The sequence below is a fragment of the Desulfococcus sp. genome, from assembly GCF_050178255.1.
In the GTDB taxonomy this organism is placed as follows: domain Bacteria; phylum Desulfobacterota; class Desulfobacteria; order Desulfobacterales; family Desulfococcaceae; genus Desulfococcus; species Desulfococcus multivorans.
This window is the reverse complement of record NZ_JBFXGG010000001.1, coordinates 1-57,671: the sequence shown is the minus strand read 5'-3', so window position 1 is coordinate 57,671 and position 57,671 is coordinate 1. Positions and strand designations below refer to the sequence as shown.

Annotated in this window: 48 protein-coding genes, 2 tRNA genes and 1 other RNA gene (1 of these 51 running past the window's edge); 19 read left to right on the top strand and 32 right to left on the bottom strand. The window is 54.4% G+C overall.

The features are described from left to right. From AB7S84_RS00255 to AB7S84_RS00220, 8 genes are all read left to right on the top strand, one after another. Positions 1-1,597, top strand: partial view of a serine protein kinase PrkA gene (locus tag AB7S84_RS00255; RefSeq protein WP_020875196.1) — the 3' portion only. 464 nt of this gene lie to the left of the window's left edge; only the last 1,597 of its 2,061 coding nucleotides appear in the window; its start codon lies beyond the left edge, outside the window; it ends in the stop codon at positions 1,595-1,597. A gap of 65 nt (positions 1,598-1,662) precedes the next feature. After that, positions 1,663-3,051: a DUF444 family protein gene (locus AB7S84_RS00250; RefSeq protein WP_428152646.1), complete on the top strand. Its 1,389-nt coding sequence runs from the start codon at positions 1,663-1,665 to the stop codon at positions 3,049-3,051. A gap of 45 nt (positions 3,052-3,096) precedes the next feature. Next, positions 3,097-4,764: a SpoVR family protein gene (locus AB7S84_RS00245; RefSeq protein ID WP_020875198.1), complete on the top strand. Its 1,668-nt coding sequence runs from the start codon at positions 3,097-3,099 to the stop codon at positions 4,762-4,764. 41 nt (positions 4,765-4,805) lie between these two features. Continuing rightward, a complete protein-coding gene (locus tag AB7S84_RS00240; protein ID WP_428152641.1) occupies positions 4,806-7,142 on the top strand; it encodes a serine protein kinase PrkA in 2,337 nt (778 codons plus the stop codon). 191 nt (positions 7,143-7,333) lie between these two features. Beyond that, positions 7,334-8,539, top strand: coding sequence for a LysM peptidoglycan-binding domain-containing protein (locus AB7S84_RS00235; RefSeq protein WP_428152639.1), 1,206 nt, complete (start codon positions 7,334-7,336; stop codon positions 8,537-8,539). Positions 8,540-8,563: 24 nt separating this feature from the next. Then, complete coding sequence (locus AB7S84_RS00230; RefSeq protein WP_428152637.1) at positions 8,564-8,797, top strand: hypothetical protein; 234 nt, start codon at positions 8,564-8,566, stop codon at positions 8,795-8,797. 129 nt (positions 8,798-8,926) lie between these two features. After that, a complete protein-coding gene (locus tag AB7S84_RS00225) occupies positions 8,927-10,600 on the top strand; it encodes an adenylate/guanylate cyclase domain-containing protein (RefSeq protein ID WP_428152635.1) in 1,674 nt (557 codons plus the stop codon). Next, on the top strand, positions 10,597-11,106 hold the full coding sequence (locus tag AB7S84_RS00220) for a TIGR00725 family protein (RefSeq protein WP_428152633.1): 510 nt from the start codon (positions 10,597-10,599) through the stop codon (positions 11,104-11,106). The genes AB7S84_RS00225 and AB7S84_RS00220 overlap by 4 nt, the downstream gene beginning before the upstream one ends. Here AB7S84_RS00220 and ispD read toward each other — a convergent pair. The 12 genes from ispD to hisB all read right to left on the bottom strand — a co-directional run bounded on the left by ispD (position 11,101) and on the right by hisB (position 21,757). Beyond that, positions 11,101-11,817: a 2-C-methyl-D-erythritol 4-phosphate cytidylyltransferase gene (gene ispD, locus AB7S84_RS00215; RefSeq protein WP_078081382.1), complete on the bottom strand. Its 717-nt coding sequence runs from the start codon at positions 11,815-11,817 to the stop codon at positions 11,101-11,103. The two genes, AB7S84_RS00220 and ispD, sit on opposite strands and share 6 nt — an antisense overlap. A 6-nt stretch (positions 11,818-11,823) precedes the next feature. Next, complete coding sequence (locus AB7S84_RS00210) at positions 11,824-13,146, bottom strand: HPr family phosphocarrier protein (RefSeq protein WP_020875205.1); 1,323 nt, start codon at positions 13,144-13,146, stop codon at positions 11,824-11,826. Then, the gene (locus AB7S84_RS00205) at positions 13,147-13,437 is read right to left on the bottom strand and encodes a SufD family Fe-S cluster assembly protein (protein WP_070962309.1); all 291 of its coding nucleotides are present in this window, start codon (positions 13,435-13,437) and stop codon (positions 13,147-13,149) included. It lies immediately after the preceding gene. A 55-nt stretch (positions 13,438-13,492) separates the two neighbouring features. Beyond that, positions 13,493-13,914: RNase P RNA component class A (rnpB, locus tag AB7S84_RS00200), an RNA gene on the bottom strand. Between the two features lie 17 nt (positions 13,915-13,931). Beyond that, on the bottom strand, positions 13,932-14,651 hold the full coding sequence (locus tag AB7S84_RS00195) for a zinc ribbon domain-containing protein (protein WP_428152629.1): 720 nt from the start codon (positions 14,649-14,651) through the stop codon (positions 13,932-13,934). Positions 14,652-14,743: 92 nt separating this feature from the next. After that, positions 14,744-15,547 carry a Nif3-like dinuclear metal center hexameric protein gene (locus AB7S84_RS00190; protein ID WP_428152627.1) on the bottom strand — a complete coding sequence of 268 codons (804 nt, stop codon included), beginning with the start codon at positions 15,545-15,547 and terminating at the stop codon, positions 14,744-14,746. A gap of 217 nt (positions 15,548-15,764) precedes the next feature. Further along, a tRNA-Ile gene (locus AB7S84_RS00185) sits at positions 15,765-15,837 on the bottom strand. Positions 15,838-15,902: 65 nt separating this feature from the next. After that, positions 15,903-17,669 carry an RNA polymerase sigma factor RpoD gene (rpoD, locus tag AB7S84_RS00180; protein ID WP_428152625.1) on the bottom strand — a complete coding sequence of 589 codons (1,767 nt, stop codon included), beginning with the start codon at positions 17,667-17,669 and terminating at the stop codon, positions 15,903-15,905. A 22-nt stretch (positions 17,670-17,691) separates the two neighbouring features. Further along, positions 17,692-19,491, bottom strand: a complete 1,800-nt coding sequence (gene dnaG, locus AB7S84_RS00175) for a DNA primase (RefSeq protein WP_020875210.1) — start codon at positions 19,489-19,491, stop codon at positions 17,692-17,694. A 216-nt stretch (positions 19,492-19,707) separates the two neighbouring features. Further along, the gene (gene hisA / locus AB7S84_RS00170; RefSeq protein WP_428152622.1) at positions 19,708-20,430 is read right to left on the bottom strand and encodes a 1-(5-phosphoribosyl)-5-[(5-phosphoribosylamino)methylideneamino]imidazole-4-carboxamide isomerase; all 723 of its coding nucleotides are present in this window, start codon (positions 20,428-20,430) and stop codon (positions 19,708-19,710) included. Next, complete coding sequence (locus AB7S84_RS00165) at positions 20,427-21,110, bottom strand: hypothetical protein (RefSeq protein ID WP_428152620.1); 684 nt, start codon at positions 21,108-21,110, stop codon at positions 20,427-20,429. Before AB7S84_RS00165 ends, hisA begins: the two co-directional genes overlap by 4 nt. Before the next feature lie 59 nt (positions 21,111-21,169). Continuing rightward, positions 21,170-21,757, bottom strand: coding sequence for an imidazoleglycerol-phosphate dehydratase HisB (gene hisB, locus AB7S84_RS00160; protein WP_040413909.1), 588 nt, complete (start codon positions 21,755-21,757; stop codon positions 21,170-21,172). 570 nt (positions 21,758-22,327) lie between these two features. On the opposite strand from hisB, the gene AB7S84_RS00155 reads away from it, so the two are divergent. From AB7S84_RS00155 to AB7S84_RS00140, 4 genes are all read left to right on the top strand, one after another. Beyond that, a complete protein-coding gene (locus AB7S84_RS00155; RefSeq protein WP_020875214.1) occupies positions 22,328-22,615 on the top strand; it encodes a hypothetical protein in 288 nt (95 codons plus the stop codon). 77 nt (positions 22,616-22,692) lie between these two features. Next, positions 22,693-24,414 (top strand): potassium channel family protein, encoded by a 1,722-nt coding sequence (locus AB7S84_RS00150; protein WP_428152618.1) that lies wholly within the window; start codon positions 22,693-22,695, stop codon positions 24,412-24,414. Positions 24,415-25,009: 595 nt separating this feature from the next. After that, positions 25,010-26,686: a protein kinase domain-containing protein gene (locus AB7S84_RS00145; RefSeq protein WP_428152616.1), complete on the top strand. Its 1,677-nt coding sequence runs from the start codon at positions 25,010-25,012 to the stop codon at positions 26,684-26,686. Next, positions 26,668-27,165: a hypothetical protein gene (locus AB7S84_RS00140; protein ID WP_428152614.1), complete on the top strand. Its 498-nt coding sequence runs from the start codon at positions 26,668-26,670 to the stop codon at positions 27,163-27,165. The genes AB7S84_RS00145 and AB7S84_RS00140 overlap by 19 nt, the downstream gene beginning before the upstream one ends. A 478-nt stretch (positions 27,166-27,643) precedes the next feature. Here AB7S84_RS00140 and AB7S84_RS00135 read toward each other — a convergent pair. Beyond that, positions 27,644-27,716, bottom strand: a tRNA-Ala gene (locus AB7S84_RS00135). Positions 27,717-27,842: 126 nt separating this feature from the next. On the opposite strand from AB7S84_RS00135, the gene AB7S84_RS00130 reads away from it, so the two are divergent. Then, positions 27,843-29,588: a YcaO-like family protein gene (locus tag AB7S84_RS00130; RefSeq protein WP_428152610.1), complete on the top strand. Its 1,746-nt coding sequence runs from the start codon at positions 27,843-27,845 to the stop codon at positions 29,586-29,588. 26 nt (positions 29,589-29,614) lie between these two features. Then, on the top strand, positions 29,615-30,832 hold the full coding sequence (locus AB7S84_RS00125; protein WP_428152608.1) for a lipoprotein-releasing ABC transporter permease subunit: 1,218 nt from the start codon (positions 29,615-29,617) through the stop codon (positions 30,830-30,832). Here the strand turns inward: AB7S84_RS00125 and AB7S84_RS00120 are convergent. The 11 genes from AB7S84_RS00120 to argC all read right to left on the bottom strand — a co-directional run bounded on the left by AB7S84_RS00120 (position 30,823) and on the right by argC (position 43,709). Continuing rightward, positions 30,823-31,476, bottom strand: coding sequence for a CPBP family intramembrane glutamic endopeptidase (locus tag AB7S84_RS00120; RefSeq protein ID WP_020875220.1), 654 nt, complete (start codon positions 31,474-31,476; stop codon positions 30,823-30,825). The two genes, AB7S84_RS00125 and AB7S84_RS00120, sit on opposite strands and share 10 nt — an antisense overlap. Then, positions 31,452-32,918, bottom strand: a complete 1,467-nt coding sequence (locus AB7S84_RS00115; RefSeq protein ID WP_428152605.1) for a HEAT repeat domain-containing protein — start codon at positions 32,916-32,918, stop codon at positions 31,452-31,454. Before AB7S84_RS00115 ends, AB7S84_RS00120 begins: the two co-directional genes overlap by 25 nt. A 30-nt stretch (positions 32,919-32,948) precedes the next feature. Next, positions 32,949-33,764 (bottom strand): hypothetical protein, encoded by an 816-nt coding sequence (locus tag AB7S84_RS00110; protein WP_428152603.1) that lies wholly within the window; start codon positions 33,762-33,764, stop codon positions 32,949-32,951. A gap of 9 nt (positions 33,765-33,773) precedes the next feature. Further along, positions 33,774-34,106: an HIT domain-containing protein gene (locus AB7S84_RS00105; RefSeq protein WP_428152601.1), complete on the bottom strand. Its 333-nt coding sequence runs from the start codon at positions 34,104-34,106 to the stop codon at positions 33,774-33,776. Continuing rightward, a complete protein-coding gene (gene aat, locus AB7S84_RS00100) occupies positions 34,103-34,840 on the bottom strand; it encodes a leucyl/phenylalanyl-tRNA--protein transferase (protein ID WP_020875224.1) in 738 nt (245 codons plus the stop codon). Before aat ends, AB7S84_RS00105 begins: the two co-directional genes overlap by 4 nt. A 14-nt stretch (positions 34,841-34,854) precedes the next feature. Beyond that, positions 34,855-37,137 (bottom strand): ATP-dependent Clp protease ATP-binding subunit ClpA, encoded by a 2,283-nt coding sequence (gene clpA, locus AB7S84_RS00095; protein WP_020875225.1) that lies wholly within the window; start codon positions 37,135-37,137, stop codon positions 34,855-34,857. A gap of 2 nt (positions 37,138-37,139) precedes the next feature. Continuing rightward, the gene (gene clpS, locus AB7S84_RS00090) at positions 37,140-37,454 is read right to left on the bottom strand and encodes an ATP-dependent Clp protease adapter ClpS (RefSeq protein WP_020875226.1); all 315 of its coding nucleotides are present in this window, start codon (positions 37,452-37,454) and stop codon (positions 37,140-37,142) included. Positions 37,455-37,475: 21 nt separating this feature from the next. Beyond that, positions 37,476-40,001: a preprotein translocase subunit SecA gene (gene secA / locus AB7S84_RS00085; protein WP_020875227.1), complete on the bottom strand. Its 2,526-nt coding sequence runs from the start codon at positions 39,999-40,001 to the stop codon at positions 37,476-37,478. Positions 40,002-40,390: 389 nt separating this feature from the next. Further along, on the bottom strand, positions 40,391-41,266 hold the full coding sequence (locus AB7S84_RS00080; protein ID WP_052018480.1) for a M23 family metallopeptidase: 876 nt from the start codon (positions 41,264-41,266) through the stop codon (positions 40,391-40,393). Between the two features lie 255 nt (positions 41,267-41,521). Next, positions 41,522-42,433 carry a bifunctional methylenetetrahydrofolate dehydrogenase/methenyltetrahydrofolate cyclohydrolase FolD gene (gene folD / locus AB7S84_RS00075; protein WP_020875229.1) on the bottom strand — a complete coding sequence of 304 codons (912 nt, stop codon included), beginning with the start codon at positions 42,431-42,433 and terminating at the stop codon, positions 41,522-41,524. 238 nt (positions 42,434-42,671) lie between these two features. Next, on the bottom strand, positions 42,672-43,709 hold the full coding sequence (gene argC / locus AB7S84_RS00070) for an N-acetyl-gamma-glutamyl-phosphate reductase (RefSeq protein WP_020875230.1): 1,038 nt from the start codon (positions 43,707-43,709) through the stop codon (positions 42,672-42,674). Positions 43,710-44,125: 416 nt separating this feature from the next. Here argC and AB7S84_RS00065 point away from each other — a divergent pair, with 416 nt between their 5' ends. Beyond that, on the top strand, positions 44,126-45,892 hold the full coding sequence (locus AB7S84_RS00065) for an ATP-binding cassette domain-containing protein (protein WP_020875231.1): 1,767 nt from the start codon (positions 44,126-44,128) through the stop codon (positions 45,890-45,892). On the opposite strand, the gene AB7S84_RS00060 is transcribed toward AB7S84_RS00065, so the two are convergent. After that, positions 45,850-46,848 carry an alpha/beta fold hydrolase gene (locus AB7S84_RS00060; protein ID WP_020875232.1) on the bottom strand — a complete coding sequence of 333 codons (999 nt, stop codon included), beginning with the start codon at positions 46,846-46,848 and terminating at the stop codon, positions 45,850-45,852. The genes AB7S84_RS00065 and AB7S84_RS00060 overlap by 43 nt on opposite strands. 263 nt (positions 46,849-47,111) lie before the next feature. On the opposite strand from AB7S84_RS00060, the gene AB7S84_RS00055 reads away from it, so the two are divergent. Further along, positions 47,112-48,119, top strand: coding sequence for a GDP-mannose 4,6-dehydratase (locus AB7S84_RS00055; RefSeq protein WP_020875233.1), 1,008 nt, complete (start codon positions 47,112-47,114; stop codon positions 48,117-48,119). Positions 48,120-48,173: 54 nt separating this feature from the next. On the opposite strand, the gene AB7S84_RS00050 is transcribed toward AB7S84_RS00055, so the two are convergent. Genes AB7S84_RS00050 through AB7S84_RS00040 form a run of 3 tightly spaced genes read right to left on the bottom strand, consistent with a single transcriptional unit; the run spans position 48,174 to position 50,368 of the window. After that, positions 48,174-48,674, bottom strand: coding sequence for a bifunctional nuclease family protein (locus AB7S84_RS00050; protein ID WP_020875234.1), 501 nt, complete (start codon positions 48,672-48,674; stop codon positions 48,174-48,176). Continuing rightward, positions 48,664-50,130 (bottom strand): tRNA (N6-isopentenyl adenosine(37)-C2)-methylthiotransferase MiaB, encoded by a 1,467-nt coding sequence (miaB, locus tag AB7S84_RS00045; RefSeq protein ID WP_020875235.1) that lies wholly within the window; start codon positions 50,128-50,130, stop codon positions 48,664-48,666. The genes AB7S84_RS00050 and miaB overlap by 11 nt, the downstream gene beginning before the upstream one ends. Continuing rightward, on the bottom strand, positions 50,120-50,368 hold the full coding sequence (locus AB7S84_RS00040) for a DUF4911 domain-containing protein (RefSeq protein WP_020875236.1): 249 nt from the start codon (positions 50,366-50,368) through the stop codon (positions 50,120-50,122). Before AB7S84_RS00040 ends, miaB begins: the two co-directional genes overlap by 11 nt. Positions 50,369-50,530: 162 nt before the next feature. Between AB7S84_RS00040 and recJ the strand changes: the two genes are divergently transcribed. The 3 genes from recJ to AB7S84_RS00025 all read left to right on the top strand — a co-directional run bounded on the left by recJ (position 50,531) and on the right by AB7S84_RS00025 (position 53,931). Next, positions 50,531-52,240, top strand: a complete 1,710-nt coding sequence (recJ, locus tag AB7S84_RS00035; RefSeq protein WP_428152591.1) for a single-stranded-DNA-specific exonuclease RecJ — start codon at positions 50,531-50,533, stop codon at positions 52,238-52,240. 297 nt (positions 52,241-52,537) lie between these two features. Continuing rightward, positions 52,538-52,876 carry a hypothetical protein gene (locus AB7S84_RS00030; RefSeq protein ID WP_327078312.1) on the top strand — a complete coding sequence of 113 codons (339 nt, stop codon included), beginning with the start codon at positions 52,538-52,540 and terminating at the stop codon, positions 52,874-52,876. A gap of 26 nt (positions 52,877-52,902) precedes the next feature. Then, positions 52,903-53,931: a ribonuclease Z gene (locus tag AB7S84_RS00025; protein WP_020875239.1), complete on the top strand. Its 1,029-nt coding sequence runs from the start codon at positions 52,903-52,905 to the stop codon at positions 53,929-53,931. A gap of 74 nt (positions 53,932-54,005) precedes the next feature. On the opposite strand, the gene AB7S84_RS00020 is transcribed toward AB7S84_RS00025, so the two are convergent. From AB7S84_RS00020 to AB7S84_RS00005, 4 genes are all read right to left on the bottom strand, one after another. Next, positions 54,006-55,793, bottom strand: coding sequence for an acyl-CoA dehydrogenase (locus AB7S84_RS00020; protein WP_020875240.1), 1,788 nt, complete (start codon positions 55,791-55,793; stop codon positions 54,006-54,008). Positions 55,794-55,851: 58 nt separating this feature from the next. Further along, a complete protein-coding gene (locus AB7S84_RS00015; protein WP_040413831.1) occupies positions 55,852-56,721 on the bottom strand; it encodes a 3-hydroxyacyl-CoA dehydrogenase family protein in 870 nt (289 codons plus the stop codon). After that, positions 56,718-57,149: a VOC family protein gene (locus tag AB7S84_RS00010; protein ID WP_040413835.1), complete on the bottom strand. Its 432-nt coding sequence runs from the start codon at positions 57,147-57,149 to the stop codon at positions 56,718-56,720. Before AB7S84_RS00010 ends, AB7S84_RS00015 begins: the two co-directional genes overlap by 4 nt. A gap of 184 nt (positions 57,150-57,333) precedes the next feature. Beyond that, the coding region (locus AB7S84_RS00005; protein ID WP_428152585.1) for an electron transfer flavoprotein subunit alpha/FixB family protein at positions 57,334-57,671 on the bottom strand (338 nt) is incomplete at its 5' end.

The window sequence follows — 57,671 nt, the reverse complement described above, 5'->3', positions numbered from 1 at the left end:
GAACCTCTTTGACGATCCGGATGAAAACCGGGCCTTTCTATCGCGCGAAATCGGTTTCTCGGATGACGAGATCGAAACGCTGTATGACAATTACCGCCCCATGGGGGCCTGCAGCGGATACATCTGGAACGACATCCGCAATTATTGCGACGGCGACCTGGACCGAATGCTCGATTTCGTTCAGATCATCCCCGTCCCCCTGGTGGAGAGTCTCGGCACCATCACCGGCAAATATCCCGCCAAGGATAAAATCACCTCTTCAGCGGTGGATCTTTTAGGGGAGGAGTCGATCCAGCGCCTCCTGCACATCACCGACACCAACAATCCCTACCGATTCGATCTGCGGAGGGGAGCACTGGCTCGGGTTGCGGGGGGCGGAATTCATTTCAGCGATGAGATCTACAAGAACAAGAAGGACCTGGTCCAGGTCTATCTGGGGGTCATCCAAAACCGCAACATCGAGATCGACGGCTACAAATGGCCCATCGATACGCTTATCATCGCCACCAGCAACAACTCCGAGTTCAATCGGTTTCTGGCGGAAAAGGAGGAAGCTCCCATCGTCGATCGGTGCCGCATCTGCTATGTCTCCCACAACACCAACTACAAACTCCAGAGCGAACTGACCGCCTATTCCATCGGCAGCGAAGCCAAAACCACCTTGAGCCGCGAAAGTCTTCATCAGGACCCCAACCTCAACTATGCCACATCGGTGGGCGTTGTTCTCACCCGGCTGCCCCGGTCCGAAAAGCTGACGCCCATCGAGACGATGAAGCTGGCGGCGGGAGAGGTGGCCGGCGAAAAAAGCATCAAGGCACTTGCCGAGGTCATCGACACCCTCAATCAGGATCCGGACATCATCAAGCGGTTCGGTCAGAAAGGCCTCGGTCAGCGAAACCTCGGCCGGGCGCTTCAACTCCTCATCGAGAGTTCGGAGACCAACGAAGGCCAATGCATGTTCGCTTATGATATCTTCAAGTGCCTCGAGCGTATCGTCCTCGATTACGTATCGGACGCCAACGACCGGAGCAAGTTTCTGGAGGACCTCAAGATTGCCAAAGGGCTTTACCGCGAGCGGATCATGACGGAGATGTTCAATGCCTATATGGACGAACCCATGGCCATCCGAAAGGACGTCATGAACTACGTCAACATGATCATCGGCATCGATGCGGAAAATCTGGGCCCCGACAAGATGTGGAAATACAAGGATCCCCAATCCAGGGAACTCAAAGCGCTCAAGATCGACGAACGCTACATCCAGAGCGTGGAAGATCGCCTGGGACTGAAAACCGAGGAGCACCGCGAGAGTTTCAGGACGTCCATCCGCAAGATCTACGGCCAGAAGATTACCGTCGACCCCAACTATGACTTCATGGATAACCTGGAACTCGTGAAGGCAGTGACCGACGTCCGACTCAAATCCGACATTGCCGGTGCGGGCAGTCTCATCGGGGCCCTCGCGAACCGCACCAATGAAGAGAACCAGAAGCTATACGACCGTATGGTCGACACCATGCTGAACAAGCTCGGTTACTGCATGACCTGCGCCCAGAAAACCATTGAATACTTCTGCACCCAGGAAGATGAAAAGTAGTTCGCTGTTAACCAAATCTTTATCCGCGACAGGCGGCGGCAGGGAACAACGACAGGACAACCATCATGGAACAACGACTGAAGGCATACTACGAGCGGCTCAAAGCCAAGGGGCTCTCCCCCCATCGCGAGGATGGGATTCTCCGGGAACTGAACGGCGATCTTTCCCACGAAACGCCCTCCGATCCCCCGGCCCGAACGAACAGGGGATTTCCCCCCGGTCGGGACACCCTTTATGAATATGCCGATCTCTTCGAACTCCAGGACATGACGCCCCCCCATGTAAGCGCCACGACCTGTCTGAGATCCCTTGACGAGCTCCTGGAACGGGACAAGCTTCGAGAAAAAGACGGATTTCCGAGGAAGATCCGGATCGGACGGTTGGTGAAACCCGGCAAGGGCGGCAAGGACAAGATTGTCGTCGTCCCCACCACCGTCGAGGAAAAATTCATCCACGACAGTATTCGCGTCCCCAACGAGGAGGAGCAGTCTGGCGGGTCCGGAGAGGGGGAAGAAGGTGAGGTCATCGGTGAACAGCCCGTTCGCTCGCCCGAAGGCGCCGGCGCCGGACCCGGCGAAGGCGCCGGCGGCCCCCACGAAATGGAATCGAGCGCCTACGACCTCGGCAGGATCCTGACGGAGAAATTCGAGCTGCCCAACCTCAAGGATAAAGGTAAAAAGCGGTCCCTCACCCGATACACCTACGACATGACCGATCGAAACAGGGGGTTTGGACAGCATCTGGACAAAAAGGCCACGCTTCGGCAAATTCTGGAAACCAATATCCATCTCGGGAATCTGCCGGACGTGTCCGATATCGACCCCACCCGGTTTCTGATCTCGCCCACCGACCGGATCTATCGAATTCTCTCCCGGGAAAAGGACTACGAATCCCAGGCCATGGTCTTTTTCCTGAGAGACTACTCGGGATCCATGACCGGAAAACCCACTGAGCTGATCGTCTCCCAGCACGTTCTGATCTACAGCTGGCTCCTCTACCAGTATGAAAAACAGGTGGAATCGCGATTTATCCTTCACGACACCGATGCCGTCGAGGTGTCCGATTTCTATACCTACTACAACACCCGGGTCGCCGGCGGCACAAAAGTCGCCGCCGCCTATCGCCTCGTCAATGAGATCGTCGATAAGGAGAATCTGGTGAAGGACTATAATATCTATGTCTTCCATGGAACGGACGGAGACGATTGGGATACGGACGGCAGGGAAACCCTTCCGGAAATCGAACGCATGCTGCGTTACGCCAACCGTGTAGGCGTCACTGTCGCCCGGCACGGCATGAGCAGCGACGAAAGCGAAGTGGAAAAATATCTCAACCGATCGGGATTGCTGAAGGACAAACCCGGTCTGATCCGAATGGATGTCATGAAGCAGGATGCCGACGAAGCCCGGATCATTGAAGGCATCAAGACATTGATCTCCATGGCGGCGGTATGATCGCCTCCTGCTGACAACGACCTCTACCCGGGAGAAGGATGATCCATGGAACTCATCGGCCAGCATGCAAAAAAAATTATGGAAGGGTGCAAACAGCGGGCGAGGGACGCCGGGCTGCGCTTTCAGGACGACACCCTCGAGTATATCGTAACCAACCGGGATCTCCTGGAACTGTCACCCAAGATCATGATCCCCACCCTGTACGATTATTGGGTTCACGATGTCGAAGTCCTCAAGGGAAAGGGAAAATACGAACTTTATCCTGGAAACCCTTATGAGACCGTGATCAACACGCGGCCGCCCATCTCCTTTTACAATGACAACAACCCCGACTGGCTCAATGTGATGATCTTCTATCACGTCATCGGGCATATCGACTTTTTTCAGAACAACCTGCTTTTTCAGCATACCCACGATTATGACTTCACCGGAGAGGCCCTGTCGGACAAACGACTGATCGCCCGGTTGCGGTCGGAAAAAGGCCGATGGGTCGATTATGTCATCGAATTCGCCAGAGGCATCGACAACCTGGTCTCCTTTCACGGTGAACTGTCGCGGGTTCAACCGCCGTCAGCGGCCTCCGGCTCAGGCCCGATCAATTTTTATTTCGATGTCTTTCTTCAGTCCCTCAAGAAGGTCAACATCACCGACTACATCAAGGAAATCGAGCGGTACAACCAATGCATACGGGATTATGGACAGCACGGTGAGGAAACTTTTCTGGCGGATACCGAGTTGAAGCACCCCGAATTCAAGGCGGTCTACCAGAAAAGCCTTCAAAAAAAGCCCGAAACCCGTATGGACCTGCTGCGTTTTCTGATGGTTCACTCGGAATTCCTGAACAAGGAAGAGAACGATTGGATGAAATCGGTCCTGCAGGTCATCCGGAAGACGTCCCTTTTTTTTCAGCCCCAGATCCGGACCAAAATCATGAACGAAGGCTGGGCCAGCTACTGGCACGAGGTCTTGTTCATGGCGGACGACCGCATCCAGGGTCACGAGGTTGATTTTGCCCGCATCAACGCCGGCGTAACGGCGCTTCCCCGGGTGGGGTTGAACCCTTACGCCCTGGGGATGCGTCTCTTTTATTATATCAAGGAGATGGCGGACAAGGGGCGGCACACCATGACATTTCATCAAATGAAAGACGCGCATCTGCGGGAGGTCTACGACGCAAAAACAGGAGCCGGCCGTCGGTTTATTTTTGATGTTCGGGAAAACATGGACGACTTTCTTTTCGTCAAGACCTTTGTCGATCAGGATTTTATCGATGCTCACAAACTTTTCGTCGTCGGAAAGCGGATGAATCCGGCCAAAACCGCCTGGGAATATTACGTCAAGTCCCGAAAGGCCGAGGATTACCGGCAAATGCTGATCGAGGGACTCTACCATCCGCCCCACATCGAGATCGATCCGAAAAAGACCGAAAACAAGACCCTCTACCTGGTGCACCGCTTCGAGGGAAAGCCCCTGGTGAAAGATTACATCGCCAATACCATGCTGGGGATCGAATATCTCTGGGGCGGACCCGTCAAACTGGAGACAAGCGAAGTGGCCAAAACGTCTTCCTCCCCCTATGCCGTTTTCAACGTGGGCGGCACATCGGCCCAGGAGACGTCCGACACCTTCGACATTAAATGGCAGCGGGTTCTTTACACCATGGAGAAGCGACGGCTGACCCGAAGAATTCTGTACAATATGGAAGACGTTTGAGCATCCATCCAGAAAACGGCATGAGGGGATGAATTAAACCTATGAACAAAATCCGAAAAGCCTTGGACAATCTCAATCGCACCATGAGCGACACGCATCCGAACGAGTTGATTCCTTTCGAGGACTTTCTGAAAATCATGAACGAGAAGCCTCACCAGGTAATCCGCAATATCTTCCAGGTGTTCTACGACATGATCCGTTATTATATCGAAGAAGGGGTTGACGAATATCCCGGCGACCCGGAATCGATCCATTATGTCTACTATGACTGCAACCGCCTCTTTGTCGAGGACGCGGATCACCCGTTTTTCGCAGATCGACTGTTTGCAAATCGCTTTATCAATCATATCGAAGCATTAAGAAGAGGGGCCCAACAGAACAAAATTTACATCTTCGACGGCCCTCCCGGATGCGGCAAGAGCACCTTTCTGAACAATCTTCTCAAAAAATATGAGACCTATGCCAACACTCCGGAAGGGATGCGCTATGAAACCGTTTGGCGCCTGAGCCGCAAGGCACTCGGCAGCTATCACAACCACAACAACAATCCCATGCTGGACAACCTCTATCGCATCCTTTCGGTGACGTCCCCGGCTAAGGAAACGCTTGACGTCAACAACGAGGAAAGACCGAATGAGCAGGAAGAGGCTTACGAGGAAGATCTTTACGCCCATGATCTCCAGGAGGACTACATCGATGTCCCTTGTCCCAGCCACGAACATCCGCTCCTTATCATCCCCAAGAGATATCGGCGCCAACTTTTTGACGATCTGTTCGAAAACGATGAATTCAAATGGAGGCTTTTCACGGACAAGGCCTATGAATGGGTCTTCAGGGATAAGCCCTGCACCATTTGCAGCTCTCTTTATCAGGCCCTTCTCGGCAAGCTCCAAAGCCCGGAGGAGGTCTTCAAAATGGTGTATGTCCGACCCTATCATTTCAACCGGCGGCTCGGACAAGGCATCAGCGTGTTCAACCCGGGGGACAAGCCCATGCGACAGACCACCATGACCAACCCCATGCTTCAGCGGCGCATCAACGAAATTCTCAGAGACAGCAACCAGGTGAACTACATTTTTTCACGATATGCCAAAACCAACAACGGCATCTATGCCCTGATGGACATCAAGTCTCACAACGTCGAACGACTGATGGAACTCCACAACATTATCAGCGAGGGAATCCACAAGGTCGAGGATATCGAGGAGAACGTCAACTCTCTCTTCTTCGCCCTCATGAATCCCGAGGACAAAAAGAACATCCACGGGCTGCAGTCGTTTTCCGACCGTATCGAGTATATCCAGATCCTGTACGTTCTGGACCTGAACACCGAGGTTGAAATATATAAAAATATCTTCGGAAAGCAAATCGTCGACAGCTTTCTACCCAGAGTGCTCCATAATTTTGCACGGGTAATCATCTCGTCGCGCCTCAATCAAAAATCAGAGGCTCTCCTGGAATGGATCGGCGATCCGAGCAAATACCGTCTCTACTGCGACCCGAACCTCCACCTTCTCAAGATGGAAATCTATACCGGGTACATCCCCAAATGGCTGTCGGATGAGGACCGCAAGAGCTTCACCGCCAAGGTCCGCCGCAAAATACTTGCCGAATCGGAAACCGAAGGTAAAAAAGGCTTCTCAGGTCGCGATTCCATAAAAATATTCAATGAATTCTATTCCTCCAGTGCCCGTACAGACAAACTGATCAATATGTCGACCCTGTGCAATTATTTTACAAAGATCCGCGCTGATCTGAGCGAATCCATCCCCCCGGGGTTTCTCGAATCCCTTCTCAGGATGTATGACTATACCGTCCTTCATGAGGTCAAAGAGTCCCTCTACAACTATAATGAAGCCCAGATCTCCAGGGATATTCAGAATTATCTGTTCGCCGTCAATTTTGAACTCGGCGTCAAAGAAACCTGCCCTTACACGGGCGAGCATCTCGAAATCACGGACGAGTTTCTCTGGGGAATTGAAAACCGTCTGCTCGGCGGAAACGTCTCCGACGCCAGGCGGAAGGAATTCCGCTCCGAGACTCAAAAGATCTATGCGGCAAAAACCCTGACACAGGAAATTCTTCTGGAAGGCACCCCCATCGTTGATACTCAACTTTACCAGGACCTTTACGAGCGATATGTCTATACCCTGAAAGAGAAGGTCCTCGACCCGTTCCTCAAAAATGAAAACTTCCGCCAGGCCATCAAAGATTACGGCAAGGATGCGTTCAAAACCTACGACAAGCGTATCCGAGAGGACGTGACGTTTCTGATGAACAATCTCTCTAAAAAATCCAGATATACCGAGCAAGGCGCCAAGGAGGTCTGTATGTATGTGATCGACAACAATCTGGCCTCGAAATTCAGCAATCCCTAAAACAACCCGTCGCACGCATATTGATGACAATGCTTCGGTTCTTTGATATGAATAAAAGCCGGTTCTGCCGGAACCGGGTCGATGACGGAGGTCAAAAGCAATCCAGTGGACGGCATCACGCCTTGGTTTGGCCTGAATGATCAACAACGTGTCCGACACGTTTAGTCAATATTGAGGAACCACAAGGTATAATGAGAAATATAATTATATTTGTATCCGTGCTGATTTTTGCAGGAGTGACGGGATGTGCGATCGAACATCAATCCTTCCCGGCAAAAGCTGCGCGACCACATCCCGAAAGCCCCCACCCGACGGGGAGTGACAGTAGCGGAACAATCGCCGGCGGGAGCGGTCCCGGCAGCCTCGCCCTGCCTGAAACCGAATCCGATACAGAGCCGGCGAGCGAGGCAAAGCCTCAACGCATTCCCTCGCTCGATGCGCATCATGTAAAAACAGACACCAACAAAAGCAACATTATTCATACGGTCGAGCCAGGGGAGACGCTATCACAGATTGCGGTACACTATTACGGTAGCTGCAAGGACGAACTGATCCATCTTTTAAAAAGTATCAATGAAATCCATGAAACGGATTCCCTGCAAGCCGGCCGGCAGCTCATCCTTCCGCTGCCGGCTGTCGACGGAGGTATCCCCCCGGTCCTGACGACAACTTCCGCCACATGCGCCAACGGTTCACCCAAATCAGGGCAATCCACAGACAGTCCGGGAAAAGACGCTACTGCCGTAGACAAACGGAGCGGAATGGCCCGTGAAAACGGGGAAGAGGCTCCTGATCCATTCAACGATCAGATGGCGAAAGGTCTCGTTGCTCTAAAAAAAAGGGACTATCGCACAGCCCACAGGGCCTTCTCGGCCGCTGCCGAAGGCCATCGGAAAGACAGCCGATGCTCGAAATATCTCAAAGAAATCGAGGCAATTGCAAATCATCACTTTGAAAATGGGCTGAGTTTTTACAGAAAAAGAAATTATGTCGGCGCTATTGCGGAAATCGAGAAAGCATGTATTCCGCCGTTGGAGGTTCAGACAACCGAATACCTCTTTAAATCCCATTTCGAGATTGCAATGAAAAAATTCCTGCGTTACAGGCGCACAGGAAACAAAAGGGATTTCGACCAGGCGCAGAACAGCCTGAATCGGGCGCGAGCCTATCAGGCGTCCTGCACCGGATGCAATGATTATGAAGAAATTTTCAAGAAAACGCATTACAACAACGGGATAAAATATTTCACTGGAGATAATGGAGAAGGTATGGACAAGGCGGTCGAGGAATGGGAAAAGGTTCGATTTATCGATCCCGGGTACAAGGACGTCACCGAAAACATCGACCAAGCCCAATTTCTGCTGAAAAAATTGAGGAATTTGAAAAAAGTATCCTGAAACAAGGCCGAGATCCTTCCCCATATGAGCCACACTGATGTTGTTGGCCGTCTGGAAGGTTTTCTGAACCTGTGCAGCAACAGCACCGACAGCGAATCCACCGTGGACTGTGAGAACGCTTTGAGACGGATATCGACAACATATCAGCCGGCCAACGCTCCCGCCTGCAGCGCCGCCCATGCAGTCCGCCACCAGGCAGAATCCACCACCAACCCCGATCAGCATTTCAATGGGCGTTCACATCACGGACCGGTATGATGACAGAACCGTATTTTATACAAAACCAACGAAGAAATGCCTGGATATCAAATAATATTTTAACATACCGGAATGCCTCGATGACAATTCGGACATGACCTCATGACAACGCCGTACAGAAGGCAAGGCATGGAAAAAAACCAGGAACAGCAGCTGCTTTTCGGCCAACTGCTCATGGAAAAAAACATCATCACCGAGACGCAGCTCCAAGAAGCCCTTGATATTCAGAAAAACGACGGCGCAACGTTGAACGATTCGACATATCTCGGACAAATCCTTGTTCGTCTGGGCTATGCCACAGAAAAGGATGTCGTAAGCGTCGTCAACGAACAACAGAACCATTCCATCAAATCCTTTTCCGAAAACGCCCAGAGTCAGATCGAACACCACCCCCGAACGTCCGGAAAGCGTTTCCGGAGTCTCAAAATTCCCATATGGCTTCAGCTCTCCATCATCACGACGGTACTCATATCCGTCGCCATATTCACCCTTTACCTCTTTACTGTAGACCTTCAGAACCGACAACTTTTTCGGCAAGCCCTTCTCATCGGCAGAGTGAGCCTCAACTATTTTGTCAACAACGCGAGAATACTTCTCCTCGAGGATAACAACGATCTTCGACTGAACACGCTGATCACCGAAGCGTCCGCAGTGGAAGGCATTGTCTACGCCATTATCCTCGACCGGGACAAGATCATCAAGGCCCACACCGATCATACCCGGATCGGCGAAACCTTAAAGATGGCGCCATTTCTCAGCAGCGGCATCCAGGAAGGGGATGTGACCTATTTCGACTATTATTCGGAAGCAGAGGAGCACATCCTCAACCTGAGCCGCACCGTCATTATGAAAGACGAGGCACTGGGAGAGGTCCACGTCGGCATATCACTGGATTTCATCGACCTGACCATCCGTGAAAAAACCCGTGACATCCTCCTTATCAGTTTGGTGATCATCGGGCTCGGCATCATTACGGCGGTCTACTACAGCATCCGTTTTTCACGCCCCCTGGTAAAGCTGGTCCAAGCCTTCAATGAAATCAGCGTCGGCAATTACCAGCACAAGATCAAGACCATCCGAAACGATGAATTCGGAAATATCGCAATGTCGTTCAATGCCATGAGCCGGGAGCTGTGGCTGAAATCGATCATGCAACGATCCTTCGGTAAATATGTCGGGAACGAGGTTCTGGAGCTGATCCTGGACAATCCGGAAAGTGACTGGCTAAAGGGCAGACGGCGGAAAGCGACGGTGCTTTTCACGGATGTCCGGGGATTTACGTCCTACTCGAAGGTTCGTGAGCCCGAGGAAATCGTTGATCACCTCAACACGTACTTCGAAATCGCCACAAAAATCATCAACCAGCACGGCGGGTATGTCGACAAGTTCATCGGTGACGCCGTCATGGGGATCTTCGGCGTTCCGGTTTCCCAAAAGGATCACATCGTCCGTGCGGTGCAGGCGGCCCTTGACATGCAACGGATATTTCTTGAAAAAAACCGATCCCATGAAGACACCCTTCTGAATAAGATCGGCATCAGTATCGATACCGGCGTGGTGCTGTCGGGAAACATCGGCTCCCATGTCAAAATGGAGTACACGGTAATCGGCGACACCGTCAACATGGCATCCCGATTGAATGGGCTCTCGGGCCCGGGGGAGATCGTCATCAGCAAGGCCGTATACGCACATATGAAGGACACTTTGGACGTGGTTCTTCTCAAGCCTCGGAAGATCAAAGGGAAACTTTCCCCCATCAAAGCCTACCGCATCCTGAACATCAAGTCGAAGGAGGCAGCATGAACATCTCTCTCGAGAAACCCCTCGGAAACCCGATGATCGTCGGTGTCATGGGGGGTGCCGACGTCGACCCGACGGTCCTGAAAAACGCGCATGAACTGGGCATGCGGATCGCCCGTGAAGGTTGGGTGCTCTTGAACGGGGGCAGGAACGCAGGGGTCATGAACGCTTCGGCTCAAGGCGCACGGGAGGCCGGAGGGATCGTTGTCGGCATCCTCCCCGACAATCACTGCAGACAGATGTCTCCCTACGTCACCATTCCCATCGTCACCGGCATGGGAAGCGCCCGGAACGCCGTCAACGCGCTTTCGAGCCATGTTGTCGTCGCTTGCCCGGGCGGCCCCGGGACGATTTCGGAGATCGCCCTGGCGCTGAAGGCCGGGCGCTGCGTCATTCTACTGGATTTTGAACTTCGGGGAATTTTTGAACGTGCTGAACAGGAAGGCCGACTCCGACAAGCCAAAACCCCCAGAGCGGTCATCGAAATCATCAGATCCGAAGTATCATGATTTCGTGCGATTTTTTCGGGAAGCGGCCAAGGCGAGGACGGCGGAGGCCAGTGCCAGATCCTCGGGCGTGGTAATCTTCAGGTTATAGCGAGACCCCGGGATCATCCGAACCGGCCGTCCCAAACGCTCCAGAAGTGCGGCGTCATCGGTTTCCACCACTCCCGCGGATCGGGCCGATTCATGAGCCGCCCAAATGAGGTCGTATCGAAAGGCCTGGGGTGTTTGGGCACACCAGACCTTTCTCCGATCCAGGGTTTTCTCGATGGTGATGTCGTTGTCCACCGTTTTGAGGGTATCCACCGCCGGAACGCCCGGAACACAGGCGCCATAAGCCTTGGCCCCCGCGAGACACCGGGTGATGAGATCCGGTTGAACGAAAGGCCGGACCCCGTCATGGATGGCGACGATATCGGCCAACCCCATCGCGGCTTCGAGCCCGTTGTAAACCGATTCCTGACGTTCGACACCGCCCGATACCAGGTCGACGATCGCACAGTCATCGGGAAAATCCGCCAGAATATGGTCTCGACAGTAGGCCTCATCGGCTTCCGGGATCACGAGAAAAATACGATGGACGTCTGGACATGTCAGAAAAGCCGCCAGTGTATGACTCAGAATCGACCGGCCGCCAAAGACGAGATACTGCTTTCGCAAATCGCTCTTCATGCGCAGTCCTCGCCCACCGGCGACAATAATTGCCGCCGTTCGCATCATCGCCTATTCATGGAGATACCCAAGTTCCCGCGGCAGAGGAATCCCGTTGCCCATGGTGTCCTCGCCGTAGTTGGAGTTTGCGAGGACCTTGAGGTCCCTGAGCGATCGGGCGTCCCCTTCGAACTTGACATGCGTGATGTTCTCGTTCTGAATTTTGCCGCCCGCCCACTGGATATCCAGAACACTGCTGGCATCAAAGCGGCCCTCCCCGGCGCAAAGTTCCACCTTGCCCCCGTAATGCTGAACAATTTTAGCCACCAGAAGGCTCGGACGACTATGAAAGCCTCTGGGCACCGGAACGCCCACCTGAATGACGTCCCGATCGATATTCTCGTTCAGCACCGCCTGCGCGATTTCCTTCCCGTTGGAGAGAAAATGGCACACCCAAAAAAGGCCGTAGTTGATGGTTCGGTCCAACAAAATATCGGGATCCACCAGAAAGGAGAGTTGATTGCGAACCTTCTTGTAAATGTCCCGGTATCCCGCTTCGTGAAGATGCCGTTCGTAAAAGTGCAGAAACCGCCCCATACTCTGAAGCAGGTGGAACACCACGGAGAAATGACTGCGGAGCGTTTTGAGCTGCCGCCTACCGTGGACATAGCCCCCGTGAATGACGTAGGTGTCAAAGGAGGATTGAAGGTTGTGCACAAGCATCTCGTAACGTCTCACCTCCACCTCGTTGATCACTTCAGGTACCAGGCTGCGTATACGATGCACATCGAACGGCTCGAAAAAGGTATACTGGTCAAAGTGTTTGCTGATGTTGAGAAATTCGCTCGAAATCTTGACGATATAATTTTTGGGCTGTTTTTTTTTTTCGTCGTCGATATTGTATTCCAAACCCGTTCCAGTGACGATCCCCGGGAACTCGGATCCGTCGAACTCATCCTCAGGTATGGGGATACCCAGACGCCTGGCTTCGTCCAGGATGATCGGCGCGATCTTGATGAGGGATCGAGTCAAAAAATCGAGCGTCACCCGTCCATCCCTTTCAAAAGCATCGTCCTCCGGCAGGTCGTAGCAGACGAGCCGGTTCAGAATGTGCTTCTGAGAATACCCGCCCAGACTGAGGTGCCTCACGGCGGCGGAGAGTTCACGGTAGAGATACCAATCCTTGTTGTTTTTGGCACCGTGAAAATCGAGAAAATCCTCCAACACCTGCGAGGTACCGATGAGTTTGGAAAACAGTTTCTTGGTGAACACGTATCCTTTGTTCGGAGATCCCGGTCCCAAAATGAACAGACAGCATTTGAGGTAGTCGCGTGAAAAAAGGTGAACCTTTTCGGTAAAGGAATGACTCCCGGTATTCTTTTCTGCGCCGGTCATCTACATCAGATCCTTCAGGGTTTCCGAAACGGCCTTGTCCGGTTTTTCCCGCAATCCTGCGGGAAGCCCTTCGATGTCAACATTTAAAAACCCTCTGGCGATCGTCGAAACAGCCTCCTCCTCATCGACACCCCGGGCCATCAGATACGCGATCTCTCGCTGATCGATCTTGTCCGCGGCGAATTCATGGGGCATCCCGACTCCCGGGACAAACCCTGAAAAATTTTCGTTTGTATTTTTCGAAATCGGTTTCCCACCGATTTCAACCCGCAAATCTTCAATCAACAGCATAAAGGTCTCGTTCGCTTTCTTTCTGCCGAGTTTCTTTGGGATAATAGGAAAAAATGGTCGGAGTCGCCCGTAAGCCGAATTCTGTTCCATCCCGAGGCATTTCTGCCGCGGGACGGCGGCAATCATTCCTCTATGGATGCCGGTTGCCCGGCACCTCCTGCAACCTACCCGGGAGCTCGGACGGGCCGTCCTCAATCACTCCCCTATTTGGTCTTGCACCGGGTGGGGTTTACCAAGCTTCTCCGGTCGCCCGGAGAACTGGTGCGCTCTTACCGCACCGTTTCACCCTTACCGTTTCCAGAGACGGCGTCGGCCTCCGACAAATGCCGGAACCAACCTCGACCCTTGAAAAACGGCGGTCTGCTCTCTGTTGCACTTTCCTTCGCGTCGCCGCGACTCCACGTTATGGAGCACCCTGCCCTCTGGTGTTCGGACTTTCCTCCGGACTTTGGGTCCGGCGATTGCCCAGGCGGCTCCGACCATTTCCTGAAGGTTTAATCCCGAGGTCCTTCCCAATATATAATTCTATTACAAAAAGGGCAGAAATTCAAGCTTTCGAATCGTCTGAGGTCATTGGCCATCTGCGGAGGAATATTGATATTGCAGCCCTCGCAGGTATTGCCTCTCACCGGAACAATCATGGGGCCATCCACCATCTTCCGGGTGCTCATAAATATCTTCATCAGATCCGGGGGTGCGGCAGCGGCGATTTGGTTCCGTTTCTCCGCAAGTTCGGCCAGATGCATTTCCTCCTTTTCGGTCTCCACTACCAGCCGAAGATTTTCCGTTTCAAAGGCATTCTCAGCACGCAGACAGTCTTGTTTCCGCTCCTCAAGCACCTGTTCCCCCGCCTCGATCCGATCGAGGATGGCGAGCATTTCATCTTCTATGCGGCTGTTTTTTTTCTCCGTCTCCTCAACCTGTCTGAGCAACGCCTGATACTCTTTGTTGCTTTTGACGCCCGGCAATCGGCTCTTGCTTTTCCGAATCAGTTCGAGATTAACCTTGGCGTCGGATTCAAGTAGTCGATAAGATTTGCGAAATCCTTCCAGATCAGCGGCTGCGGCATCCTTGGCCGAAACAGCGGCGGTGAGCTCCTTTTCCAGATGCCGCTGTTTTTCGGCAATTCCCGAAAGCAGCTTTCGAACCTGATCGGCGTCCGTATCGTTCTTTTGGAGCGCCACCAGAATATCAATCTGTTCTTTTACGTCCATCGTTTCTCTCCGTCCATAGAACCAAAACCACGCGTGCCCTGGACGCGGCGCATCCGGGGTTGTCACCCTCAACAGCTCCCGCATCATTCCCCTCAGATAGAGACAAAGGGATCCGTTTCCAGAGGACATGCCTCGATCGAAAGGGGCATCGATCGTTTTTTCGCCTCCGCCGTCAACCGTTCCACGAGGATATCCACGATGAGGTGCTCCGAAGCGAAGTGCCCCACGTCAATCAAGCCCAATCCGGCGGCTTCGACATCCCGGGCATCGTGATATTTCAGATCTCCACTCACATAGACATCGGCTCCCGAAGCAAAAAACGCCCCCATAAGGCTCGATCCGCTTCCGGAACATACCGCCGCCCGACGAACAGGCAAGTCTTTGGACCCGGTATATTTCAACGCCGGCACCTTGATCGTCTCCTTGATTTCCCGGGCAAGCGCACCGAGAGTCGTGGGCCGGGCAAGGGTACCCACCCGACCGATGCCGGTGCCCGTTCCCGCGGATCCCTCCACGAGGGGAATCGTATCCGTCATTTTCAACCGGTCGGCAAGGATATCGTTGATACCGTCGACCGCGGCATCCAGATTGGTGTGGGCGGAATAGATGCTCAGTCGGCAACATGCCGACTGCTGGATGATCCGTCCTAAAGGTGTCGCGAAATCGATTGATTTTGGAGCTTTGAAAATCAGGGGATGATGTGTGATGAGAAGGTCGATACCGGCATCGCAGGCAGCGGATACCACCAATGGGATCGGATCCAGTGAAACCCAGACGCGCTTTACCGGCCAATCCTTTCGGCCGATCTGAAGTCCGGCATTGTCCCATTCCTCCGCCAGATCCGGCGGTGCGATCTGATCCATGATATCGATCAGATCGGCTACAGTAACGGTCATACAAGCCCTCCATTCCATGGAAGCCTGTCCGGCGATCGCCGGTTTTGATCATTTATGGGTGAAAAATCCAAATGATTCCCATAGGGTTCACGGTATGGGTCTTTCCATCCGTGACGAACCGCCACCACTCCGGTGTGGTCCAAACAGGCGCTGTGCCGGACGACCAAAAAAGGCGTGGCTCGTTTTTCCGCCACGCCTTTCATTGGCTATATCGTGATGGGCCCACCTGGGATCGAACCAGGGACCGACCGGTTATGAGCCGGTGGCTCTGCCAGCTGAGCTATGGGCCCGATGGGAGATCGATACCGAGCACCTTTCCTAACGCCGTAAATAATTTTTGTCAAGAATTACCCTGTCAATAATCGATAAAACTCTTCAACTTCCGGCTTCGGGTCGGGTGCCTCAATTTTCTGAGAGCCTTGGCTTCGATTTGCCGAATGCGTTCGCGGGTAACGGCAAAATCCTGTCCGACCTCCTCCAGAGTATGATCGGCCTTTTCCCCGATACCAAAGCGCATCCGGAGGACTTTTTCCTCTCGAGGCGTCAGTGTGGCAAGCACCTTCCGCGTCTGCTCCGAAAGGTTGAGGCTGACCGCCGCGTCCGAAGGCAGCATGAATTTCTTGTCCTCGATGAAATCTCCCAGATGGCTGTCTTCCTCCTCGCCGATGGGTGTCTCGAGAGAAATGGGTTCCCGGGCGATCTTCAAAACCTTACGCACCTTTTCGAGTGAAATTTCCATCTTTTCGGCGATTTCTTCAGGTGTCGGCTCCCGCCCCAGTTCCTGGACCAGATATCGGGACGTCCTGATGAGCTTGTTGATGGTTTCAATCATGTGAACCGGTATCCGTATGGTCCGGGCCTGATCCGCGATGGCTCGCGTAATGGCCTGGCGGATCCACCACGTGGCATAGGTGCTGAATTTGTACCCTCTCCGGTATTCAAATTTATCCACCGCCTTCATCAGGCCGATATTTCCCTCCTGAATCAGATCCAGGAACTGCAGTCCTCGATTCGTATATTTTTTGGCGATGCTCACCACGAGCCGTAGATTGGCACGAATCAGTTCGGCTTTGGCATCCTTGGCCCTCTGGCGCCCTTCCTCGACATTGGACATGGTCCGCTTCAAGGCTTTGCAATTGGCTTTGAGTTCAAACTCCCGGGCATCGATCTTATCCTGGATCGTTTGGAGTTTGTCTATCAGCACGTCGATCTCGGCGACATCCGGCACGCCTTTCCGTCGAACATCCTCGGCGAGCACCGACTTTTCCTCAAGCCCCTTGCGGATCTCTGCCACTGAGATACCGAGGCTTTCGGCGCATTTCACGAGTTCCCCCTGCATAAAGGTGAACCACCGGATATCCTCTTTGATTGCCGTCTCGATGTTGTCGATCACGCTGCTCTCCAAGCGCCATTCCTTGAGATAATCAAAGATCTTACCGTTTCTGCGTGAAATATTCCTTCGGATGCGCCGCTGTTCGTCGGGGTCCGGTGCTGAGGAAAAAAGCTGCTCACGATAAGCCCTGTTCTCGTTGTCCACCTCGCGAATGGACTGTATGGTGCTCAGAAAGTTTTTGCACTGCAGTTCTTCATCGACACAGGTATCGCCTTCATCCAGATCCCGAAGGACGTGGCGGGGCCGAAGGGTTCCGGATTCGATCTCGTTTCCCAACTCCAGAATAGAGTCGACCCCAACGGTCGTATCCAAAAGGGCCCTCAGCACCTCCTGTTCTCCGGTCTCGATTTTCTTGGCAATTTCGACTTCTTCTTCTCGGCTGAGGAGCGTAACCATCCCCATCTCCCGAAGATACATCTTGACCGGATCGGTCACCGTACCGAATTCCGATACAGACGTATCCGTATCGAGGCTCGCCTTGTCCCGATTCTTTTTCACCTTGGTCGCATTGGACATCGGCTGTTTTTTGTCGCCGAGGATGTCAATGTCCAGGTCGTTGAAAAGGACCATGGTTTCATCGAGCTGATCCGGGGATAATGCCTCATCGGGAAGGACGGCGTTGATCTCGTCATAAGTCAGGTATCCCTGCTCTTTTCCCTTTGCAATGAGAGCTTTCAATGCGGCTTTGTCTTCCGCATTTTCCCCATTTACAGTGGATTTCATAGCCATCTAGTTGCGCCTCCTGCAGATTTCAGTTTATCGTCTGCCGCTTCCTGGCTCGGTTCTGTTTTTCTTTCAGAAGCTCCAAGAGCAGGGCCTGGTTGTTGTTTCGGCGTGCGGCTTCTATTTTATGTAATAAATTATCCGTCTGCCGCTTTCGGCCGGATTCGAATTGCGTCAGCAATCGAAGACATCCGCCTCGATCCCACACATCCCCTTCCATCGCCAGGTTGATTGCAATCGCCCTCTCCGCTTCATCCAATTTTTCGATAAAATTGGAGATGTGATGTTCTCCACCCGATTTGTAGTTGGCGAGAAGATGTCGGCCGATGGATTTCAGTCGTTCATCTTCGAAATCATCGAGAATGCGGCGACGATCGATCTCCGCCAGAAGATCCGGAAACTGGAGCATCACGGTAACGATCTTTCTCTCGATCCTGGCATGCCGCCCCTCAAACCCGATCGAATCCTGATAATCCGAGCCTTCGGCAACATACGCTCCCCTCGGGTCGTTCTCTCGCCGCGAATCTCGACCGGACGCCGGCCTGCCTATTCGGCCGGCCACGACGGCCTCGTCAACGCCGACTCGCTCGGCCAGATTCCGAATGTAAAGGGATCTGGCCATCGAATCCGAAACAGCGGAAAACGGCTGCCGCATCTCTTCGATAACGCGAATTTTTCCTTCCACTGAAAGGCCGTGCTTACGGATTGTCTCTTCCATCATGAAGTCCATCATGTTTCGTGCGGATTGGGCCGCCGCTTCGAAAGCGTCCCTGCCGAATTTGCGGATGAATGAATCCGGATCGTGGCCTTCCGGCAAAACCAGAATCCGTGCATCCATATTCTCCCGGCGAAATATTTCAACGCTTTTGAAGGCCGCACGCATGCCCGCCTGATCCGAATCGTATACCAGAATTATCTCGCGGACATATCCCTTCAGAATTCTGACGTGCTCGGACGAGAGGGCGGTTCCCAGTGTCGCCACGACATTGGGAACTCCCGCCTGCGAAAGCGCCAGAACATCGAAATATCCTTCGACGACGTAAACGGTGCCCTTTTCCCGGCACCCGGATCTGGCCGCCTCCAGACCGTAAAGGCTTCGTCGTTTGTTGAAGACGGCTGTTTCGGGAGAATTCAAGTATTTCGGCAGGGAATCGTCCATTACCCGGGCACCGAATCCAACAACCCGGGAAGCGGTTCCCGCGATGGGAAAAACGATGCGATTCCTGAACCGGTCGTAATGTCCGGGACCGTTTTTTTTGGCGATCACCAGGCCGGACTGTTTCAGCAACATGTCCGAAATGCGCCGATCTGCGAAAAACCGCGTCAGGGCATCCCATCCCTCGGGGGCATACCCCAATGAAAACCGGTCGATCGTTTCCATGCTCATCCCCCGTTTTCTCAGATAGTCCAAGGCCCGACAGCCCACAGGATCTTCCACAAGCATCCGCCTGAAAAATGCCGTTGCCTGTTCATTGATATCGAAGATCCCTTCGCGTTCGCGTATACGCCGCTGCTCTTCCGGAGAGAGGTCGTTATCCGACACGGCGATGCCGTGTCGGCGCCCCAGCATCCGCACCGCTTCGGGAAAAGAGAGTCCCTCATGTTTCATCAGAAACGTGAAGACACTTCCACCGGCGCCACACCCGAAACAGTAGAAGATCTGTTTGTCGGAGTTCACGGTAAACGAAGGAGTTTTCTCGGAATGGAAGGGGCACAACCCTACATAGTTCTTCCCGGCTCTTTTCAGCAGAACCACTTCCGATATCACGGAAACGATATCCGAAACAGCCCTGATTTCTGAAATGGTCTTCTCGGGAATACGATCCACCAGTTAAGACCTCCTGACATCGGAACACTGGAAGGAAGCTGAAGCGGAAAACGACGTCTCTAGATTACTTCTAATCATTGTTGTCGGATGAAGCAAATACCGTGTGCAAGACTCACCGTATTTTGCAGCGGAAAATATCCAGCGGTCAAACTCGTTGAATATAAGGCGGAAAATCTCTGTGTCAACAGGAATCAAAAAAGTCTGACATTCAAAATGTCATCGGGTGAGATCAATGGCTTCCTTCAAGTTCAGGGTTCCCGCATAGAGAGCCTTGCCCGTGATCACGCCGATCACTCCGAACGGTTCGAGAGGCATCAGATTGCGTATATCCCTGAGGGTGGAAACTCCGCCCGATGCCACCACCGGTATGGAAACCGATTCGGCCAGCTCCCGAGTGGCCTCCAGGTTGGGACCGGTCTGCATGCCGTCCCGGTGGATGTCGGTAAAATTGATGGCGGCAACACCGCTCTGTTCAAAGCGTCGAGCCAACTCGACCGCCCGGGTCCGGGTGGTTTCGGTCCAGCCCTCGATGGCCACCAGGCCCTCTCTGGCATCGATGCCGACCACGATTCGGCCCGGATGGTTTCGACACGCCTCCTCTACGAGGGCCGGGTTTCGAATAGCCTCAGTGCCGATGATGATACGCCGAATGCCCACCGACAGATACATCTCGATGGTTTCGATATCTCGAATACCGCCGCCGACCTGTATCGGAATCTTTACAGCGTCTAAAATTCGCTTGATGGAGACCAGATTTCGAGGCTTCTTTTCGACCGCGCCGTCCAGATCGACGACATGAATCATTTCAGCACCGTCGGCTTCCCATCTCAGTGCCATGGCCGCAGGATCCTCTCCGAAGACCGTCTCGCTGTCCATCCGACCTTGCCGGAGGCGAACACACTTGCCGTTTTTGATATCTATCGCCGGTATAATTATCATTTTATATTCAGTGTTTCCAATAAGTTGTCAAGTCCGGCCGACGCCATCTGCTCCGCCGTGATCCACTTCCCCTCACGGGCAAAAAACCTGCCGATATCAAACATGTCTTCCATCAGCGTTTTCTGGGTTTCATCGAAATATCCCGTCCAAAGAACGCGTCCATCCGATGTCCGGACCAGGTGAACGTCAAAGGCGACGGAGGCAGGGGTTTCCACCGAAAGATTCCGACCGACCCTTTCGATATAGCGATAGAGGTGCCCCACCAACAGAGCGTCGGCATCCATAGCCCGTCCGACTGCCATCATCAGTCTCAATTCGGACATATTATCTGCCGAATCCGACAGACCGGATTGAATCTCCCAAAGGTCCTGCGGCGTGATGAGTTTGAAGTCCCTTTCAGCCTTTTCCCTGAGCGACGTCAACAGACGATCCGTCAAAAAAGCGGACGCCGAAGCGTCCACCGGGCCCGATACAAAGACCTTCCCGCTGAGGGGACATCGGACATTGGTTCGTTCGTCCGTTTGGGCGTTCATGTCCCTGAAAGCCACTACCAGTATTTTCCGGAGATCGGTCGGAACGACGATGGATTTCTGGACAACCTTTCTGTCGGCACATCCCCATACAAGCGTAAAGGCCGCAAGACCGGAGAGAACCAGACACCACACGAGAGATCGATTCATTTTTTTCACCATTGCCACACTTATCCGTCTTGATTTGCGCTTCGGGTTCGTGTTTCGGGCTACAGGACGCCTTTGGTCGAAGGGACGCCCGAAATTCTGTCGTCTAAAGCGGCAGCCGCGTCGAGAGCTCTGCCGGCGGCCTTGAAGACGGACTCGAGAATATGGTGCTCGTTTTCACCATAGGCCACATTGATATGGAGGTTCATTCCGCTTCGGTTGGTAAAGGCCCTGAAGAACTCCTTCGCCAGATAGACGTCAAAACCGGAAACACCTTTCCCGGTCTGAAAAACATTATACACCAGAAAAGGACGGTTGGAGAGATCGATCGCCACAGTGGAAAGGGTCTCGTCCATGGGCGTCACGGCATGGCCGTAACGCCGAATTCCCCGCCGGTCTCCCAGGGCTTGGGAAAACGCATCACCCAACACCAGCCCCACGTCCTCCACCGTATGGTGAAAATCGACCTCAATGTCGCCCTCAGCCTTAAGGAAGAGATCGAACAAGCCATGAACGGTGAAAAGGGTCAGCATATGATCAAAAAAGGGGATCCCCGTCCGCACGTCCGCACGTCCGGAACCGTCCAGACTCAGTTTGACTTTCACGTCCGTTTCCAAGGTTTTGCGTTGGAGTTCAGCTGTGCGTTCCATCATCCATCGGGTCCTTGTCGGCCTTCATGGCGGCCGTTGTTATCCATAAAGATTCGAAAAAAATATGAAGCGGCCGCCGCTTTCATACGTTTTGGAGGCATCGCAAATCGGCCCTGATTGCAAAAATCTCTAACCGTTTGATTTTATTTATACTAATAAAACAACAGCACAAAAAAGTATACATTCTTTCACATAAAATGTCAAGAATTTTGATTTGTTGCCGGTATCCGGCTTCATGCTTTCCGAGGCGTCCCTGTGAATGCCTTCTCGTCACATCCATAATGTACTCCGTACTCGAATCAGCAGGTGAATGCGACTGAACAGGGATATTGACGGGTCGCCATCGTCTCCTGCAGACATTCGTCACCGACCGGCACGTCGCGCAATGTAAATCCGCTTGCCGAACAATTCGAGATATGGTAATTATGAGATATTCTTGAAATTGATCGACACCTGTGTTGTTATCGGCATTTGTCGTGATTATTTTCTTCTCAATTGCATAAGGGGGTTGCGGCAGCGCTATCAGAACCCAACCGTATATCTTATATCTTCAAATGAAGGAGAGAAGACATGACGATTTCCCAAAAAGAGTATGTCAGAGAAGTAGAACAAACCCTCCAGAAGTGGGCCGACAGACTGGAGGAATTGGTTGCCGAGGTGAATTCCGCCAAGCCCGAACGCCGGCAGGCACTTCAAACCTTGATCGATGCCATTATCGAGAACCGAAATTTTATCGAGATGCAAATGAAAGAAATCAAAAAATCCGACGACAACTGGCTGCGACTCAAGGAAAGCGTCGAAGGCGCCGCCAAGAACCTGGATCAGAGCTACCGCAGCGCGCTGGCCTACATCATGTAACCGCATCATCATGATGTCGTCGCCGTCTATTGTCGGAAGGATTGGATTCATCCAGCCGAACGTCTGGAGCGAACAAGATGAAGACCATGACCACTCAGCTGGCTTTACTGATGCAGCTCAGCCGGCGAAAAAGCAACATGCGTCTACTGATCCGGTTCTCCATGGTGCTGATTCTTTTTTTCGCTCTTTACACCGTTCTGTTCCACGTGCTCATGCTTTACGAGGGACGTCGGTATTCCTGGATAACCGGTCTGTATTGGACCCTGACAACCATGTCGACCCTGGGGTTCGGCGACATCACCTTCAGCAGTGACATCGGTAAATTCTTTTCTGTCGTGGTGCTGCTGAGCGGGATTATTTTTCTTCTCATCATACTGCCCTTTACCTTCATCCAGTTTTTTTACGCCCCATGGCTGGATGAACAAAACAAAGCGCGCGCGCCGCGAGCGGTGGCCGAGAGCCTTTCCGGTCATTTAATCTTCACTTATTTTGATGCCGTCGCCGTAAACTTGATTCAGAAGCTCGGCCAATACGGCATCAACTACGTCATTCTGACCGCCGAGCTTCAGAAAGCACTCGATCTCCACGACCAAGGGTACGCGGTGGTGGTGGGGGACCTCGATGATCCTCAGACTTACCACCGTCTCAATATCGACCGCGCCGCAATGGTGATCGTGCTGAACGACGACGTCGCCAGCACCAACATCATTTTCACCATCCGGGAAGCGAACGCCAACGTGGTCACCGTGACCAACGCCGACGCGGACGACTCCCTGGATATCCTGGAGATGGCCGGCAGCACCCATGTTCTTCAGTTCACCAAAATGTTGGGGCAGGCCCTGGCTCGTCGCGTCCACGGGGTGAGCATGAAAGCCAATGTCGTCGGCAGATTCGATCAGCTGCTCATCGCGGAAGCGCCGGTCATGCGAACATGGTTACAGGGAAAAAGCCTGGCTGAAAGCCGTCTTCGAGAGGTGACGGGGGTGACGGTGGTGGGCATCTGGGAAGAAGGGCAATTCCGTATCCCGGGCCCTCAGTCCCTCATCGGGGAATCGACGGTGTTGGTGCTGGCCGGGACCGAAGCGCAACTGGATCGGTTTGACAGATCCATCGGCGGCGGCCGGGAGAAACAACTCAACTCGGGACCTGTAGTGGTGCTGGGCGGCGGACGTGTCGGCATGGCAGTGGCAAATACGCTGAAAGCCAGGGACATCGACTACCGGGTCGTAGAAAAGAAAACCGGCATCGCCGCCCAGGACCCCCACTTCATCCAGGGAAGCGCCGCCGACCTGGAAACCCTGGTCAAGGCAAGCATTCATGAAACCCCTTCGGTGATCATCACCACCCATGACGACAACCTGAACATCTACCTGACCATCTATTGCCGACGGCTTCGCCCGGATGTTCAGATCATCAGCCGCGCCAGCCTGGATCGGAACATCAACACCCTTCACCGGGCCGGCGCCAACCTGGTAATGTCTTACAGTTCCCTGGTCACCGCCACCATTCTGAACCTGCTGCATCCGCAAAAGATTCTGATGCTGTCCGAGGGCCTCAACGTATTTCGAACCGCCCTGAACCCGAAACTGGAGAACAAGGCTCTTTTGGACATTCAGGTCCGAGAGAACACCCAATGCAGTGTTGTGGCCGTGAAACGAGGGGAAGATCTGATCATCAACCCCGACCCGACCATCATTCTCGAGCCCGGCGACGAACTTCTGTTGATTGGTCTGGCCGAATCCGAAAAAAAGTTTATCGAAAAATATCCAGCCCCTGCCTCGACCAACCCCGAACCATAGTCATCCAACTTCGATTTTCCGGTAACATCACCCCCATCATCAAACTGACTTGACCACCCCACGGCAAGAAATTCGTCGAGATTTTTTTGAGGAACAGTGCTATTATTAATAATATGTGGAACAGGGAGTGCACCCCTGCCCCTCGTCAAACCGGACGTGCCGATTTCCCGCATCCGGCTTTTTACGAGTGCATCATTATTGATAACGAAACTTTCGGCTTTCGTTATGGTGACTGGATAGAGACTGAAGGCTGAAGGGACATAAACACGCCATTCGCCACAGGTGCACCTCTTCAGCCCTTAGTCTCAACGGCCCGGAAGGTTTGAGCCAGGGCCGGTTTCCGGGCTGCCCGAACCAGACTTCAGCAGCACTTGAACGAAACCACCAGGTGTGCGGGCCGTCCCCTGCCGCACCGGTCTATGGAGAATGCCGGAAGTTAACCAATGTGACGCAGCCTTCGACTTTCATGACGGTGACCGGAAAGCGGTGCCGGGAGGATACGGCCCATGAAAGTTGAGAATGTGAATTATCATTATGGAAAGAAAGCGGCTTTCAGGCAGGTTCGGTCACGCCACCAACGCGGAACGCATGAACGATGATTGGTCAACAAATCGGCCCCTATAATATTCTCAGTCTCCTTGGTCAGGGTGATATCGGAATGGTTTACCAAGCCGTTCATTCCAAAACCGAGCAACTGGTCGCCATCAAGGTGCTCTCACGCGAATTGTGCGCGAACCTGGCCATGCGGGACCGGATTCTGCACCAGGCCAATCGACAAGCCGGCCTGTTTCATCCCAACGTCGTCAATGTCCTGAAATACCTGAAAGACAACCAGGGGATCTATCTGGTCACTGAATATATCCAGGGGGAGAGCCTGGAAAAACGGCTCAACCAGACGGGCTCCCTGAACCTGTCGGAATCCCTCCGGATAACGTTGAAGATCTTGAACGCCATGGCTTTCATGAACAAGCGCGGCATCTATCACCGTCATCTAAAGCCGGCCGACATCCTGATCATCGGAGACGGAAACATCAAAGTGAAGAACTTCGGGATCACCAAGGTCTTCGGGGAAAAAGGAATCTCCCTGATGGGGATGCGTCTGGAATCGCTGTGGTACATGTCTCCTGAGCAGCTCCGAGGTGAAACGGTCGATGCTGCATCGGACATCTATTCTTTAGGCATTACGCTGTATCAGATGCTCACGGGACAGGTGCCCTTCCACGGCAAATCGCGGTTCGAGGTCATCAAAGCGCATATGGAGGAGGTCCCGCACGACCCTGGGGCCATTACGCCAACCCTCCCGAGGGGCCTCTGCCGCCTCATCATGAAAACCCTCTCTAAAAATCCCCGGGACAGATTTCAATCCGCGGAAGAACTCTCGATCGCCTTGCTGGAGTTCAGCGATGACGGCGAGAGTGGCGTCGACATGCTTTCCGGCAAGCCGTTTTCGAATCAAGATGATCCACTTTCAGAGCGGAAATCAATCGACGGAGAAAATGACGTTGTCTCCATCGAACAAAGAAGGGAAGCCCGTCTTTTCCTGGGGCGTTTCGAGCGGAAAAGTTTCTACCTCCTCATGGGAACGGGAATTGTTCTGATCGGAATCCTACTCCGTCTTCTCTTCTTTGGGGATTCCCGGAAGCAAGACTCGCGCGGCTACAGCACTCCAGAGATCTCCTCGCCTGCCGACCGGATCCATACCGCCGATCCTTTGCCCGTGACAATGGATGACGAGACAGAGCTGCCTGATGCATCGCCGCTTCAAAAGGCAGTCCCGGAAAGTCCTCCAGCGGAAAAGAACCGGGATCATACGGCAACATCCTCCCTCCCGCGGGAATCGTTCGTTCCCGAGGAAACTGAGGGTCGGTCACCATCTCCAGCTTCACCCATACTGAATTCAGAGCCGGACGCCCCTTCGGAGACGACACCGATGAAAAGCATCGAAAGCGAAACGTCTAAACGACCCGGCAACACGCACCACACGGCCGATGGACCCCTGGAAAAGAAGTCGCCGGCAAGCGAAGCGCTGAAACGACCCGACAACACGCACCACACGACCGACGAACCCCTGGAAAAGAAGTCGCCGGCAAGCGAAGCGCTGAAACGACCCGGCAACACGCACCAGACGACCGACGGACCCCTGGAAGAAACGTCGTCGGCAAGCGAAGTCGATTCGAAGGCAAGAACCGGGCAAGCCGAAAATAGAAGACCCGGCAAGGAAACTGCTGAACCCCCTGAAGGAGTAAATGACGGATGGCACATCATCAAATAATCCGATGGGCAATCTTGTTTCTGGCACTGCTGTCACTGACGGCCTGCCAGAGAGCCTTGCTCAAGGCGCAAATCGAGACCTACAAGTGGACCTACAAACCAGGGGAGCACCTTGTCGCCACCTATGAAGAAACAAGAAAGCAATATTCCTGTAAAAACACGACTTCGGTTTACTTGAAGGAAACCTTTTTCAGACCCTATAAGATGGTCCCGGGGGAACAGATCCTGACCCGCTTTGTCTATGCCTCCTGCACTCCGGAAGACCTCCGCGGCACTATCCTCCGGCAGGTGATCCACAACGGCAGGGTTGTACTCAGAGACACCACCCCTCATCATTTCGTTCCGGGCACATGGGGCGTGAACGCCTATATCCAGATCCCCCCCGATGCATCGCCCGGCGCCTATATCTTTTCCGTCACCATCACCGCAGGTGCACAGGTATTCAAGGAAATCCATTCCTTTCAGGTCATGCAGCCGTAAACACGGCGTCGTTAGATATTATCAATTCGACTTTCGGTGTTCATGGGCCGATGCCGGCAGGAAAGAACCCGCGCTCTGCGCACTTTTGTCAAGTTCCGCTGAAGCGTGTTCCGGGCGGCCCGGAAACACGCCCACGCTCAAGCAGTCCGGACCGTTGAAACTATAGGGATGAAGGCTACAGGGTTGAGTTTGTGACGAAAAGTGCGCCTATGCCCCTTCAGTCTTCAGCCTAAAAAGGCCGGTGAGCCTAACGGAAGTTGAAAGTTGACACCATAAAATACAGGCTGATCTGGGGGCTAAAGATTGGAAGGTCATGTTTCGAGTTCGCCCTTTCGACCCGCCTCTTCTGACGTCTGTCTATCCGTTGAGACGACTAAACATAATGTAACACCAGTGTAGACGATTGGTGCAAGGCAGGACGTTTTACCAAAACAAAAAACGCCTTTGATCATTAAATCAAGGCGTTATAGTCGTGAAATGGAGATGAGGGGGATCGAACCCCTGACCTCAGCATTGCGAACGCTGCGCTCTCCCAACTGAGCTACATCCCCACAACATGAGTAGGTGTCTATACCAGAAGCCGATGGGCGTGTCAAATTAAAAAATACTTGTTTTATTCCCTGAAAAATGTGCATGATAAATGATTATGAAATCGTAGTATCCTAATGGAGAAAAGCATGACCGATAAACTTGTATTAAACGACGTCTTCAAGCAGTCAACCCATGACCTGGATAAAACGCTGCCGCCGGAAGAAACCGTAAGGCGGTTCAAGGACAGGATAGCACAACTGAATCTTCACATCCTGGATGAGGTCGTTCGCATCGACAACGGCCGCCTGGGGATTCCGGTCTACATGAGCTACTGCGGTCCCGACGCCGAAACGGTCACCGGCACTCGAAAACAAATGGGAAAGGGGGCGACGCCCGAGCAGGCCGAGGCCAGCGCGGTGATGGAACTTGGCGAGCGGTTCAGCTTCTTCAGCTACTATCACAACCCTGGGAATTTCATCATCGATACCTGCGAGAATCTCAAGGATCGCGCCCTTTCATTCAAAGCGGTGGCGCGCTCCGTCCACGACACCTCCGAGGATCGAGACCAGGCCCGGAAAATCTTCGAGTCGCTCCCCCTCCGGTGGGCCCGGGGTTACAGCCTCACCGAGGACAAACCGATCCTCATCCCCTTTGACTGGTTTTTCACCATCAACGAATTCAACGGCGCCTGCGCGGGAAACTGCGTGGAGGAAGCCCTCAACCAGGGGATCTGCGAGGTGGTGGAGCGTCATGTTTCATCGGTGGTGAGCCGGGGTCGTCTCAACGTTCCCGGTATTCAGCCCGATTCCGTATCCGACCCGGTCGTCCGGGAGATGATCGAAAAGTTCAAACGAGCCGGAGTTCGGATCCATCTTTCGGATTTCAGCCTCGACACGGGCATCCCCACTGTGGGAGTCCTGGCCTGGGATCCCGAAACCTTCCCGGAAAAAAGCGAGATCGTCTGGACCGCCGGGACTACGCCCAATCCCCAGAAGGCCCTGTGTCGGGCGCTGAGCGAAACCGCTCAGCTGGGGGGAGACTTCAATTCGGGATCCAATTTTCTGGCGAGCGGGCTGCCCAAGTTCACGGACATCGACGAGGCCCGGTACATTACCCGACCGGAGGCGACGCTTACCATCGACGCACTTCCCGACCTCTCCCACAACAACCTCAAAATCGAGATTCTGAACCTTCTCTCAGCGCTTTCCCGTCACGATATGAACGTCCTCGCCGTCGACGTCACCCATGAAAAACTGGGAATCCCGGCTTTCTACACCATTATCCCCGGCGCCCATTTCAGAGAGCGGGCCGAAGGGGGAAGTGTCGGAATGTTCTGCGCGAAGCTCATCGCCGAAAAGAACCCCGCGCCGGTGGCGATCATGACCCTCATGGAGGTCGAACACCGGCTCCCGGACAAATACTACATTCAGTTCTATCTTGGAACCGCCTATCTCGAGATGGGTGAAACCGAAACCGCACTGACCTGTTTTCAGAAGTCTCTCGACTTGAATCCCGAACCACAGGATGTCCCCAGCATCTACTCTTTCATGGGGGTGTGTCTGAAAGATCTTGAACGTTATCAGGACGCGCTGACCGTTCTGGAAAAGGGAATTCGACGCGATCCGGCGCGCACCGACCTTTACAATCTCAAGGGCTTCTGCCATTTCAAGCTGAAACAGCACGAACAGGCCATCGAAAGCTTCAAGGCGGTCTTGCGTATCGACCCCGGCTCCGCCATCGATTATGCCAACATCGCCGTCAACTATCGGGATATGGGGAATACGGAACAGGCGATCTTCTATTTTCAGATGGCCCTTTCTCTTGATTCGTCCATCGACTTTGCCAGAGACGGTCTGGAAAAACTGCTGTCCGGGACAAAGCATAGCCAATGACCCACGACGATCGGGTATGACGCCTCATGGCTTTTGAATATTTCATCGGGAATCGATATCTGATAACCCGGAAGAAGCAGACATTCATCTCTCTGATCACCTTCCTCTCCACCGCAGGGGTGGCCGTGGGCGTTATGGTGATGATCGTGGTCATCGCCGTCATGTCGGGAGCCGAATCCGAGCTTCGCTCCCGCATGTTGGGGATCACCGCCCATGCCGTCATCCTCCGGCACGGCGGGGAGTTTACGAACTACTCCCAGACATTGCAGAAGCTCCGGCAGACACCGGACGTCACGGCGGCAACCCCCTATATCTTTACCCAGGTCATGCTGCGATCGGCTTCGGCCGTCACCGGCGTCGTCCTCAGGGGAATCGATCCCGCTACCGCCGGAACGGTAATCCGCAGCCTGGATCGAAAAGCGCTGGATGCCCTGAACCATACCGGCCAATCCGGAAAAGCCGTTCCGGGAATCGTTTTGGGCAAGGAACTGGCGAACCTTCTGGGCGTGGCTCCGGGAAAACGGGTCTCACTCATTATTCCCGGCGGCGGCATTGCAAAACTACCCACCGTTCGGCAATTTCAGGTCGTCGACACCTTCGAATCCGGACTTTACGAGTTCGACAAAGGCATGGCCTATGCGACCCTCTCCGATGTACAGAGAATATTGCAGGTGCAGGATGCCGTCTCCGGCATTGAAATCCGGGTCAACGACATCTATCGGGCCGGAGAGATATCGCAGCGTGCGGCCGAAAGCCTCGGTCACGAATATTGGGGCCAGGACTGGATGCGCATGAACCGAAACGTCTTTTCGGCCCTGAAGCTTCAGAAGACGGTGATGTTCATCATTCTCGCGCTGATCGTTCTGGTGGCGGCCTTTAACATCGCAAGCACACTCATCATGATGGTCATGGGAAAAACTGGAGATATCGCCATACTGAAGGCCATGGGGGCAACAGATCGCAGCATTCGAAAGATTTTCGTGTACAAGGGGATGGCCATCGGAACGGTGGGCACCCTTTTGGGCACCATCGGCGGATTCGTTCTCTCGGGCGTCCTGAAACGCTATCATTTTATCGAGTTGCCAAAGGATGTCTACTTTTTCACGACCCTTCCGGTGAGTCTCGAATTCCTGGACGTAATCGTTATCGTCTTGTCGACCCTGGCCGTCTGTTACGTGTCGACCCTCTACCCCGCCCGCCGGGCAGCCCGGTACAATCCCGTGGAAGCTTTTCGCTACGGGTGACGGGCTCCGCAAACCATAAGCGACAAGAAAAACAGCGCCGTGTTACCCAACACGTGAAGCGTTATGGGGGCCGTCAGACGACCTTTTGCCTCATAGGCCGCAGCAAACAGGATGCCGCCGACCGCCTGAACAACACCCGGGGAGGAATGGAGGAGAACAAAAGCGGCAGTACTGATACCCGTGGCCATAACCACCCCCCAACGCCTCAGATAGCCATATAGGATTCCCCGAAAGAAGATTTCCTCGGCAACAGGCCCGATGAGCCCACCGACCACAAAAAGGGTGATGCGGTCGTCCGTTTCCCGGAGAAGCCGGACGGGAAGCCATTCCAGGGGATCGATCCCCAGACCCGGCAAGACAAATAAAGCACACCCCGCCATCCCGCCGGCGACGGCGGACCAGACCAGACCCTGAAGAAGACCCGGCAATATCGAACCCTTCCGCATACCGATCTCGTCAAGTCCGCCCCTCCAGACCCGAAGGACAAGCGTGAAAGCGACAATCTCGGCGATCCGTCCCCAACCGAGGGCCGCCATCGGGTTGATACGGTCCGATTCAATGGACCACCACATCAGAATTTCGATGCCGACAACGGCGGCAACCGCCGCTCCCAAAGATCTCAGTTGAATACGTTCTGATGCCATCCCAATCTCTTCAAGGCTCTGTAGGCATGGAGCTGGACATACCACTCACGGGAGCGGTGGATTACCGAGAGGAGAGGGGCGACGGCGCGTCGATCGCCTCTCCGCCCTAATGAACGGCAGGCCTGGTAGGCGACATTGACCTGGGGATCGTCCAGAAGATCCACGAGAACGGTAAAGGTGTCGGGGCTCCGCGCGAAAGCGAGGGACCTTGCCAGCCAGTAACGTTCCATGGGGTCCTCACCACGCGCCATCCCTCGAGGATCCGCAAGCCCTTGTATATCCCGCTTTTCACGGCAAAGACGGATCAGGCCCTTGATCCGCAACGCGGCGTCATCGGCATGAAGGAATGCTTTCAACGCCGCCTTGCCTGCCGCCTTCTTTTCGATCGTCCCCGAGGTCCAGGACAGCACAAGACTGCCTGCGGCCAAGGCGACAAAAACACTCGCCGCAGCCGTTCCAATCGGTCCCAAGCGTCTTCCGGCGAGGCAGTGAACGGGGAAATAGACACCACCATAAATGGTGAGCAGACAGATCGCCGTGAGGGACGCAAAAGTGATCCGCCTCAAACCGACGTCGCGGTCCGTCTCGGCTGAGAAATCCTTCAGCGTCAATCCGGGGCGAGCAAGGAATTCCCCGGCGGGAACCTCGAGGATCGTTTTTCCCTGACGATACAACGACAGGCGTTCCCCATCGATTCGCACCACCATGTCATGAGGCCCCCCTTCACCGATTTCCAGCCAGTCCAGTCGGGCGAGGGTCGGTCTCAGACGAGCGATCGTCGGGTTACCGCGAAGGTCTGTGGCACGCCAGGTTCGGATGAGTTCCTGATTGAGGGACTTGAAGGCCTGGGCAGGATAGAGGGTATACCGGTAGTAGAAATTATTGGCGCCGATACCGATGGGATTGGTGAGGAGAAGACGATCCCGCACGGCGGAGAAGACGGCGGTGTCGGCCTTCAACAGCATTATCCCGCCCAGAACGAGGATTCCCAGGAGATGGATTGCTCCGACGCCCCGTACAGTGCTGCCCGGGCCCCGTTTATCCCGGATCGACGCGGCGAAGACCGCTGCGGGAATCAAGACGGCATAGGCGGTGGCTGCCGCCGAGACACCGTTGGAATTCATCACCCCGATCAGACCGGTCCACAAGAGGATGAGACTCCAGCGGACCGAAAGGTTCCGGTTCCGATGCCACCACCCAACGGCGGGAAGGGACAGAAAAGTAAGCCCCAGGCCCAGGGTTAAGGTAAAGAACACCCCGCCGTAAAAAGCGGTATGCCAGTCTTTCAGAGATTCGGCGACGGCGGACGACGGCACCGCCACAAAGCCGGCATCCAGAAGGGATTTGACCTTTTCGTAATGATCGATGTTGGAGATCCGAACATGAACGACGGCAATGGTCTGGGCCGTCAGGAGGCCGGCAGCAATGCTACGGATCGCCATGTCATTCCGCCTTCCGGCGGCTCCGTGGAATCATATTGTGATCACGCCGCGGGATCCTGTAACGGCCGGCCCGGCCGAAGGCGACAAAACGGCATGTGGAAGCCCTTGAAACACCTTGGAAAATGCGTCCTTTACAACGCTGTCTTCCCCTTGCCGCTCCTGGCGACGCGCTGCTTTTTCACGCTTCGCCATCGCCTTGATACTGTTGACGTAATACATACTGATGCTGAACTCCCGCCGACCCACCGGGTTCGGCGCCGCCGACAGAATCAGAACATCTCCGTTTTTATCCCAGGAGTAGGCCCGGGCCCCGCCGTCTCCCCAGGCAATGGCTTTCGGCTCCCCATAGCGGTCCTTCAGGGTATCCAGGATATCGACTTCGTCTCTGCCGGCCCGGATGCGGATAACGAGAGGTTTCCGGGTATTGGCGTCAAATATGAGCTCAACGAAATCAAAGGGAGTGACCTGCTTTGACATGTGCCGATACATGAGGGTCACTGTATCGTGCTCGACACGAATACCGCCGGAGCCGTTCAACTCCCGGTTGAGGATGTCGAGATCGGGAAAATGCTCCCGAAGAAAGCCGGAGTAGTTGATCTCGAGATTCATCACGTTGCGGCCCGAAATGCTCTCTTTGCCGAGCTTGCCCCTGAGATCCGACCGCAGACCGTCGGTGAGCGGTGTGTTGGCGCCGACCTCGAAAAATGTGAAACTTTCCGGAACTGCGGGACTGTCGGGCGGACGGGTTTCCTGACCGCAGGAAAGACAGACGCCAAGCAGCAGGCCGCAAAGAACGGTTTTCAGCCGTACCGTCATTCGCGGGCGCGAATACCAATATCCTTTCATTTGGATCCCCTATCGATTCCAGCCGCCCAGAAGATGCAGATGAAGATGAAAAATGACCTGTCCCCCGCCGCGTTCGACATTGAACAGAAGCTTGTAACCTGATGCGGATAGCCCCTCCCTGGCGGCCATATCACGGGCCACCGCGATCATTTCCCCCAAAAGCGATTGGTCTTCGGCCACCACATCGTTGATGCTGCGGATATGCTTTTTAGGCACGATCAACAGATGGACCGGCGCATGGGGATGAATATCCCTGAAGACCACAACCGATGCGTTCTCAAACAGAAAGTCCGTGTCGGTATCGCCGCCGGCAATCCTGCAAAACAGGCATGCTTCATTCATAATTCCACAACTCCTTGGCTTCGATGTTCATTGTCGAAGGCAGGTGTTGCATCATCAAAACGCCACCTCCCCCGCCGGGTTTTGACCGCAAGGCATTTTTCGAGGCTTTTCAGAAATATTTTTCTCGGGATCTCCTCCGCCCCAAGTCGAACCAGGTGGTCGGTACGGACCTGGCAGTCAATCATATCGAACTCCCATTTTTTGAGCTGACGCACCAGCGTGACAAAGGCCGCCTTGGATGCATTGCTGACACGGGTGAACATCGATTCACCGAAAAAACAGGCGCCTAAAGAAACGCCGTAAAGTCCCCCGGCTAGCTTTCCATCGGACCAGGCTTCCACGGAATGGGCGTATCCCGCCTGATGAAGCAGGATGTACGCCTGGATCATCTCTTCCACCAGCCATGTCCCCTGTCCGGCCTCGGTTCGCACCACTGCACACTCCCGGATGACCCGGTCAAAGGCCAGGTCGAGGGTGATCTGGAAGCGGCCCTGCTTCAGAATCTTTTTGAGACTTTTTGAAACGTTCATCCGGTCGGGATAGAGCACCAGTCTCGGATCCGGAGACCACCATATAATGGGATCATATTCGGAATACCAGGGGAATATCCCCTTTTTGTAGGCCAATATCAGCCGTGGAAGACTCAGATCTCCCCCCACGGCCAACAGACCTTCCCGCTCCGCCAGATGCGGCGGGGGAAATCCCAGTTTATCGGATAATTCAAAAACCGGCATGGTCCGTCAGTCCGTCACGCCCTCTTTTGCCGAAGATCGGCCCCACGAGCGTCCGAAGACGCGTTGATAACGAAAGCGATACGCCCGTCCGCCAGTTGAGCGGACACGCTGCCGCCTTTTTCCAGCTGCCCGAACAGGATTTCATCCGACAACCGATCCTTGATTTCGGTCTGGATAACGCGGCCCAGGGGTCTGGCGCCGTATCGTGGATCATACCCCTTTTTCGCCAGCCAGGTCCGGACCTCATCCGTAATGGAAAGCACCACCTTCTTGGTCGAAAGCTGGAGATTCAACTCCCGGATGAATTTATCCACTATCCGCTCCATGATACCGATATCGAGGGCATTAAAGTTAATGATGCCGTCGAGTCGGTTTCGAAATTCCGGGCTGAAATATCTCTCGATGGCTTTCTGCCCCTTGCGCTTTACATCCTGCCGGGCATCCCCGAATCCGATGGTTTGAGTGCTCATCTCCCTTGCACCGGCGTTGGAGGTCATAATGATGATGACGTTTCTGAAGTCCGCCTTCTTGCCGCTGTTGTCGGTAAGTGTAGCATAATCCAGAACCTGCAGCAAAATGTTGAAGAGGTCGGGGTGTGCCTTTTCGATCTCGTCGAACAACAGGACGCTGTGAGGATGTTTCCGGACCCCGTCGGTCAGGAGTCCGCCCTGGTCGAAACCGATGTATCCCGGAGGAGCGCCGATAAGGCGAGCCACGGCGTGCTTCTCCATGTACTCGCTCATGTCGAACCGGAGAAATTTGACCCCCAGACTGGTCGATACCTGACGGGCCACCTCGGTCTTCCCGACCCCGGTAGGCCCGGTAAACAGGAACGATCCGACCGGGTGGTCGGGGTTTCCCAAGCCGGCGCGGGACCGCTTGATGGCGGTGACCAGGGATCCGATAGCGTCATCCTGGCCGAATACAACACCCTTCAGGCTTTCGGCCAGATGTTCCAGCCGGCTCCTGTCCGTAACCGAAACGCTCTGGGTGGGAATCCTGGCGATTTTAGCCACGATCTTCTCGATATCGGACGCATGGATCTTCTTCCGGTTGGCACCGCCGGTCAGACGGATGAAAGCCCCGGTTTCATCGATGACGTCGATGGCCTTGTCCGGCAGGAAACGATCATTGATGTACTTGGCCGAAAGTTCTGCGGCCGCCTTCAGGGCCGGATCGGTGTAAACGATGTCATGATGATCCTCGTAATAGCTCTTCAACCCCTTCAGGATTTTGTAGGTCTCGGCCGCTGACGGCTCCGGCACCTCGATTTTTTCAAACCGGCGTGAAAGGGCCCGGTCCTTTTCCAGGTGGTTCTGGTATTCCTCGTAAGTGGTGGAGCCGATGCACCGAATCTCTCCGCTGGCCAGAAAGGGCTTCATGATGTTGGAGGCGTCCATGGAGCCGCCGGAGGTGGCCCCGGCGCCGACAATCGTGTGAATTTCATCGATGAAGAGGATGGCGTTCTTCTTATCCTTGAGCGCCGTGATTACCCCTTTGAGTCGTTTTTCGAAATCCCCCCGGAATTTTGTTCCGGCGAGCATCGCTCCCAGGTCCAAAGCATAAATCCTCACGTCCTTGAGCAGGTCCGGGATTCGCTTCTCGTGGACCATGATGGCCAGGCCTTCAGCCAGCGCGGTCTTCCCGACCCCCGGTTCCCCAACAAAGACCGGGTTGTTCTTCCGGCGGCGGCAGAGAACCTGAACCGTACGTTCGAGTTCCGCTTCACGACCGATAAGCGGATCGATCTTTCCCTCCGCGGCCTTTTGAACCAGTTCCGTCGTAAAGGCCGAAAGCATGTCGCCCTGTCGGCTTTTGGACCGGGTCTCATCTTCCTGCTCGGGTGAATTCGATGCTTCGTAGGTCTCCCTGGGGGTTTCGTGGGAAATGTAGTTCAGTACATCCAGGCGCGTGATGCCCTCGGCATTCATAAAATAAGCGGCATGGGACTCCTTTTCCTGAAAGATGGACGCCAGAATATCCCCCACGTCCACCTCCGGCTTTTCCGCGGAACGTGCGTGATTCACAGCCCGTTGAATTACCCGTTGGAAACCGGCAGTCTGCTGAAAGACATATTCCTTACCCTCCGGAACGCTTTCAAGACGCTCATCGAAAAATTGGGTGAGTTGGTTTTTCAGATTCTCGATATTCCCGCCGCAGTTCCGAATAATCTCTATCCCGAAATCATCGTGCAGGATCGCGTAAAGGACGTGCTCCACGCAAACATGATCATGGCGTCTTCGTTTGGCTTCCCTTACTGCAAATCCGAGCGTAGCACTCAGTTCTTTACTGATCATGGCTATTCTTCCTCCATCGTGCATTTCAGCGGAAACCCGTTTTCCTCGGCGAGTCGCGAGACGGTTTCCACCTTTGTCTCCGCAACTTCATAAGTATACACGCCGCAGACGCCGACGCCTTTCCTATGGACATTCAGCATGATCTTTGTCGCCGCTTCAACCGTTTTGTTGAATACATACATCAGGATCTCCACCACGAATTCCATGGTCGTGTAATTATCGTTGTGGAGGAGAACCCGGTACATGGAAGGTTCGCGAACGTCTTCCAGCGTATCGGTTGAGACACTTTCCTGGATATCAGGATTGTTTTGGCTCATATCATTCCTCGGGCCTTCACCTTATTTGCCACAACATTTTTTGTATTTTTTCCCGCTGCCGCAAGGGCACGGGTCATTTCTGCCGATTTTGCGTTCCCGTTTGACGGGCTTTTTCTTGAGGGAGCCGTCAGTATCTCCGCCTGAAAAGACCAGATCCTTATCCTTGGGCTCCGTGAAATCCTCCAGGGCATCCGGTTTGGCGACCTGGATTTTGAACATGATCTCCACCATCTCTTCCTTGATTCGGTGGATCATGCTGTTGAACATCTCGAACCCCTCTCTCTTGTAAACGATCAGCGGGTTCTGCTGGGCATATCCCCTCAGGCCGATCCCCTCTTTCAGGTGATCCATGCTGAGCAGATGGTCTTTCCACAAGCTATCGACGGTTTGCAGCATAACATACCGCTCGATCATCCGAAATTGTTCGGGGCCGACCGTCTGTTCCCGCTGGCCGTAAACCGCCAGAGCCTTGTCGGATATCAACTGCGCGACGCCTTCGGCGTCGAGACCTTCGAGAACGGCCGCATCCAGCGCCATGCGGATATTGTACTGTTTGAAAACCGCATCGCTCAACCCCTTGAGGTCCCAATCCTCGGGCAACGACTTTTCATCGATGAAATCCGCTGCGATTTCATCGGCCCGCTCCAGAATCATCTCTTCGATGGAGCTTCGCAGGTCCTCTCCCCGGAGGGCCTCCCGTCGTTGCTCATAGATCACCTCGCGCTGTTGGTTCATGACGTCGTCGTATTCGAGGAGATGCTTACGGATATCGAAATTATGGGCCTCCACCTTGGCCTGAGCATTTTCAATGGCCCGGCTGATGAGGTTATGCTCAATGGGCTCACCCTCTTCCATTCCAAGCTTGTCCATCACGCCGGTAATACGATCTCCGCCGAAAATTCGGAGGAGGTCGTCCTCCAATGCCAGATAAAAGCGAGATGATCCGGGGTCTCCCTGCCGACCTGAACGTCCTCTGAGCTGATTGTCGATCCGCCGGCTCTCATGGCGTTCCGTTCCAATGATGTGAAGCCCTCCCAGTGCCTTGACGCCCTCTCCGAGCACGATGTCGGTACCTCGGCCGGCCATGTTGGTGGAAATGGTCACCGCACCCGGCTGTCCGGCCATGGCCACAATTTCCGCCTCCTTGGCATGATGCTTGGCGTTGAGAACAGTGTGTTTTACACCCTTCTTTTTAAGTTTTTCGCTCAATTCCTCCGAAATATCGATGGAAATGGTGCCCACCAGCACTGGTTGTCCTTTTTTGTAGAGCTCCTGAATTTCTCGAATCACCGCATCGAATTTCTCTCGTCTCGTTTTGTATATGGCGTCGGGATAATCCTTCCGAATCATGGGCATATGTGTCGGAATGACCATAACATCCAGATCATAGATCTTCTTGAATTCCGCCGCCTCGGTGTCCGCCGTACCGGTCATGCCCGCCAGCTTGTCATACATTCTAAAGTAATTCTGGAAGGTAATGGTCGCAAGCGTTTGGTTTTCGTTTTCAATCTTCACGTTCTCCTTCGCTTCGAGCGCCTGGTGAAGACCTTCGCTGTAGCGTCGCCCCGGCATAAGGCGTCCGGTGAACTCATCGACAATGACGACCTCGCCGTTCTTGACGATATAGTCCACATCCCGTTTGAACAGGGTATGGGCTTTCAAGGCCTGGTTGACATGATGCAGCATTTCGATGTTTTTGGGATCATAGATGTTGTCCACCTTCAACATCTCCTCGGCCTTGGCGATCCCCTCTTCCGTAAGCACCGAGGTTCGGGCCTTTTCGTCGATGGTGTAGTCCGTGTCCCGTTTAAACCGCGGAATGATCTCGTTGACCTGATAATACAGATGGGTCGATTTTTCGGCGGGTCCAGAAATGATGAGCGGCGTCCTTGCTTCATCGATCAGAATGCTGTCCACCTCGTCCACTATGGCAAAATGGAGTTCCCCCTGAACCAGTGCCTCCAGTTCATACTTCATGTTGTCCCGAAGGTAATCAAAACCGAATTCATTATTAGTTCCATAGGTTATATCGGAACTATAGGCGACGTGACGCTCCTTGTCGGTCATGCCGTGAACGACGGTGCCCACCGACAGCCCCAGGAATTCGTAGATTCGCCCCATCCATTCCGCGTCGCGGGTGGCCAGGTAATCATTTACGGTCACAATGTGAACGCCTTTCCCGGTGAGCGCGTTGAGGTAGGCCGGCAGGGTCGAAACAAGGGTTTTCCCTTCACCGGTTTTCATTTCGGCGATCTTCCCCTGGTGCAATACGATTCCACCGATAAGCTGAACGTCGAAATGGCGCATCTTGAGAGTTCGGATGGAAGCTTCCCTGGTCGTGGCGAACGCCTCGGGCAGAATATCGTCAAGCGGTTCGCCTCTCTCGAGACGCTCCTTGAATCTTGCTGTTTGACCTTTCAGGGCGTCGTCACTCAGGGCCTGAATTTCAGGCTCAAATGCATTGATCCTTTCTACGATCGGCTGTAGCTTTTTGAGTTCTCTTTCGTTTTTGCTTCCAAATACCTTGGTCAGAAAGTCGAAAATCATGAAGAATAGGTTCCTTTCAGGAGAATATATCCGGATTCCCGCCAAGCGGCGGCAAAAGCCTCCTCCCGGATAACAGAATCGCGTCAGGACATCATCGGGATCGGCCGGGCTTTTGTAGACGTCCGCAACAACACTCGTTTTTACCGGTGGGCGGCGATGCGTCGACTCAGACAACCGCCGTTTCAAGGCCTTGCAGCCGATTATCTCTTGAGGCGATCCTAATAAAATCTTCTCAACATATTAAGATGAAAAACAGTGGTTGTCCATGAATAAAGCACGTTTTACCGTGCTGGATCCTGAATGGATAAAGGGATTGGGGCAGGGAAAATCAACGGTGGAGCATCGCCCCGGATTTCTATCGCCAAAACCCGGGGGAACGAAAGGATATCCTATTTTCTGCTGTATGAGACCACTGGATCATGGTCTGAATTCATGAAATAATTTTGAGGATCCACGGGCATTCCGTTCAAGCGGACTTCGTAATGGAGATGAGGGCCCGTGCTTCTTCCCGTATTGCCGATGCGGGCAATCTTTTCACCCCGCTTCACTTTGTCCCCCTTCTCCTTCAAAAACCGGCTCAGGTGAGCATAGCGCGTCAGCACGCCGTATCCGTGATCAATGACCATCATTTTTCCATAGGAACCGTTGTACTCGGCCATGGTAATTCGCCCGTCGGCAGGCGCGACGACGACGGTGCCGCTCTTGGCGGCGATATCGACGCCTTTGTGAAATTCGGATTCTCCGGTAAATGGAGATTTTCGACTGCCGAACACGGAGGTCATGGTGCCTTTGACAGGGTAAATAGACGGGGTCCGGGCCAGGAGGTTCTGCCGCTCTTCCAGGGCTCCCATGAGAGTCTCGAATTCCGCTTTCTGGATCTCCGCCTCCTGGTTGAGATGTCTGACCTGTTCGTGCATCTTTCGCATCAGGCTGTTATGTTTGACCTTCAGATCGAGAAACGGATCCAGATCCGCCGGCGCGGAGCCGCCGACCCCGAAAAGATTTTCCGTCTCCTCTTCCGGCCCCAGGTTTGCTATTGTGCGGACTTTCTTCCCAAACTGACTCAAAGCCACGAGTTTATCTTTAAGACCATTGATTTCACTGGCAAAACACTGAATCTGTTTTCGTTGAAACTGAAGCATCTCATGCTGATTCGCCAGTTGGGTTTCCAATGTCCTCGCATCTCGGGCTACAGATTTCAGATGAAGGTACTCCTTCACCAGAACCCCAAACCCGCCAACGGCGGTAACACTGCAGAACGTCATGAAATACAGCAAAATCCGAGTGTTCGCAGATGGTCTTGGCGTCACCCGGCGTGATCTCCTCACTATGGAAGTCATACGGTCACTCATGGCAGTCAGATTTTCAACCCTCGATATCGTCGGTTTTTCTGTCGATTGATCTCATGCGGAAAACTTTCGGGCAAGCCTCCGGCGACGGGTGTACATATCCATTCAGATCGGCTGGGACCGGAGAGATTAAGGGAGGACTGGGTCCTCCCCGGCATGCGCCTCGGGCATTTAAGCAATTCCGAGTTTGAATTTGAGGGATTTCAAGGTATTGTGCATGAGCATCGTAATCGTCATGGGCCCAACCCCGCCGGGAACAGGTGTGATGTAGCCGGCGATCTCCTTCGCGGCGTCAAAATCCACATCCCCCCGGAGCACGGCGACCATCTTGCTCGGATCCTTGGCGCTCGGCTTCTCGCCGACTCTGTTGACACCAACGTCGATGACACAGGCACCCGGCTTGATCCATTCGGGCTTCACCAATCCGGGGACGCCCGCAGCGACAATCAGGATGTCCGCGCGTTTACAGTGAGCCGCCAGATCCCTGGTACGGGTATGAACGATCGTCACGGTTGAATTGGCGCCCTTGCCCTTCTGGACCATCATATTGGCGATCGGTTTTCCGACGATATTGGAGCGTCCCACGACAACGACTTCCGCACCGCTGGTCTCGACGCCGGCACGAACGATCATCTCCTGAATACCGGCAGGAGTACAGGGTGGGAATTTCACTTCATCACCACCGATCATCAGTCGGCCGACGTTGACGGGGTGAAAGCCGTCGACGTCTTTGTCGGGATCAATGGCGTTGAGGACCTTTTTGTCGTCGATGTGCTTCGGCAGCGGCAGCTGAACCAGAATGCCGTGAATGGAATCGTCTTTATTGTACTTGTCGATGAGAGCCAGAAGATCTTTTTCGGAGATGTCCGCCGGCTGATTGTCCTGAACCTCGTGGAATCCGACCCGGTGGGCCGTTTTGATCTTCAGTGTGACATAGGAAACGGAGGCGGGACTTTCACCAACGAGGATCGTCACCAGTCCGGGCACCATACCGTGTTTTTTTTTGATCTCAGCGACCTCCGCCGTGATCTCCTCGAGAATCTCCTCGCGGATTTCAGTACCTAAAATCAACTTCGCTGACATGCCATTCTCCTTTCGTCGTTGTCGTTAATGACTCTACCGCTCACTTCGCTCATCAAGAATCTGATCTTAATTAGTTCAATCCATTCGGGATGTCAAGAAAACACATCGGGGTCGGTTTTGGGCGGCCGTTGTTCCAAAACCCCGGAAATATCGGGCTGAAGCGCTCGCCCCGGCAACACCTTGCCTTGAAACGCGGGCGTAGGATCGCTTCCCCCCGCCTCCGGCTTCGCAGCCCCCATCAAATCGGATAAGGCACAGCGTTCAAACCGGCGGACTCGTCGAATCCGAGCATCATGTTCATGTTCTGAACCGCCTGACCCGCAGCGCCTTTCACCAGATTGTCGATGGCCGATATCAGGATGAGCCTGCGCTGGTCGGCATCGAATACGATGCCCACATCACAATAGTTGGTTCCACGGACATGGCCCGTACTCGGGACCTGGCCTTCCGGACAGATCCGAACGAACGGACGCCCCGCATAAAAGGATTTCAAACATTCAAGGATCTCCTCCCCCGTCACCGATTCTTTTGGAACGGCATAGAGGGTCGTCAGCATCCCCCGGCTCATCGGAACCAGATGCGGCACAAAGGTGATGTGGACGGGATCTCCGGCCACAAGGCTCAAAACCTCGTCCATTTCCGGATTGTGGCGATGTCCCCCTACTTTATAAGCTTTGAAGGATTCCGTCACCTCACAGTAAAGCGATCCCAGGCTCGGTGATCTGCCTGCCCCGCTCACGCCCGACTTGGCGTCGGCCACCAGACCCTCGGAACGGATCAGGCCCGCCTTGAGAAGGGGTACCAACGGCAACAGGACACTCGTCGGATAACATCCGGGATTGCCGACAACCCGGGCCTGGGAAATCACATCGCCGTAGACCTCGGGGAGGCCGTATACCGCCGCCGCGGAAAGGCTTGGGGCCGTGTGCGGTTGATAAAAAGCTTCATATCGTTTTACGTCCCGAAACCGAAAGTCCGCCGAGAGATCGATCACCCGTTTGTCCCGAGCCACCAACCGGGGCACGATTTCCATGGGAATTTTGTGGGGAAGGGCCGTGAAAACGACGTCCGTCCGACGACACATCTCCTCCATGGAGAATTCCTCGCACGTCAGGTCTACAACCCCTTTCATGGCCGGAAAAACCTGATCGAACGGCACGCCTGCATACTGCCGGGAGGTGATGACCGACAGCGCGACTTTCGGGTGCCCGAAAAGTATCCGAACCAACTCCGCACCCGCATAGCCTGTTGCGCCGACAATTCCGACCTTAACCATACCGCCTCCTTGTATCCGCCGTGGTCATTTTCCACACGTACCTTTTGACGTTCGCAATCGACCGGATAGCGAAACCGTCCAAAGGTTGAGTTTAAAAGAATGCATCCTATGTGCCGTTATCCGCTTCAGGCCGGTTATGGATGCTGTCGGCCGAATATAACCAACGCCGGCCCGGTAAGTTCGCATTCTCTATCAGAAACGGCGGGGATTTTCAAGCACCAACGGCTGTGGGTCGGCACTGAACGCGGTTTTAACAAAAACGTTGCGGAAACAACTGATTCAGGTTAAAAGATGAGTCGTTTCACATGAAAAACGACAACACGAACACCTCTCCATAGACACGCTATCTTCCTGCACCAAAACTTCGGGGAAATCTCAACAACTTTATGAATATATTAAATATAAGGAATCTCTATTTGGGATATGGCGGCCACCCCCTCCTTGAGGACGTCGACCTTCAGATCGACAAGGGTGAACGGGTTTGCCTGCTGGGCAGAAACGGTTCCGGCAAGTCGACCCTTATCCGTTTGATCAACGGGGATATCCGGCCCGATGCCGGAGAAATTCAGCTTCGGCAGGGTTGTCGGGTCGCCCTTCTCGGTCAGACCGTACCCGTGAATATCGTCGGAACGGTTCTCGATGTCGCTCAAGGCGGCATGGAACAAACCGGCGCGACCGACGGCCGACGGGAATGGGAGAACGCCTTGGCGGCGAAGACGATCCTATCCCGCATGGACCTCCCGTCCGATGCGGCGTTCGAGAACCTCTCGGCAGGACTCAAGCGAAGAGCGCTTCTGGCCAGAGCGCTGGCCGCAGAACCCGACATCCTTCTGCTGGACGAACCCACCAACCATCTCGACATGGACGCCATCGCCTGGCTGGAGGAATTTGTCCGCCGATACGTCACAACCCTTCTTTTCGTGACCCATGACCGGACATTTCTGCAAAATCTGGCCACTCGAATTATTGAACTGGACCGAGGCCGTCTGATCAACTGGGGCTGCAACTACGCCACCTACCTGGAACGGAAGGCGGTCGCTCTTTCGGTGGAAGCCGATCAGCGCCAACAGTTCGAGAAAAAGCTCGATCGTGAGGAAGCCTGGATTCGACAGGGGCTGAAAGCACGACGGACACGCAACGAAGGGCGGGTTCGCGCGCTTCTCCGCATGCGGGAAGAGCGGCGTGCATGGCGGGAGCGGTTCGGATCGGTCAAACTGATGGCCCAGGAGGCACGACGAACCGGAAAACTCGTCATTGAAGCCGAGCATATCAACCACGACTGGGGCGAGGGGCCGATCATTCGAGATCTGTCCCTTACGATCACCCGCGGCGACAAGTTGGGCATTATCGGCCCCAACGGCGCCGGGAAGACCACCCTGCTCAACATCCTTTTGGGGAAAATAGTTCCGAAAACCGGTTCTGTCCGCCACGGCACCCATCTCGAGACGGCCTATTTCGACCAGTTGAGGGATCAGTTGGATGAAAACCGGACGGTTCAGGAAAATGTCGTTGAGAGCGGCGACCAGGTCATCATCGGCGGCGCCCCCATGCACGTCATCGGTTATCTCAGGGATTTTCTCTTCTCCCCGGATAGGGCCAGAAGTCCCGTATCCATTCTGTCGGGAGGTGAAAAAAACCGCTTGTTGCTGGCCAGGCTCTTCACCAAACCGGCCAACGTCCTGGTGCTGGACGAGCCCACCAACGACCTGGATCTGGAAACGCTCGAACTGCTCGAATCGCTTCTCCTGAGCTATGACGGCACGGTGCTGCTGGTCAGCCACGACCGGGCTTTTCTAAACCATGTGGCGACCGGGACGCTGGTGTTCGAAGGCGATGGACGCGTTACCGAATATGTCGGCGGATATGACGACTGGGTTGCTCAGCGCCCTGCCCCGACACCCGACGAGAAGGCGTTTCCCAAACCCAAATCCGCCAAACCCCGCCGGGAGCGTCCCAAAAAACTCACCTACAAGGAACGTCTCGAACTGGAGGCACTTCCCCAAGCCATCGAAGCCCTGGAAGCGGAACAGGCAACCCTTCACGACCAGATGGCCGATCCCGCCTTTTACAAAGGCTCGGGAGCCGCCGTCGGCGCCGCGAAATCGCGCCTGACGGCATTGGAGAAGGCCATCGACACAGCCTACGAACGCTGGGAGGCCCTTGATGCCATCGGAGCCGAATGACGACGGCCGACCCAGCGCCGCTCGACCGATAAGTCGGACATGAATCCGTCAAATGCGCGCCAGAAGACCGCGCGGAATCGATCCTGCTCCATCAGGAGTTCATGACGAGCGCCGGGAATCAAAACAAACCGGCAACGCGGCAAGGCGCGATGCAGGGACACCTGGGCCGAAACAGACACCACGCGGTCGTCCCCCGACGACACGATCAGGATCGGGGTCGAGATCGATGCGGCGAATCCCGGGGCCGCCATCCTGTCGATGGAGTCGAAGGTCGCCCGCAGCCATCCGTAGGTTACGCCTCCCAAGGCAAGATCCGGATTTCGGGCAATTATACGGTGGGGTCTTTTGTACCGTTCGGCATCGGCAGTCAGAGGATTCCCGAAAAAGGATGAAGGAGTGGGCGGGCGGTAATCTCCCTGCCCCGGGGCATAGACGCCGGCACCACCGGAACGGACAGCCAAACGGGTCCATTGTCTGGCAAGGGTGACGGGAAAGAGGCCGGTGTTGATATCGATCATAGGCGAAATCAGTGCCACCCTGCTGAAACCTTCGGCATGACGGGCGATGTATCTCAGCAGAATGTGGGCTCCCATGGAAAAGGCCAAGCCCGTCACCGGAGGCACGGCATTGGGGTATACCACTTTTCGGAGGAAACGGCCGAGGTCGCCGATATAGAACTCATAATCCATAATATAGCCCTTCTGCCGGTTCGGAAGCATGCGCGTCGAAAGCCCCTGCCCCCGCCAGTCGAGGCTGAAGACATCCCAGCCCCTCGCACACAGGTCGCCAATGGTTTCGGCATATTTTTCCAGGAATTCGTTTCGGCCGGAAAGCAGGACCACCGTGCCTCTTGCAACCCCCCTATCGGAGCGCCAGACGCCATAGCGGATAGCGGCGCCATCGGAAGCCCTCATGCGATCGAGATAGGAAGCCAAGCCCTTATTTTCGAGTTCCATTTCTGAACATCCGGGGTTTTATGATTGCTTCAGTTCTATTTTTTATATAAGTAGTACGCGTCCTCGAGCACGGTGATCCGATGACACGATCAACCGTGCTTGATTCTACCTCCCAGAATATAGTATTTTTCGGGTAATGCGGCAACGCCGGCAGACGTCGATTCGTCGGCAATCGGAGACCCAACCCCGCCATTTATTAAGGATTTATTCACTGAAATCCACACCATAGGGTACGGGTCACCATTAATCAAGGAGCTATGACTATGCGGGTTCTTATTACGGGCGGTGCGGGGTTTATCGGATCCCATCTGGCGGAAACCTATCTTGAAAGGGGAGATGAGGTCTATGTCATCGACGATCTCTCCACCGGGGCGCTGTCGAACATCGAACCGCTGCGAAGACATCCGCGGTACGGACATCGATTGTTCGTTCATATCGACACCATCCTGAATCACGACACCATGCTGGAGTTGACGGGAACCTGTGACGTTGTTTTCCATCTCGCGGCCGCCGTAGGTGTTCAGTATATCCTGAAAAACCCGCTCAAGTCCATCAGAATCAACGTGGCCGGAACCGAAAAGGTTCTTGAACTCTGTGCAAAATTCAAGAAACGCGTTCTCATTACATCCTCGTCGGAGGTCTACGGCAAGCATCTTCACGCACCGCTGGTGGAGACCGACAATATCATCTACGGTCCATCGAGCAAATTCCGGTGGAGCTATGCCGCCTCCAAACTCATGGACGAATTCACGGCGCTTGCCTATTTCCGTACAAACGGACTCGAGGCCATCATCACCCGACTCTTCAACACTGTCGGCCCCCGTCAGACCGGCGCATATGGAATGGTCATCCCGCGCCTTGTCTGTCAAGCCCTGAATCATGAGCCATTGACAGTTTACGGAGACGGCATGCAGACGCGAACCTTTACCTTCGTCAAGGATGTGGTGGATGGTTTATCGGCTCTGATGGCTTGTGACGACGCCGCGGGAGAGGTGTTCAACATCGGCGGAACAGAGGAAATCACGATTCTGGATTTGGCCGAACGGATTATTCAGGCTACGGAATCCCGCTCCAGCATCCAACTGATTCCCTACGAAAAGGCCTATGCCAAGGATTTCGAAGATATGCAGCGGCGGGTGCCGAGCATCAGGAAAATTCAGGACCGGATCGGTTTCCAACCGGTCACGGATCTGGATACCATTTTACGACAGGTCATCGATTTTCAAAGGACGCTCATGAACCGTCAGCCGGATAAAGAAACTACAGATTAGGGCCGCACTGTTCATGGAACCGGACCGTCGTCGGCTAACAGGCGGCGACGGGGTTTATACCTTGTATTTTCCGAAATCCTCAGGCGACAGCTTCTCCAGGTAATCGGCCCACTTCTTACCCTCTTCGCTTTCATCGACCACTTCAACCTGACCGGCGGGCACAGCTGATTTTTCGATTACCTTCTCATCCACAAAAATCGGTGCGCCGGTCCTGACGGCAATGGCAATGGCATCACTGGGGCGGGCGTCCATGTCGAAGGCTGTCGCGTCATCCCCGATAAGGTAAATCCGGGCATAAAAAGTGTTCTCCTTGAGATCGCAGACCTCGATCTTGGATACCCGGATATTCATCCTGTCGAAAAAATTCTTGAGCAGGTCATGGGTCATGGGTCGTTCAAACTTGATGTTTTGGAGTGCCGAAACGATAGATGTGGCTTCCAGTAATCCGATCCAGATCGGTATGGTCTGCTCATCCTCGTCCGACTTCAAAATGATGATCGGCGTATTGGATGTCGGGTCCATGGTCAGCCCTGCGATACTCACTTTATGCAGCATGACAATCTTCTCCTTTCAGGCTGTGCCCAACGCGGGATGTCGGTCGTCCCCGAAGAGAATGGCAAAAAGCGTCCTCGACGCGAATGAGAATTCGTTCCCCCGTCAGGTCTCTTGTAAAATCCGGCGCGTTGTCTGTCTCCGTAAAATGGATGATCTTGTTGCCGAAAGTTCGGCCGCTCCATTGGATCGCACCAGAGTGAATCGCGCAGGCATCGGTGTCGTTGTCGGTTAGCGCCGTCCGAAAAGCCGGCGGCTCGCCGTCCTGCCCGCTTTGCCGTTTGCTCGGACCGTCCACCAGGATTTCCTGGTCCGTCCCCACCAAAGCCCGGTTTTTCAAGAACGTATACCGCTCCTGAAGACTGAGAAGTTCCTGAAGGCGATCCTTCTTCTCGTCCTCCGTCACCTTGTCGGGAAACCGAGCCGCCGGGGCATTGGGCCGGTCGGAGTACATGAAGGCGAAGAGTCCGTCAAATTCGATTTCCCGAACCAGGTCGAGCGTCGCCTCGAAGTCGGCCCGTGACTCCCCGGGAAACCCTACGATGATATCCGACGTAACGGCAATATCCGGACGGAGTTCTCTCAATCGCCGGACCTTTTCGAGGTAATCCTCCCGCGTATACCGTCGGTGCATTCGATTCAGTACTGCATTTGATCCCGACTGCACCGGAAGATGAATATGGGCGCAGAGCTTTTCAAGATCGGCGAACGCGGACATGAGCCCCGGGGACAGGTCCTTGGGATGGGAGGTGGTGAAGCGGATGCGATGGAGGCCGTCGACGGCGTTGATCCGGGCGAGAAGCGCCTCGAAGGGTATGAGACCCTCTTTTTTTCCGTAGCTGTTGACATTCTGACCCAAAAGGGTCACCTCCCGGACGCCGGCGTCCACCAGGGCTTCGATCTCGCACAGGATCCGACCTGGGCGGCGACTGAACTCCCGTCCCCTTACATAAGGGACGACACAGTAGGTACAGAAATTATCGCATCCCTGCATGATCGTGACAAATCGGGAGGCCCCCTCCCGCTCTCGATCGGCATCGGGAATGTCAAACTCTTCGACACCGTCCGTCACCGCCACGTCGATGATGCGACACCGACGGGCCTCCACGCGGCGGATCATGCCGGGAAGTCGCCCGACGGCCTGGGTGCCGAAAACGATGTCCAGGATAGGCGCCCGCTTCAGCATGCTTCGCCCTTCCTGCTGTGCCACGCAGCCACCGACAGCGATGATCATCCGGGGATTTTTTCGTTTGAGTTCCGCAAGACGTCCCAGAAAGCTGAACGCCTTCTGCACCGCCTTTTCACGAATGGCACAGGTGTTCAGGACGACCAGATCCGCCCTGTCCAATGCATCGGTTGAAACGTACCCCAAGGGTTTCAACAACGAAACGATCTGCTCGGAGTCATAGACATTCATCTGACACCCGATGGTCTGGATAAAAAGTTGCTTAGTATTCATGAGATCTTCTGATATACTCTTTTCCAGGCACCACGGACTCCATCATGATCTCTCTTTCCAGATCACGCAGCACCCTGTCCGCTTCATGTTCACACCCCGGAGATATAGAGAAAAGTATCGTCCCCGACGGCCCATCGATGGTCCGCATCGTGGCGATGCCTTCGCAGGCTTCCAGGACGAATTTGAGAAATGCAATCTCCCTTCGGTCAACACGAATGAATTTCTTTATTGTTTCCAAAAATATATCCCTCTCCTTCCAATGTAAAGGGTAGCACTATATTCGCTTTGTATTCAACAGAAAAGTTGCCCCTGTCCTCCGGTGCCGAGCCGCGAGGAAGGTGTCGCTCCATCCTGGATTTGGGGTTGTCCATTTTTTGTCGATAGGCTAATGTGGCCCGTCATGAAAACGGAATGGTTACTCAAACACCCCGACCCTATAGCGGTCAAGACGCTGCAGACGGACCTCGGTTGCAGCCCGGTCATCGCCGCCGTTCTCGTCAACCGGAACATTCTGACCGGATGTGAGGCCGTGAACTTTCTTGAGGCCTCGTTGAAGGACTTCCACCCGCCGTCCTGCATCGTGGATATGGACACAGCGGTCCGGCGCATCGCCCGAGCCGTTTCCAACAGGGAAAAGATTCTGATTTTCGGGGACTACGATGTGGACGGCGTGACGGCAGTTACACTGCTTCTGGAATTTCTGAGATACGCCGGAGCGGATGTCATTTATTACATTCCCCATCGAACCCGTGAAGGATATGATTTTCAAGAGGATCATGTCTTCGGCGTCGCTCTGCCGGCGGAGGTGGACCTCATCGTCACCGTGGACTGCGGATCGAGCCGCCATGACGCAGTTCAGGCCGCACTCGACAGCGGCATCGATGTCGTCATTACCGACCATCACACCATAGAGGCGCTGCCCCCCGCGGTTGCGGTGGTCAACCCCAGGCGGCGGGACTGCGGCGGCGGATGCGATCACCTTGCCGGCGTCGGCGTGGTCTTTTCCCTTTTGATCCACTTGCGCAAACACCTCCGGGATATCGATTTCTGGGGCTGCCGACCAGAACCCAATCTGAAGCGATTCTGCGATCTCGTGGCCCTCGGAACGGTAGCGGATATGGTCCCGATGATAAAAGAGAACAGAATCTTGTCCAGAACCGGACTTGATGTGATCAATCAAGGGCATCGATCGGGCCTTCGCGCCCTCGTCAGGATGTCGGGCATCAAGGATCGTCCGGTCGACACGGATGACATCGCTTTCCGCCTTGGCCCCAGGCTCAACGCCGCCGGCCGAATGGGACATGCCGGTCTGGCGGTTGAGCTGCTCACCGCCGGAAGCGACGAGACGGCAGACCAGATGGCCCTGCAGCTCAATCGAATGAACAAGAAGAGACAGGAGGCGGAAAAGGAAATTCTCGACCAGGTGACGGCATACATCGAAAAACACCCCCACATCCTCGATCGGCGCAGCATTGTGATGGCCCATTCCAACTGGCACGAGGGCATTCTAGGTATCGTCGCATCCAAATTGGTGGACCGCTTTTTCAGGCCGGTCGTCCTCATCTCCACGCGCACTTCCATAGGAAAAGGATCCGGAAGAAGCATCCCCGGCATCAACCTCCACGCCTGTCTGAAGCAGTGCGCCGCCCACCTCAAGGCTTTCGGTGGTCACCCCATGGCGGCGGGACTCCGGATCCAGCGGGAAAACATCAGACGATTCGAGGATAAGTTCGACCGCGTCGTTTCGGAAACCGGCCATGTCGACAACTTTTCACGATCCCTCGCCATTGACTGCAAACTCGATTTTGAAGACATCACCGGCACCCTTCTCAATGAACTCGAAAGGCTGACCCCTTTTGGAGAAGGCAACCCCGAACCACTCTTCATGACGTCGGACGTTCGTGTGGTCGCTCACAGGATCGTGGGAAAACAGCACCGTAAAATGACCCTGATCCAGGCCGGGAATCCCGTCGGAACCGTCGTGGAGGCCATCCAGTTCAATATAGATCCGTCCGAGCGTCCGGAATCCTTTGAAAAGATCGCCTATCATCTGCGATGGAACCGGTGGAACGGAAAACAAACACCTCAGATTCTGGTCAAGGAAAGCTGAACATTTTTCTTGCAATCTGTAAGGAAATGGCAGTATTATTCTATGTGGACCGGCCTTAGCGAATCATGTCAAACCATAATGACGTTTCAGATCATGCTATCGGGCGGCGAAAACAAGCACACAATGGATAGGATGTTGGCCTGAAATCCGGTGACCAACATGATTATCTTATAATTTTTTATAAGTTTTCCAGAAGGTTAAAGAAGGGAACATCTCATGGCAAAGGTATTCCGCCCCAGCACGCGCGAGTCTTCGATCCTGTCTAAAATTGAATCTTCAAAGGAACGGGCCCGCCGCATGGCTATCAACAGCATTCGAGAACACATCGATCCGTTGAGCAACCAGGTAGCCATGAAACTTATCGAGAGCAAACTGGTTGAAACCACCAATAAAAACGGGCTTGAAGAGCAGGTTCACAAGGCGTTGGAGACGTTGAGCTATGCAGAAGACTTCGATGTGGACTACGAAGTGGCGCCGTTTCGGAAGATCGTTGCCCAACCGCACATCGTCAGCCTGTACCTCACGGCTTTCGTGATCGAGAAACTGATTGACCACAAGGACACCGTCGACATTTACGGCTCGGATGACGAAATCTATGCCTGTATCAACCAGCAGGTCAAGAAATTTATCCCCTGAAGTTTCCTCATCTCTCACGCCGGACCATGCGTCCTTCCTTTCATCCCCGGCTCATGAACGGCCCTTTTGGCGATCCCGGTCTCTTTGTTCCCTTCGTTTTCGATAAGCGAGCGTTTCTATTCGATATCGGGGACATCCAATCCCTGGACGGCCGCGACGTTCTGAAAATATCCCACATCTTCGTATCCCATACCCATATCGACCATTTTATCGGATTTGATCGTCTGCTGCGTATATGTCTCGGCCGGGACAAAACAGTCCACATTTACGGTCCCGCCGGGATTCACCGAAATGTTGAGGGCAAATTGGCCGGGTATACGTGGAATCTCGTTCAAAACTATGAAAACCGCTTTGTCCTGAATGTCTCCGAGGTCACACCATCCAGGATCCACACGCAGACCTATCACTGCAGGGACCGCTTTCTTCTGAAATCTCCCCCGCGGACTGTCCCCTTTTCAGGAAAACTTCTTGCGGAACCGTCTCTTTCGGTATCGTCTGAAATCCTTGATCATGATATTCCCTGTCTCGGTTTTGCCCTGACGGAGCGCTTTCACGTCAACATCATGAAGGACCGGTTGACGGCGCTGGGGCTGCCCGTCGGCCCATGGATAGGTCTTTTCAAAAAAGCGCTTTTCGAAGGACGCAGCCCGGCTATGGAAATCGCCGTCCCCCTCGGCAAGGACTCTGAGATACGCAGATATCCGCTGGGAGAACTCTCCGCCGATATCGCGCGCATCACCCCCGGCCAGAAAATCGCCTATGTCACCGACGCCGCCGATACGCCGGCCAATCGGGAAAAGATCCGTCGGCTCGCCCTCGATGCCGACCAACTCTTCATTGAATCGGCTTTTCTGGCTGAGGACCGGGAGATGGCGGAAAGGAAGCATCACCTGACGGCGCATCGGGCCGGTGCCCTGGCAGGTGAGGCCGGTGCCCGGCAGTTCACCCTGTTTCATTTTTCCCCGCGCTACACCGGCCGCGAGCAGGTGTTGATTGATGAGGCGACGGCAGCCTACCACACCGCCGTCAGGTCTGAAGCATCACGCCGGCCATAATGCAGCCCCAAATCAATCTTAAACGGATTCACCATATATTTTAAATTGTTACGATTTAAACGGCAAGGCCGGTTCTAGAAAGCATTGTCCGGCATGTCGACAATTTCACGACCCGTCCTCAGGCAGGTTCTTATTCTCGCCTGGGTGTGGGGCAATGTGGTGTCCACGAACCAGATCGCCTGGCAAAGCTTTCCGCGATGAAAATCATCGGAACCGTCTTCTGCTCCGACCCGATCTGCTGCAATCACGGCCATATCGAGGAGCCGCCAGGCCATGGTCACTTCCCCAAAGGCCATCAGCGCGGGGTAAGTGTAGGATGCCCACTGGAGCGGATCGGCTTTCATCCGGCGTTTCATCTCTTCGGCACATACCCAGAGCATGCCGGCGGTTTCATGGAGTTGCCGCACCCCCTCTTTCAGGACCGGATGCTCCCGGCGCGCCGCGCAGAATGTATCGATCTCGTCTTGATAGGCTTTCAGACAAGCCCCATTCCTGAGGCTCAATTTCCGGCCCATCAGGTCCATGGACTGGATCCCATTGGTCCCTTCGTACAAGGACATGATTTTAGCATCACGGAGGTAGCGTTCGATGGGATAATCACGGCAATAGCCGTAACCGCCAAGGCACTGCATGGCCACTTCGCATACCCTGAACCCCGTATCGGAACAGTACGCCTTCAGGATGGGCGTCATGAAGTCCAGCAGATCCTGACAACGCGTTTTTTCGGGACCGGGATTGAGTCCTTTCGCCAAATCCTCCCAAAAGGCGACGGTGTAAATCATGGAACGCATACCGTCCACAGCCGCCTTCATCCACAAGAGCATGCGTCGCACGTCCGGATGACGGATAATGGCGACGTCTTCCGCCGTTCGTCCGGCAATATCCCGGCCCTGGACCCGGGCTCTGGTATAGGCCAGGGCATTCCGATAGGCAGTTCCGGCCAGGGTCATCCCGCTGACGGCGGTATTGATGCGAGCACCGTTCATCATCTGAAACATGTGCGCCAACCCCTTGTTTTCCTCGCCGCAGAGATAACCGATGCAACCGTCACGCCCGCCGAAAGTGAGGGCTGCGGTGGGGGATGCATGGAGGCCGCACTTGTGTTCAATCCCGGTGCAGACCACATCATTCGGCTCTCCCAACATACCGTCCGGTTCGACGCGCACCTTCGGCACCACAAAAAGAGAGATCCCCCGGGTTCCTGACGGTGCCCCGTCAATCCTGGCCAATACCAGGTGAATAATATTATCGGTGAGATCGTGCTCTCCCCAGGAGATAAAAATTTTCGAGCCTTTGATGTAAAAATGATCACCCTCCGGTGTCGCCGCGGTTTCGAGAGCGCCCAGATCGGACCCGGCACCCGGTTCAGTCAGGCACATCGTGCCGCTCCAGGTGCCGTCAAACATTTTTGGAACAAATCTTTCCTTGAGCGCCCGGGTGCCGAAGCTGTGGATGAGGCGGGCAGCTCCGAATGTCAAGCTGGGAGCACTGTTGAAGGACTGGCAGGCGCCGTACATCATTTCGTTGATCACGATCCGCATCATGAGCGGAAACCCCTGCCCGCCATAGGCCGGATCGCCCACCGCGGCGATCCAGCCGTCATCACCGCATTGCCGGAAAGCCTTCTTGAAAGCCACAGGACAGCGCACCTCGCCTTTTTCATACAAAAGCGCCTCCGCGTCCGAGACGGCGTTCAATGGATCAAGAACACCCTTCGCGAAACGGACGGCTTCGTTGACAAGAAGATCAAGCGTTCTCTCATTCAGGTCCTTAAATGCGTCCAGGCGGCACAGCCGGCTGTAACCCAGCTGTTCCTTGAGGATGAAAAAGAGGTCTCTCAGATCGATTTTGAAGTCTGTCATGGTGTTATCTCTCAAGTCAACTTTCGGTGTTCAAGAACCGGTGCGGACAAGGAACGCCCTATCGTCGATTCCCGTTTTCGTCGTAGGCGTACCATCCCTGCCCACTTTTTCGACCCAGGTGGCCCGCCCTGACCTTTCGCCTCAGGAGTTGGGGAGGGTAATACCGGTCATCGCGGCTCTCCCGATAAATCGACGTCAGGGCGTGATAAGAGACGTCGAGCCCCACCATATCGCCGGTTTCAAAAGGCCCCATGGGCCGCCCGAAGGCCGACCGGACACCCCTGTCAACGTCTTCGGCAGTGGCAACGCCCTGTTCAAGGAGACGGATCGCCTCCACATAGCTTACCAGGTTGATCCGGTTGAGCAGAAAACCGGGAATGTCGCTTTCCACCCGGATGGGTGTTTTACCCAATCTCTCGACCACGGCAACGCCCATCGCCATAACCGCCTCCGAAGTGCTCAGGCCCCTCACCACTTCCACCGCCTGCATCATCGGCACCGGACTGAAGAAATGAAGTCCCAATACCTTTTCCGGACGCCTCGTGGCGGCGGCAAGCTCGGTGATGGGCAGGGAGGACGTATTGCTGGCGAGGAAGGTGTCTGAGGGACAGACCTCGTCGAGACGCTGAAAAAGGGTCCGTTTGAGTTCCAGATTCTCGAAAACCGCCTCAATCACCAGCTCTGCGGATGAAGCCGTCTCCAGATCCTTCGTATAACGGATCCGTTCCAGAATGGTTTTCTTTGCCGCCTTGAGCCGCCCCTTCTCGATGAGCTTCCCCACCGACCAGTCGATATTCCTCCGGGCCTTCTCCAAGGCGTCGCCGTTTTCGTCATGAAGCGTCACCGTCATGCCGGATTGCGCAAACACCTGGGCGATGCCGCCGCCCATAAGGCCGGCGCCGACAACACATATGTTTTCAATTTTCATTTCAGTTCGTTCCATTGGTAGTCGATCACCTCCGCCAGGACGCCGTTGAGTTTTCCGGGATGAACAAACGCATATTCACAATCCCTGAAAGGACGCACAACCACGCCCCGGGCATCGGGTATCAGGGGGTAGCCCCGGTGCTGAAGAGTCTTTACGGCATCCCGCGTGTTGTCCACGTTGAAACCGATGACCATGACGCCCTCACCGCGCTTCTCGATGAACCTGGCGACGTCTCCGTCGGGACTGGTGGATTCCATCAATTCGAATCCCACCTCTCCAATCCAATAGCGGGCGACCCGGATCTTCTCCGCTTCATCCAGGTATAGGTCGTCCGGCTTTTCTTTTCCCAAAAAGGGCTCCCAGATCTTACAGGCCGCCCTCAGATCCTTGACCGCAATGCAAATATGATCCATTTTTTTGACCTTCACTACCGCCACCGATCCTTTACAAGTTGAATTGATCATTGCACAGACAGGCACCCCATACCTTGAGGGGCCTCGCATCGTCCAGGCAACGAACACATAATGATAGCGCCTGAGACCCCGTATCGTTCTTTCTGAACCCGGCGTCCCGACGGGCTTGCCTGACGATGCGATCCGGAACGATTACCGGCTACCTGTTTTTCTCGACGGCCTCCGTCAGCTCGGGAAGGAATTCGAGGATGTCGGCCACGATGCCTACGTCGGCCACCTGAAAGATGGGAGCCTTGGGATTCTTGTTGACGGCGACGATGAAAGGGGCGCCCTTGATGCCGCCCATATGCTGGAACGAGCCGCTGATGCCGCAGGCCAGATAGACCTTGGGGCTGACGGTCTGGCCGGAAGTGCCGACCTGACGGGATTTTTCCAGCCATTTGGCGTCCACGATGGGACGGGAGCAGGAGACGTCGGCCCCCATGGCCCTGGCCAGATCGTTCACGATTTCCAGGTTGTCCTGATCCTCGATCCCGC

What these genes read in the sequence shown, in the direction of transcription:
- AB7S84_RS00250 (WP_428152646.1), top strand. Translation starts at nt 1,663, where the DNA reads ATGGAACAACGACTGAAGGCATACTACGAGCGGCTCAAAGCCAAGGGG.
- AB7S84_RS00245 (WP_020875198.1), top strand. Translation starts at nt 3,097, where the DNA reads ATGGAACTCATCGGCCAGCATGCAAAAAAAATTATGGAAGGGTGCAAA.
- AB7S84_RS00240 (WP_428152641.1), top strand. Translation starts at nt 4,806, where the DNA reads ATGAACAAAATCCGAAAAGCCTTGGACAATCTCAATCGCACCATGAGC.
- AB7S84_RS00235 (WP_428152639.1), top strand. Translation starts at nt 7,334, where the DNA reads ATGAGAAATATAATTATATTTGTATCCGTGCTGATTTTTGCAGGAGTG.
- AB7S84_RS00230 (WP_428152637.1), top strand. Translation starts at nt 8,564, where the DNA reads ATGAGCCACACTGATGTTGTTGGCCGTCTGGAAGGTTTTCTGAACCTG.
- AB7S84_RS00225 (WP_428152635.1), top strand. Translation starts at nt 8,927, where the DNA reads ATGGAAAAAAACCAGGAACAGCAGCTGCTTTTCGGCCAACTGCTCATG.
- AB7S84_RS00220 (WP_428152633.1), top strand. Translation starts at nt 10,597, where the DNA reads ATGAACATCTCTCTCGAGAAACCCCTCGGAAACCCGATGATCGTCGGT.
- ispD (WP_078081382.1), bottom strand. Translation starts at nt 11,817, where the DNA reads ATGCGAACGGCGGCAATTATTGTCGCCGGTGGGCGAGGACTGCGCATG.
- AB7S84_RS00210 (WP_020875205.1), bottom strand. Translation starts at nt 13,146, where the DNA reads ATGACCGGCGCAGAAAAGAATACCGGGAGTCATTCCTTTACCGAAAAG.
- AB7S84_RS00205 (WP_070962309.1), bottom strand. Translation starts at nt 13,437, where the DNA reads ATGCTGTTGATTGAAGATTTGCGGGTTGAAATCGGTGGGAAACCGATT.
- AB7S84_RS00195 (WP_428152629.1), bottom strand. Translation starts at nt 14,651, where the DNA reads ATGGACGTAAAAGAACAGATTGATATTCTGGTGGCGCTCCAAAAGAAC.
- AB7S84_RS00190 (WP_428152627.1), bottom strand. Translation starts at nt 15,547, where the DNA reads ATGACCGTTACTGTAGCCGATCTGATCGATATCATGGATCAGATCGCA.
- rpoD (WP_428152625.1), bottom strand. Translation starts at nt 17,669, where the DNA reads ATGGCTATGAAATCCACTGTAAATGGGGAAAATGCGGAAGACAAAGCC.
- hisA (WP_428152622.1), bottom strand. Translation starts at nt 20,430, where the DNA reads ATGATAATTATACCGGCGATAGATATCAAAAACGGCAAGTGTGTTCGC.
- AB7S84_RS00165 (WP_428152620.1), bottom strand. Translation starts at nt 21,110, where the DNA reads ATGAATCGATCTCTCGTGTGGTGTCTGGTTCTCTCCGGTCTTGCGGCC.
- hisB (WP_040413909.1), bottom strand. Translation starts at nt 21,757, where the DNA reads ATGGAACGCACAGCTGAACTCCAACGCAAAACCTTGGAAACGGACGTG.
- AB7S84_RS00155 (WP_020875214.1), top strand. Translation starts at nt 22,328, where the DNA reads ATGACGATTTCCCAAAAAGAGTATGTCAGAGAAGTAGAACAAACCCTC.
- AB7S84_RS00150 (WP_428152618.1), top strand. Translation starts at nt 22,693, where the DNA reads ATGAAGACCATGACCACTCAGCTGGCTTTACTGATGCAGCTCAGCCGG.
- AB7S84_RS00145 (WP_428152616.1), top strand. Translation starts at nt 25,010, where the DNA reads ATGATTGGTCAACAAATCGGCCCCTATAATATTCTCAGTCTCCTTGGT.
- AB7S84_RS00140 (WP_428152614.1), top strand. Translation starts at nt 26,668, where the DNA reads ATGGCACATCATCAAATAATCCGATGGGCAATCTTGTTTCTGGCACTG.
- AB7S84_RS00130 (WP_428152610.1), top strand. Translation starts at nt 27,843, where the DNA reads ATGACCGATAAACTTGTATTAAACGACGTCTTCAAGCAGTCAACCCAT.
- AB7S84_RS00125 (WP_428152608.1), top strand. Translation starts at nt 29,615, where the DNA reads ATGGCTTTTGAATATTTCATCGGGAATCGATATCTGATAACCCGGAAG.
- AB7S84_RS00120 (WP_020875220.1), bottom strand. Translation starts at nt 31,476, where the DNA reads ATGGCATCAGAACGTATTCAACTGAGATCTTTGGGAGCGGCGGTTGCC.
- AB7S84_RS00115 (WP_428152605.1), bottom strand. Translation starts at nt 32,918, where the DNA reads ATGGCGATCCGTAGCATTGCTGCCGGCCTCCTGACGGCCCAGACCATT.
- AB7S84_RS00110 (WP_428152603.1), bottom strand. Translation starts at nt 33,764, where the DNA reads ATGAAAGGATATTGGTATTCGCGCCCGCGAATGACGGTACGGCTGAAA.
- AB7S84_RS00105 (WP_428152601.1), bottom strand. Translation starts at nt 34,106, where the DNA reads ATGAATGAAGCATGCCTGTTTTGCAGGATTGCCGGCGGCGATACCGAC.
- aat (WP_020875224.1), bottom strand. Translation starts at nt 34,840, where the DNA reads ATGCCGGTTTTTGAATTATCCGATAAACTGGGATTTCCCCCGCCGCAT.
- clpA (WP_020875225.1), bottom strand. Translation starts at nt 37,137, where the DNA reads ATGATCAGTAAAGAACTGAGTGCTACGCTCGGATTTGCAGTAAGGGAA.
- clpS (WP_020875226.1), bottom strand. Translation starts at nt 37,454, where the DNA reads ATGAGCCAAAACAATCCTGATATCCAGGAAAGTGTCTCAACCGATACG.
- secA (WP_020875227.1), bottom strand. Translation starts at nt 40,001, where the DNA reads ATGATTTTCGACTTTCTGACCAAGGTATTTGGAAGCAAAAACGAAAGA.
- AB7S84_RS00080 (WP_052018480.1), bottom strand. Translation starts at nt 41,266, where the DNA reads ATGACGTTCTGCAGTGTTACCGCCGTTGGCGGGTTTGGGGTTCTGGTG.
- folD (WP_020875229.1), bottom strand. Translation starts at nt 42,433, where the DNA reads ATGTCAGCGAAGTTGATTTTAGGTACTGAAATCCGCGAGGAGATTCTC.
- argC (WP_020875230.1), bottom strand. Translation starts at nt 43,709, where the DNA reads ATGGTTAAGGTCGGAATTGTCGGCGCAACAGGCTATGCGGGTGCGGAG.
- AB7S84_RS00060 (WP_020875232.1), bottom strand. Translation starts at nt 46,848, where the DNA reads ATGGAACTCGAAAATAAGGGCTTGGCTTCCTATCTCGATCGCATGAGG.
- AB7S84_RS00055 (WP_020875233.1), top strand. Translation starts at nt 47,112, where the DNA reads ATGCGGGTTCTTATTACGGGCGGTGCGGGGTTTATCGGATCCCATCTG.
- AB7S84_RS00050 (WP_020875234.1), bottom strand. Translation starts at nt 48,674, where the DNA reads ATGCTGCATAAAGTGAGTATCGCAGGGCTGACCATGGACCCGACATCC.
- miaB (WP_020875235.1), bottom strand. Translation starts at nt 50,130, where the DNA reads ATGAATACTAAGCAACTTTTTATCCAGACCATCGGGTGTCAGATGAAT.
- recJ (WP_428152591.1), top strand. Translation starts at nt 50,531, where the DNA reads ATGAAAACGGAATGGTTACTCAAACACCCCGACCCTATAGCGGTCAAG.
- AB7S84_RS00030 (WP_327078312.1), top strand. Translation starts at nt 52,538, where the DNA reads ATGGCTATCAACAGCATTCGAGAACACATCGATCCGTTGAGCAACCAG.
- AB7S84_RS00025 (WP_020875239.1), top strand. Translation starts at nt 52,903, where the DNA reads ATGCGTCCTTCCTTTCATCCCCGGCTCATGAACGGCCCTTTTGGCGAT.
- AB7S84_RS00020 (WP_020875240.1), bottom strand. Translation starts at nt 55,793, where the DNA reads ATGACAGACTTCAAAATCGATCTGAGAGACCTCTTTTTCATCCTCAAG.
- AB7S84_RS00015 (WP_040413831.1), bottom strand. Translation starts at nt 56,721, where the DNA reads ATGAAAATTGAAAACATATGTGTTGTCGGCGCCGGCCTTATGGGCGGC.